A 56,130-nucleotide genomic window follows, 5' to 3' on the forward strand; every position below is an offset into this window, starting at 1 on the left:
GTCATCTCCAGCAGTCCCTGGATGGTGCCGTCCTCACCCCAGGGACCGTGCAGCAGCGGGAAGACCACGTCGACCTCGCCGAGCGTGTTCGGCACCGAGCCAGGGTCGTTGACGACGAGCTCCCGGTTCGAGCCGAACAGCACCGGCAGCGCGGTGACGTCGACCTCGGGCAGCTTGCCGTCGGTGATCGACAGGTGCTCCGGATCGCCGCTCTCCAGCACCCAGTGGCCGCTGGTGCTGATGCCGATCGGGATCACGTCGTACTTGTCCCGGTCGATCGCCTGCAGGACGTTGGCGGCCGTCACACACGAGATGGCGTGCTCGCTCGAGCGGCCGCCGAAGACCACAGCGACCCGGATTTTGCGTTCAGAGCTCACCGGCCCGACTGTAGCGGCCCCTACCAGGTGACCGGCAACGCCTGTACGCCGTACACGAGGGTGTTGTCCTTGAACTGGATGTCCTCGAACGGGACGGCCAGTCGCAGGGTCGGGATCCGGGTGTAGAGCCGGCTGAACACCTCCTGCAGCTCGACGCGGGCCAGTTGCTGACCCAGGCACTGGTGCGGTCCGAAGCCGAACGCCACGTGCGCTGTGCCGGTGCGGGTCACGTCCAGCTCGTCCGGGTCCTCGAACACGGACGCGTCCCGGTTGGCCGCTGACAGAGCCGCCACCAGGTAGTCACCAGCCTCGAGTGTGGCCGGCCCTGCGGGCATGTCGCCGGTCACGTGCCGGAACACGCCGAACTGGACGACCGACAGGTACCGGAGCAGCTCCTCGACCGCAGTGCCGGCCAGCTCCGGCTTCTCCCGCACCAGCTCGAGCTGTCCGGGCTCACGCAGCAGTGCCAGCGTGCTGAGCGCGATCATGTTCGCAGTGGTCTCGTGGCCGGCGATCAGCAGCGTGAAGCCGATCATCACCAGCTCCTCGACAGTGAGGTCCGCACCCATCTCCTCACCACGGCTGATGATGCGGGACAGCATGTCGTCGTCACGCTTGGCCTGCTTGGCCAGCACCAGGCCGGTGATGAACTGACCGAGTCCCTCCGAGGCCGCCATCGTCTCCTCGGGATCGCCGTCGATCGACACCAGGAGCGCACTGCGGGCCTGGAACTCGGCCCGGTCCTCGTACGGCACGCCGAGCAGCTCACAGATCACCAGCGACGGGATCGGGAGCGCGAACGCCTCGACCAGGTCGATCGGCCCGCCGTGCGCGAGCATCGCGTCGATGTGCTCGTCGATCAGCTGCGCGACCCGTGGCCGGTACGCCTCCATCCGCTTGACCGAGAACTCCGTGGCCAGCACCCGCCGCAGCCGCCGGTGCTCCTGGCCGTCCAGCTGTAGCACGGAGCCGGCTTGGGCCACCCGGTCCAGGTCGGCGTCGACGACCACGTGGTCGGACGGCGCCAGCCGGGAACTGAGCCGGTCGTCGCGCAGCACGGTCTTGACCTCGTCGTACCCGGTGACGACCCACGCGTCCACACCCGCCGGCGTCGACACCTTCGTGGGCGCCACTCGCTCCCGCAGCGCGGTGTAGCCACTGGCCGGGTCGAACGGGCAGCCGGACGGCCGCTCGGTCGGGAAGGCCGGTCGCGTGTTCTCGGTCATGCGCACCCCTGTCACTCGATTCTGGTAGTGACTACCATATGACTGTAGTAGCCAATCGGTAACCGCTGCCGGAGCGTCGGGATCAGCTACCCTGCCCGCGGAGGTAGAGATGGGACTGCGGGAACTGAAGCGGGAGCGAACCCGCCGGCTGATCGCCGACAAGGCGTTCGAGCTGTTCAGCGACCACGGCTTCGGCCGGACCACGGTCGAGCAGATCGCGGCCGCGGCGGAGGTCGGCCCGAGTACGCTCTACCGGTACTTCCCGACCAAGGAGACGCTGGTCCTCGAGTTCGTCGAGGAGAGCCTGATGGGCGCCGTCGCGTGGTTCCACGAGCAGCCGCCGGTGGACCTCCCGGACGGACTGCAGGCTGTCATCGAGCATGTCCTGGACCAGCTCGACGCCAACCCCGACCGGGTCCGCGCGGTCTACGACCTGGCCGACCACACGCCCTCGGTCAGCGCTCAGCTCAACGACCTGATCTGGCAGTTCCGCAACGCCCTCGCCGCCGAACTGACCGGCCGGCTGTCCGGCCAGGACCCGCAGCTCGTGGAGTTCACCGCCTCACTGTCGGCCGGCAGCGTCATGAACATCATCGAGACCGTGGTCCGGATGTGGGTGGACAACCCCGACGGCGTCGAGGTGAAGGTGCTGGCCCGCCGCGCGATGGGCCTGCTGCGTGGCGGCGGCATCCCCCTGCCCGGTACGGCGTCCTGTCCCGGCGACAATGCTGTGCATGGCCCCTGAACTCGATCCGTCCACTGTCGTCGTCCACGCCGGCCGCCCGGAACGCGTCCCCAACGCGCCGGTCGGCGATTCGCCGGTGTTCAGCTCGACGTACGTCGCTGGTGGCGATCGGGGCTACGGGCGGTTCGGCAACGACGCGTGGACGGCGTTCGAGGAGACATTGGGCGCGCTCGAAGGCGGACGCGCTCTAACCTTCGCCTCCGGTATGGCGGCCGCCGCGGCCGTGTGTGACCTAGTCCCGGTCGGTGGTCGCGTCGTCGCGCCGATCCACGCCTACTCAGGTGTACTCGCCCTCCTGGACCAACAAGCCGCCACCGGACGCCTCACCGTCACCCGAGTAGACGTAGCCAACACCGAAGCCGTCGCCGCCGCCGTAGTGGGCGCCGACATGCTGTGGGTCGAGTCGCCAACCAACCCAGCCATGGAGGTAGCCGACCTCCCCGCACTTTCCCAAGCGGGCCGGGCGGCTGGAGCCACGGTAGTTGTGGACAACACGTTCGCGACGCCGCTTCTGCAGCAGCCGCTCTCGTTGGGGGCTGATGTGGTGATGCACTCGGCAACCAAGTTCATCGCGGGGCACTCGGACGTCGTACTGGGTGCTGTGGTGACGGCAGATGACGAGTTGTGGGCGGCGCTGGAGTTGCGGCGGCGGAGTCTGGGCGCGATTCCCGGGCCGATGGAGACTTGGCTTGCCTTGCGTGGGTTGCGGACGCTGGCGTTGCGGTTGGAGCGATCCCAGTCGACCGCCGCCTTCCTGGCGCAGCGGCTGCTGGAGCATCCGCGGGTCAGCCGGGTGCGGTACCCGGGCCTGCCGGATGATGCCGGTCACGCCCGGGCGGCGGCGCAGATGTCCGGCTTCGGCGCGATCCTCTCGTTCGAGGTCGGCGGTGATGCCGAGTTCGCGCAGCGGATCTGCGAGAGCACCAAGCTGTGGCTGCACGCGACCAGCCTGGGCGGCGTCGAATCCCTGCTGGAACGGCGACGCCGCTGGCCGATCGAGGTGCCGACGATCCCCGAGGATCTGATCCGGTTGTCGGTCGGCATCGAGCACCCGGATGACCTGTGGGCCGATCTGGAGCAGGCGTTCACTTCCGCGACTTGAGCACCGGCCCGCCGAAGAACGTCAGCACGCACAGCACCAGCGGCAGGATGAACGCGAGGTTCAGCGGCATCCAGTGCGCCAGCCCGCCGATCAACGCCGGGCCGGCGAGCAGACCGACGTACCCGAGTCCGACCACGCGCGCCATCAGCACACCGGCAGAGCGCGGGTCGAGGTTGCCGGCGGCAGTGAAGAGCTGCGGTACGCCGCCGGCCAGGCCGAGACCGAACACCGCCCAACCAACGAGCCCCAGTACGACCCACGGACTGACGATGACGATCGCGATCCCGAACGCGGCCAGCGCTGCACCCCAGCGCACGATCGCGGCCGGACCGACGACCGCCGCGACCCGGTCGGTGAGGAACCGACCAACGGTCATCGCGACGGCAAAGGCGCCGTACGCGTAGGCCGCCGTACTGACTGAGGTGCCGAGGACGTCGCGGAACTGCAGCGCGGCCCAGTCGTTGGCCACGCCCTCGGACAACATCAGGCCGAAGGCCAGCGCGCCGAGCGCCCAGACCAGCTTGGCCGGCGGCTTGGTGCGTTCCGCGGCCCGCTCCTCCTCGGCAGGTTCAGTTGCCTCTAGCAAGAATCGACCGGCGCCGAGGGCAACGATGACGCAGATGACGCCGGCCGCGCCGAGCGTGGTCTCGGTCGGTACGCCGGCGCGCAGCGTGGCTGCACCGATCAGCGCAGCGATCGCACCGCCGATCGACCAGACCGCGTGGAACGCGGCCATGATCGGCCGTGGGTATCCGCGCTCGACCACGACGGCCTGCGCGTTCATGCCGACATCGATCGAACCGTTGCCGAAGCCGAGGAAGATCAGCGCGATCCCGAGGCTCCACCAGTTCTGCGCGAGACCCGGACCGAACAGGGCGATGCCGAGCAGGATTCCGGCAGCCGGAACGAGTCGGCGTTGACCAAGGCGGTCGACGAGCGGACCTGCCAACTGCATCCCGGCAAAGGCCGCGCCGCCGAGCACGAGCAACAGCAGGCCGAGTGTGCTGTGCGAGATGCCGGTCGCGTGTTCGATGCTGGGGATGTGGACGACCCACATCCCGACCGCGAAGCCGTTCAGGCCGAAGTACAGCCAGGTGGCGACGCGGGCGGCTCGGGGTGGGGCGGTCTGTTGGGGCTGCTGAGTCGCAGTCACGGGGATTCCTCCGGGTCCGCCACCTCGACCAAGGTGCCGCGCTGCGCGAGCACGGTGCGCTGGTCCTCGGGGGCGGAGGGGTCGGTGATGATCAGGTCGGGTCGTTCGGCCGGGCAGACATAGGCGAGCGCGGCGCGGTCCCACTTGGCGCCGTCGGCGAGCACGATCGACCGCGCGGCGACGCTCATCGCCGCCTGCTTCACCTCGGCATCACCGAGGTCGAAGGCCGTCATACCGGCGTCCAGACTGAACGCACAGGGACTCAGTACGGCGACGTCGAACCGCAGCGCTCGCAGCGACGCGATGGTCAGTGGACCGACCAGCGACAGCTCGCCCGGACGCGCCTCGCCACCAGGCATCAACAGCCGCACGCGCGGCGCCTCGGTCAGCTCCTGGGCGACGCGCAGCGACAACGGCATCACCGTGACCGCGCGATCGTGCAACAACCGCGCCACCTCGAGCGCCGTCGTACCGGAGTCGAGAACGATCGTGTCGCCGTCCTTGAGGTGCGCCACCGCGGCGCGCGCGATCGCCCGCTTGGCGGCGACCGCCTCCTGGGACCGCAGCGAGTACGGCGGCTCCACGCCGCTCGGCATCGCCGGTACGGCGCCACCGTGCACCCGCCGGAGGACGCCCTGCGCGGCGAGGAAGTCGAGATCGCGGCGGATGGTCATATCCGAGGACTCGGTCGCGTCGACCAGTTCCTGGACGGAGATTCGGTTTCCCCCGCGGAGTCGATCTATGATCGTTTGATGCCGTTCTGCACTTCTCACACGCAGAAATCTATCATCCCCCTGATCGTTCGAACAGATGGATTGTTTACTTGTGGCTGACGACACCCAACTGATCAAGCGCTCCCGGTACGCCGTGGCCGCCGTCTTCTGCGTGCACGGATCGGTGACGGGGTCCTTCGCCACCCGGGTGCCGTGGATCCAGGACCACGCCCACCTCTCCCCCGGCGAGCTCGGCCTGGCCCTGGCCTTCCCGGCCATCGGCGCCGCACTGATGATGCCGCTGGCCGCGCGCATCAGCCACCGCTTCGGCACCCGGACCGCCCTGCGCGGCCTGCTCGCGCTCTGGACCCTCGCGCTGATCCTGCCGTCGTTCGCGCCGGGCCTGCTGACGCTGTGCGCGGCCTTGCTCGTGTACGGCGGTACGTCGGGGATGGCCGATGTCGCGATGAACGCCCTCGGGGTCGAGGTGGAGCACCGGCTGAAGAAGTCGATCATGTCCGGCCTGCACGGGATGTGGAGTCTTGGCGCGCTGATCGGATCGGCCGTCGGCACGGTCGCGGCCCACGCCGACCTGAGTGCGCAGGTTCACCACGTCATCGCGGCCGTCGTACTGACTGTGCTCGGTGCTGTGGTCTGTCAGTTCGTGCTGAACATCCATCCCGCGGATGACGAGGAACCGCCGGCCCGGTTCGCGTTGCCGCCGCGGTCGGCGTTGCTGATCGGTGCGATCGGGTTCTGCGCGGTCTTCGCCGAGGGCGCGAGCCTGGACTGGTCGGCGGTCTACCTGCGCGACATCCTGGACAGCTCGGCCGGTGTCGCCGCCGGTGCGACGACCGGGTTCGCGCTGACGATGGCCATCGCACGGTTGACCGGAGACGCGGTCGTCGACCGGTTCGGCGCCGTACGGACGGTTCGGTTGAGCGGCGCGATCGCGGTCGCGGGCGGGATCCTGGTGGTGCTCGCCCCGAACGCGGTCGCCGCGATGATCGGGTTCGGCCTGATCGGCATCGGCGTGGCGGTCGTCGTACCGCTCGCGTTTGTCGCCGCCGCACGCAGCGGGTCGAACGCATCGCAGGCCATCGCCGGTGTCGCGACCATCACGTATGCGTCCGGTCTGGTCGCCCCGTCGATCATCGGTGGGATCGCGCAGGCCAGCAACCTGACCGTCTCCTTCATCGTGGTCACCGCCCTCGCAGCCGCCCTCGCCCTCTTCGCGCCGGTACTGCGCACCCGCCCGGCCACCCGGACGACCGCGTGACCTACCTGCGGATGAGTCGCATTAGAGTGACGAACATGAGTGAGGATTCTCCGCGCCCGGAGTCGGTCTAGTGTCCCCAGCCCGCCGCGCCGCACTGCTCACGGCGAGCGTCTTCCTGGTCGCATTGTGTCTGCGCCCGGCGCTCACCGCGGTCGGTCCGGTCCTGCCGCGGATCGGCGCCGACGAAAGCCTCGGCGAGGCCGCTCAGGGTTTGCTGGCCGCGCTGCCGCTGCTCGCGTTCGCGGCCGCCTCCCCGTTGGTGCACCTCGCGTCCCGGCGGTTCGGGATGGAACGCACGGTACTGATCTCGCTCGTCGTCCTGGCGGTCAGCAGCATCGCCCGCTCCTACACCGGCATCGCCGGTCTCTGGATCGGTACCGTCGTCATCGGCGCATCGATTGCCGTCGGCAACGTTCTCGTCCCGGTCATCCTAAAGCGTGACTACGCGTCCCACGTCTCCCGCGCGACTGGCATCTACACGGCCTTCATCACCACCGGCGCCGCAATGGCCTCGATCGTCGCCGTACCGATCGCCGACGCCGCCGACTGGCGGCTCTCCCTCGCGATCTGGGGCGGGCTAGCACTAGTAGTCGCGCTGATCTGGCTCCCCCGTTCCATCGCCTCCGAACCACCAGCGCCGGTCGTAGCAGACGCCGTACCGCTGGTCAGCGTCTGGCGCCAGCCCATGGCCTGGCTTGTCACCGGCTTCATGGGCTTGCAGTCGACGAGCTTCTACCTCCTCGTGAACTGGCTCCCCACCATCGAGATCTCCACCGGAATCTCAGAACGTACGGCAGGCGTCCACGTCTTCCTCTTCCAAGGCTTCGGCCTCATCGGCGGCCTCACCATCCCCCGCCTCATGAAGAACCCGACCAGCCAACGCGCCGGCGCAGTCACCGCCAGCATCCCCATCCTGATCGCCCTCCTAGGCCTCCTCCTCGCCCCCGACCTAGCCATCCTCTGGGCCATCACCGCCGGCCTAGGCCAAGGCGCCGCCCTAGTAGCCGCCCTAACCCTCATCAGCCTCCGCGGCCGCACCCACCAAGAAACCGCCCAACTCTCCGGCATGGCCCAATCCGTCGGCTACCTCCTAGCCGCCACCGGCCCCGTCATAGCCGGCGCCCTAACCCAACAAACCGGCTCCTGGCAAACCACCCTCACCGTCTTCGCCACCCTCGCCGCCCTACAACTCCTCCTAGCCCTCCCCGCCGGCCGCCCCCGCCCCACCCCCTAACCCCCGAAGCGTAGAAGCCGACATAGTCGGCAACCCCCAAGCTCGGCCCAACCCCACCCTCCCCCTCAACCACCACCCCGCCACCCCCAACCCCCAAGATCGACGCAACCCCGCCATCCCCCTCAACCACCGCCTCGCCCCGCCACCCCGTCTTCAATCGGCCGCAGACATGCCCAGCCACAGCGACACGTCCCCGGCTGAGTCGCCTACCTGCTGCCCCGCGACCCGACCACCACCGACGCTCAACGAGACCTCCAAGCGCCACCCACGAGACGCCCCGACCTGCCCGGTCGCCCCCGGTGGCATGCGCATCCGAATAGTTGCCGACAGCCCCTTCTCCGACCCGCAGCCCGTCAACCACCGCCAACGCGAACCCGAGCCAAGCGCCACGTGCAGATACGAACAATCACCGACCCTCCTGCGAACCGCAACCACAACCCGCCAACCCCAAACAACATGCACCCCATCGCGGCATCTCCCCTCGGACCGCAACCACAGCCCCGCCAACCCCAGACAACGTGCACCCGATCGCAGCGTCTCCCCCGGACCGCAACCACAGCCCGCCAACCCCAGGCAAGGTGAACCCCGGTCGCGGCCTCGCCATCCCCCTCAGCCACAGCCTCGCTCAGCCACCCTGTCTTTTAATCGGCCGCAGCCCTGCTCAGCCACAGGCCGACTTCTCCGGCCGAGTCGCCTACCTGGCTTGGCGGGGACTCGACCACCTGCGGCGGTCGACTGAAACCTTCGGGTGCGGCAAGCGGATGGCTGAGGGGAATGGCGAGGTCGGCGACCGAGGTGCACGTTGCCTGGGCTTCCGGGCTGTGGCTCAGGTACTTGATTCCCGAGGTTTGCGCTGCAGGTGAGATTTCGGGTGCAGGCGACGACAACTCACCCACCAATGCACCCACCAGCCGTCGCCTAGTCCGGTGGATGGCGACCGCGTGGCGGGGGTGTGCACCTGCTCCGGTGGGCGTGAACAAGCTATGACCTGTTCACACCCCCGACGTCTTGTTCAAACCCCCGGTGGCTGGCGTCGCTCCGGCCGCCTGCGGCGGTCGACTGAAACCTTCGGGCGCGGCGGGGCAGATGGCTGAGGGGATGGTGCGGTCGGCGACCGAGGTGCACCCTTGCCTGTGGCTGACGGGCTGTGGCTTGGGTGCGTGATGCTCGGGAGTCTTGCGCTATGGGTAAGTTTTTCGGGTCCAGGCGACGAAAAAGTACCGAGCAACGTCATCGGAAAGTGTGGGCAAGTTGAACGGGCAACCAGCCCACAAAAACTGCCCACACATCCGTTGTAAATAAGGGGTTCTCGGCTCGAAACCTGTCCGTAGGCATAGCTATGCTTTTCGGTATGGAGAACTTGGCGATGGCGCCGGCGTGGTCGCAGAGTGGCAGCGAACTGCTGACCACTCTCGACAACCTGTACGCCGCCAAGTCCCTCATCGACACCTACATCCTGCAAGCCACCGCACGACTCGACGAAATGGGCACCGCCCAAGAACTCGGCGCCCGCGACACCGTCGAACTCGTCGCGCAGCGGTACCGGCTCGACCCCGCCGTCGTCCGTAAAGACCTCAAATTTTCCGGTGCCCTCGGCAAGTACTCCGCAGTGACCGACGCACTGCCCGACCCCACCGACCCATCGCATCCGGCGGTCCTGGACCCCGCGCTGGCCAAGGTCATCGTCACCACCCTGGAGAAAGCGCCCGCCTCGGTCCCGGTCGACGTACTAGAGGTCGCCGAAGAACAAATGGTCGACGTCGCCCGCATCTCCAACCCCCGCGAACTGGCCAAGTTCGGCCAAGAGGTCCTGGCGCGGTTGGACACCGATGGTGCCGAGCCGACTGAGGACGCAGCCCTCGCGAAGGAAACATTCCGGCTGCGGCAAGTCGACGGCGGGGTCAGGTTCTCCGGGTTCGTAGCCGGTGCCAGCGGCGAACTGTTGCTGACCCAGATCCACACCGGAGCCAAACCACACAAGACGATCGACGGTGAACGCGACCCACGGCCGCTCGACGTCCGCCAGGTCGACTCGTTCAAGGGAGTCCTGGACGCCGCCGCCGGCAACCCCGATCATCCGGGCGTACCGCACATCACCGTCACCATCGACTTCAACGACCTCAAATCCGACCTCGGCGTTGTCACCGAAGCCGCCACCACCAACACCCCCGCCCCCGCCCCGACAGGCGGGACGAGTTCGACTGGTACACCCAGCACAACCGACAGCGCAAAGGCAGCCGGTACACCGGATAGGCCCGGCACGCCCAGCACGACAGGTGAGGCGGGCACGCGGAGTGCGATGGGTGCGGCCGGTACGAGGGATGCGGTCGGCATCGCCGATACAACGGATGCAGTCGGCATGGCCCGTACGACGGCCGCGATCGGTTCACCGGATGGTATGAACGCGGTCGGTACAACCGGCACGGACGGCCCACCGGATCACGTGGACACGGACGGTACAACCGGCACGGACGGTCCACCGGATCACGTGGACACGGACGGTCCGACGGGCGCGGTCGGTCCACCGGATCATGTGAGCGCGGACGGTACGACGGGCGCGGTCGATTCACTGGATGGTGTAGGTGCGGTCGGTTCGTCGGGTGCGGTCGGTGAAATGGTGTTCGGGGGCAACTTGTCGGCCTCGGCGGTGCGGTTGCTGGCTTGCGATGCCGCGATCCTGCCCATCGTTCTCGGCGGCAATTCACAGCCACTGGATGTGGGGACCGAGCAACGGTTCGTGAACAGATACATTCGCCGGGCCTTGAACCAACGCGACAAAGGCTGTGTCGTATGCAAGGCACCACCGTGGATGTGTCACGCCCACCACCTGATCCACTGGGCCGACGGCGGCCCCACCAGCCTCCACAACCTGGCACTGCTGTGCGCCGTCCACCACCGCGCAGTCCACAACGACCAATGGGCTGTCTCCATCACCAGCACAGGACTTGTCGAGGTGACCCGCCCCGGCTGGGCCGACCCACCCCTGACCGACCCAGCCGACCTAGCCGCGGTCTTCGCCTGGGCCACCCCTGCCCAAAATGACAACGCCCCCAACCCGAGCAGCGCCAGTACCGATGCCAGTGCCGATGTCTGTGTCGGCGGGAATGCCAGCACGATGAGCGCTGGCGTCAGGTCCACCACAGGCAGCACCGGAGTAAGCCGTGCCGATGCGGTCGAAGTCAGTGACTGCGAGGAAAGTTCTGTCGCCAGTACTAGCGACGGCGGAGCAGGGGTCGATGCCGGTGTGGGCAGGCCCAGTGTCAGCAGCAACCCGGTACACGGACAGCCCGACCGGCTCCCCACCGCCAGCACCGTGCCCAACCCAGAACTCGCCGCTGCCCGCGAAGCCTTCCGGGCCCATCTAATCTCGATGACGCCCAACTACCGAGACCCCTGGGGCCCTGACACCCCCGAAGCCGGACCGTAAACCCCGCACACCGTCCCGGTCACCCCCACCCCTACCCCCTCGCGGAACCTTCAGCCACGCCGCACAACTGCCCCACGCCAGAACGGAGCTGGGTGCGTATGGCAGGCAACCCCGACCGCGAACGACAGGTGGGGTGCCACAGCCGATTGCCTGGTTACCGGTCACGGTACGCGTCACTCAGGAGTGCATTGCGACTAACCGCCGAGACCTCGCTGAGAGTGGTCGTGGCCGATACCCAGTCGACGGGCTTGCGGGCGATCGCGGGCAGATGCGACCCGGAGCGACCGGCACCGGCTTCACCCACCGCCATGGCCAGGCTCACGGCTCGGGGACTGCCCCCGGTTCGGTTCACTCCTGACCTATGAGTACTTGGCTCCTTGCCGAAAAGGATGTCTGTCGCGCCAAAAGCTCTTCCTTCCGAGTTCCGTCGTGACGTGGTCACGGTCGCCCGCAAAGGCGAGGCGCCGATCACGCAGATCGCGAAGGACTTCGGCTCTCCCAATCGCGTCTGCCTCATTGGCTCCAGCCGGCTGACATCAAAGACGGCAACCGACCGGGCGCGACCGGCAAGAGTCCGACGAACTGCGCGAACCGAAGAAGCGCAATCGACAGATGGTCCGACAGCGCCTCCTGCGGCTGTTCCGCCGATGGCGCCACCGATGTTTCCGGCAACTGGAATGGCGGAGCCGGCCACGAAACCGCCGTAGCCACCGGCGGCCGCTCCAGCAAAACCGGCCGCGGCGCCCGGAGGAGTTGGCTGAGTTGGTCTTGGGCGGTCCAGTTGGCGGTCGTGGTGTCGTGGTAGCGGACTCCGTGTTTGATCCAGTCGGTCTGCTCATCGAGCAGGCCCTGGGTGTAGCGCAGCGGGTTGACGGCGGAGGAGGCGCCGGTGGCCGCCGTCTGCCGACCCCGCCTTCTTACCGGCACCCTGGCTGTCGCTGGGAACTCTGGCTGATGACAACGGCCCCCGACCAGTTCATCAGTTGGTCCGGGGGCCGTTTCGAGGGCGGTTAGCTGTTGCGGTTGTTGCGGCTCGAGTAGAGCCCGAACAGGCCTACCGCCACAGATACAGCGCCGAAGGCCATGAGGCCGAAGCCTGCAGTCGACCAGAACTGCTTGTCGGTCAGGAGGATGGCAGCGATCCCGATGAGGCAGGCAACTGCGCCCCAGAGAACCCGCTGCCGAGCATTTTTGTGACTCGTCAACACTCTTCTCGCGTCCTATGGTGAGTCGGTCGCCCACCAGCCGTCGTTGTTCCATAGTCGGCTGGCAGATCGTCGCCGGTTTTGGGTAGATCTCGCATCACTGCGCGCCGGCCAGAGCGTATCCGGCAACGAGGACGAGCGCGCCGGCCTCGTTGCCGACGCCCCGACGTTGGCTATGAGCGAATGTGTCGGCCGGGTCGCTTGCGGCGGGTTAGAGGAGGGTGTTGAGGACTTCTTCGGCTTCGGCGTAGCCGGCGTCGCTGATGCGCTGGAGTTCGAGGAGGTCTTTGGCTGCGGCGGCTCGGCGGGTGAGGTGTTCGCCGGCGCGGTTGTTGCCTTCGTCGAGGAGGGCGTTGAGGGTTTCCAGGTCGGAGCGCTCGTCGGCGAGGTCGGCGAGCTTGTCGGCTGCTTTCTCGTTGCCTTCGTCGGCCAGCGCCCGGAGCGTCTCGAAGTCGGTCATGGACCGAGTATGACGCTCCGGGCGGGGACGGCTACTTGTCGGTGGCGAAGGCTGCGTCGAAGGCGGCGGTGGGCTTGTCGAAGGCGAGGGCGCGGATGACGTTGACGGCTTCGGCGGCGCCGACCTTGCGTTCCATGCCGGCGTCTTCCCACTCGACGGAGATCGGGCCTTCGTAGCCGATCGAGTTCAGGACACGGAAGCAGTCTTCCCAGGCGACGTCGCCGTGGCCGGTGGAGTAGAAGTCCCAGCCGCGGCGGGGGTCGCCCCAGGGCAGGTGGGAGCCGAGGCGGCCGTTGCGGCCGCCGCCGACGCGCATGCGGGTGTCTTTGCAGTCGACGTGGTAGATGCGGTCCTTGAAGTCCCAGAGGAACGCGACCGGGTCGATGTCCTGCCAGACCATGTGCGACGGGTCCCAGTTGAGGCCGAAGGCTTCGCGGTGGCCGATGGCCTCGAGGGCCAGCGTGGTGGTCCAGTAGTCGTAGGCGATCTCCGACGGGTGCACCTCGTGCGCGAACCGGACGCCTTCGGCGTCGAACACGTCGAGGATCGGGTTCCACCGGTCGGCGAAGTCCTGGTAGCCGGCGTCGATCACGGAGGCGGGTACCGGCGGGAACATGGCGACGTACTGCCAGATGGAGGAGCCGGTGAAGCCGATCACCGTGTTCACGCCGAGCTTGGCCGCGGCGCGGGCGGTGTTCTTCAGGTCCTCGGCCGCACGTTGGCGGACGCCTTCGCCGTCACCGTCGCCCCAGATCCGGGACGGCACGATGGCCTGGTGCCTGAAGTCGATCGGGTTGTCGCAGACCGCCTGACCCACCAGGTGGTTGGAGATCGCGTAGACGCTGAGGTTGTACTTCTCCAGGATGTCCTTGCGGGTCTGGACGTACGAGTCGTCGTCGACCGCCTGCTGGACGTCGAAGTGGTCGCCGGAGCAGGCGATCTCCACCCCGTCGTACCCGGCCTCGGAGGCGAACTGGCAGACCTCCTCGAACGGCAGGTCGGCCCACTGGCCGGTGAACAGCGTGATCGGGCGTGGCATGTGTGAGGGCTCCTTAGACGGTGATCCAGCTGCTGTCCGCAGCAGCTGAGCGCAGTACGGCGTCGATCAGCTGGGCGGATCGCGCACCGGCGGCGAAATCGGGCAGGCCGTCCGGGCGGTCACCCAGTACGGCGGCATAGCTGTCCGCGACGAATGAGTCGAACGCGTCCTGGTATCCCTGGGCGTGACCGGCGGGCAGCCGGTTCACCCGGGCCGCACCGGGGCTCAGCGTGTCGGGGTCGCGGGTCAGGAGCTGGGAGGCGGTACGACGGCCGGCCCACAGCCGGTCAGGGTCCTCCTGGTCGAAGCCAAAGCTCCCCTCGGTCCCGGAGACCTCCAGGTAGAGGCGGTTCTTCCGGCCGGCCGCTACCTGGCTGACGACGATCGTGCCGACCACTCCGGCCTCGGTACGGAACTGGGCGGTGGCCAGGTCCTCAGTGCGCACCTCGACGCCGCCACGCGATGACCGCACCGTGCGAAGCTGTGCACTGATCGCCGCGATCCGGTCGCCGGTCACGAACTCCGTCAGGTCACACCAGTGCGACCCGATATCCGCGAAGGTGCGCGACGGTCCGCCGGCCACGTCGTCCACTCGCCAGTTCTGGTCGTCCGCGCCGGCCAGCCAGTCCTGCAGGTACGAACCGTGCAGGCTGGTGATCTCACCGGCCTCGCCAGCAGCCAGGCGCGCCCGCAGCTCGCGCACCATCGGGTGGTAGCGGTAGACGAACGGTACGGCGCCCACCAGGCCGGCCTCGTGCGCTGCGGCCTCCAGGCCGGTCGCGTCGGCCACAGACGTCGCCAGGGGCTTCTCACAGATCACGTGCTTGCCTGCGGCGATCGCCTGCAGGGCCACCTCGCGGTGGGTGTTGTTCGGCGTACAGACGTGGATCACGTCGACGTCGGCCGCCAGCAGGTCGGCGAGTGCCGCGTACCCGCGCTCGGCGCCGGACGCCTCGGCCGCTGCCTCCGCCCGCTCCGGGCTGGATCCGACCGCTCCGACGATCTGCGCGCCGGAGACCAGCGCCGATCTGCCGTGCACCCGGCCCATGAAACCGCCGCCGACAATCCCGACCTTCAGCTTGGTGGACACATCGAAGGACGCTATGTGAGACTTTTGTACCCTGTCAAGCAAAAGCCAGCGCCGCCGTCGACGAAAGGGCCGGAAGTGATGACCGACGCCCCCGACGCCGTCCTCCGGCTCCTGCTGGACGGACGCGCGCGGACCCGGGCCGAGCTGATCGATTCCAGCGGCCTGGCCCGCTCGACCGTGACCGGCCGGATCGAGTCGCTGCTGGCGTCCGGACTCGTCGTACCGTCCGGTGAGGCCGCGTCGACGGGCGGCCGACCGCCGGCCAGGTTCCGGCTCAACCCGCGAGCGAGGCTGATCCTCGCCGCGGACGTCGGTGCCACCCACCTGACGGTCGCCCTCACCGACCTGACCGGCGAGATCCTCGACCGCTCCACAACGCCGCTGAACATTGCCGAAGGCCCCGAAGTCGTGCTGACCGAGGTCATCCGCCAGGGCCGATCGTTGCTGAAGGCAGCGGGCCGCTCCCCCGCCGACCTGGCCGGTACCGGCGTCGGCCTGCCCGGCCCGGTCGAGCACTCCACCGGCCGCCCGAACCACCCGCCGATCATGCCCGGTTGGGACTCGTACGACGTTGTCGGGCGACTCGGGCGTGAGCTCCCCGGGCCCGTACTCGTCGACAACGACGTGAACATCATGGCGCTCGGCGAACACGCCACCGAGTACGCCGATGTCGAGCACCTACTGTTCGTCAAAGTCGCGACCGGTATCGGGGCCGGCGTGATCAGCGGCGGCCGCCTGCACCGCGGCGCCCAGGGCGCCGCCGGGGACATCGGCCACATCCAAACCCCGGGTCACACCGAGCTCTGCCGCTGCGGCAACACCGGTTGCCTGGAGGCGGTCGCCTCGTCGGCCGCACTCGCCGCCAAACTCGAGCACGCGACGACCAGCCACGACATCGTCCGGCTCGTCCGCCAAGGCGACGCCGAAGCGACCGCCGCGGTCCGCCAGGCCGGCCGTGAGATCGGTACCGTCCTCGCCGCCGCCGTCAGCCTGCTCAACCCGTCGGTCATCGTCGTCGGCGGCTCCCTCGCCCAAGCCGGCGACAACCTGCTCGCCGGCCTCCGCGAAACCATCTATGCCAGATCGTTGCCCTTGGCCACCAAAGGCCTGCGGGTGGTCACCGCCGGGTCAGGACCGGACGCCGCCCTCCGTGGTGCCGCCATCCTGGTCCAGCAGCACGTCCTGTCCTGACCCGAACATCTCGTAGAAGTCCGCCCGCGCGGCGAAGAAGCTCTCCTGCAGAGCGGTCAGCTCCGCCATGTCGGCAGGCCCGTTGGTGGCCGGCCGGCGTGCCGGGTCGCCGCCCAGGAAGTCGTAGCCACTCGTGTCGATCTGCATCCCGGGCCGCATCCGCTCCACTGTCCGGCCGAAAACCGCGTAGTACTCCCGATGGTCGCCCACCCAGAGCTCCAGCTCCGCCGTACTGGTGGTCCGGACAGCGTCGCCACTTGGCCAGAGCGAACGGTAGGCGTGCAGGACGGTGCCGTTCAGACGGTCGACCACTGCCGTGACCGACGACCCGAGCTGCGCCAGTACGAGGAAGGCCATCGCCCGCGCCGCTCCGTCATCGATCACGAGCATCGCGTCGACCAACTGGCCGGCGAAGACCTGCGGGTCGGCGTCCTGGACCCACCGGCCACCGACCTCGTCGACAACGAGTCCGAACAACATGCCGCGCAACCAAGCGTGCAGATCGGCCGTGGACAGCTCGGGCCGCCATGGACCGGCCGTGAGCAGCCACTCCCCCAGTTGCTCCCATCGAGCCCACCGGAAGACCAGCCCTTGCAGACCGAGGGCAGTCAGACCGGTGTCGTCGAGGACGCCGAGCCGCCGCAAGCGATCGACGGCAACCCGTTCGGCCGGTGTCTCCGGCTCGGTCGACGGTCCCGGGAAGTACGACGTCAGGACCCGACGGAAGACCTGCTCACGCAATGGATCCGGTAGATCCGAAGCGGCCTGTTGGGCTACGTCCGTCCAGATCTGCAGGACCTCGCCGGCGTCGGCCCACAGGTCGAGCTTCTCACCGCGGAAGGTCTGCAACGGCGTCGGCCACAGCAAGCCTGCCAGCACCGCCAGCCGCCAAGCCTCCTGGACTGACCCGGCATCGGTCAGACTCGTTGCCGCCAGCACCTGTTGTACGACGTCGTCGGCCAACCGGGTTCCCGACCACACGCCCGGCCGGTCGGCGAGGTACTCGGCCACCTCGATCACGGCCGTCATCAGCGGCGCCCGTCGAGCCAGTTCGGCCAGCACCGAGGGCAGCACCGTCTTGGGGCGCGGCACCGACACGTCGCCCCACAACGGTCTCGACAGCTCGAACGGAGGCCGCCGCAGCGGACCGACCAGCTCGTCTCGCCTCTCCCACGGCATCGCGGCGAATCGTTGCGACCAACTTCCGTCCGCTTCGTCGCCTGGCGGCTGGAAGCTCTTGTCGCGCCACAGCCGCATGGTTCGCCGCTGCAGGGACCACTCCGGCGGAGATGCCATCAGCCGGCCCGACCCGCCCTCGAGCATCGTCAGCAACGCCGTGGTCTCCTTGCGCAGCCCGGCGGTCGACTCCGCCGCACCCTCCATCACGATGAATTCGCGCAACAACGGCAGCGTCCGGATCAAGGCCGCCCGGGTCTCGTCGTCGATCGGGAACGAGAACGGCGCGACCTCGGCCACCGTCCGCCACAGCGCCTTCGGCGGCCAGGCCCACGGATCGCTCATCCCGAGAACCGCGGCCCGGCACTCGAGCAGCTCCCGGATCAGGTCGGGATCCGGCTCGGCGATCGCACCGGACTCGTCCATCCACACCGCGAACCGGTTGACGAAGGCATCGATCTGGTCCATACCTAGACGCTAGTGAACCCAGGGGTCACGCCCAGTTGACGGCGAGCTCGTCGATCATCCGCACCGCCGGATCCTGCGAGATGTCTCCACGCCGGACAGCCCCGACGCCGTACCGCCGCACCCAGTACGCCGTCCGCACCAGCTCGAGCTGAATCCACCGCCGTACCCGCGCCTTGTCGAGTTCCGCCGCCTCGCAGTACGCCACGAACTCCCGCTCGAGGCCAGCCAGCAGGTCACCCTTCATCAGCACGAGAGTCCGCGCCTTCAGGAACGTGACGGCGTCGTACGCCGGATCGCCGATCAACCCCTTCGGATCAATCGCCAGCCACGGCTCCCGATCGGCGCTCAGGATGTTCCGGTGATGCAGATCCCCGTGAATCAGTACGTCGGGTTGCTCCCGCACCAACTCGTCGATCGCGCCAAAGGCCCGGGCGACCACTACGTCAGGCAGCGCTCCGGCAAACTCCGCGGCGTCCTTCGCGAGTTCGGCGGCCCACTCGTCGGCCCGGTCCTGCAGCCGAGGGAGTTCGCGCGGACCAGGAGCGTCACCCAAGGCGCCGCGTCCATCCGGGGCTGGGATTGTCAGCAGGCGGCTCATCGCACCGCCTACCGCCGCAACGTCTGCACCTGAATCGCGCAACGTCGTGGCGTGGGCACGTTCCAGCAGCATGGCGTAGTACTCGTCGGCGCGTTCGTGCAGATGGACCGCGCCGCGACCTGCCCAGGCGATGTAGGCGTCTGGCTCGTGCACATTTCCCGGATGGGTGAACGACACCTTCAGCACCAGCGGCTCACCAGAACGCTGAACCGGCACGATCACGCCGACCTCGCCGTGCATCCAGTCGCCGTCCGGCGTGCAGTCCCAGCGATCGACCAGCTCCTCGACAATCCCGGGCAGCGTCGCGAGCCACGCCGTACCAGCTGGCCCTTCGCGGTTAGTGGTGGCGGCCGCGAAGGCTTCGGGGATCACCAGCGCTCCGCCTTCGCCGAACGGGAGACAAGACTGAACAGCATGTCCTTCGGAGTCATCTCTCCGGCGACAACCTTGGTCACAGCTTCGGCGATCGGCATCTCGACGTCATGGTGGTGTGCAAGCTCGGTGATCGACGAGCAGGACTTCACACCCTCGGCGACCTGCCGCGTCGCGCCGGCGATCTCGGCAACAGTCATGCCCTGGCCGAGCTTCTCGCCGAAAGTCCGGTTCCGCGACAGCGGCGACGAACACGTGGCGACCAGGTCACCGAGCCCAGCCAGACCGGAGAACGTGTGCTCATCCGCGCCCAGCGCCGCACCCAGCCGAGCCGTCTCCGCCAGACCACGGGTGATCACCGATGCCCGAGCGTTGTCCCCGAACCCGAAGCCCACCGCCATCCCCACCGCCAGCGCGATCACGTTCTTGGTCGCGCCACCAAGTTCACACCCGACGACATCCGTGTTCGTGTAGGGCCGAAACGTGCCCGAGTGACACAGCTTCTGCAACCGGTTCGCCGTACCCTCGTCCGCACAAGCCACCACAGCGGCCGCAGGTTGTCCCTCAGCGATCTCGCGCGCCAGGTTCGGCCCCGACACCACCGCGATCCGCTCCGGGCCGGCTCCGGTCAGCTCAGCGATGACCTCGGACATCCGCAGCGTCGTACCGACCTCGACGCCCTTCATCAAGCTCACCAGCGGTACGGCGTCCGGCAGCACCCCGGCCCAGTCCCGCAGGTTCTCCCGCAGTGACTGCGAAGGCACCGACAGTACGACGGCCTCCGCGCCCTCGGCCGCAGCCGCTGGATCGTGCGTCGCAGTGATCGCTTCGGACAGGCGGATCCCCGGCAGGTAGTCGGGGTTCTCGTGCTGGGTGTTGATCACGTCGCAGACCGACTGCCGCCGGGCCCACAACGAGACCTGGTTCCCCGCCCCCGCCAGCACCGTGGCGAACGCGGTCCCCCACGAGCCCGCACCGAACACCGCGACCTTGGTCATTCCTTCTCCTCACGACGGGCTTTGCGCAAGTCGAACAATTCCTTCGGCGGGGTCTCACCGCGCAGTTCACCGAGCGTCTCGGCGAGGGCGGCCATGATCACCTCGGTTGCCTCGTGCAACAGCTGGTTGGTGATCGGCTTGCCCTGAAATGCGCTCAGGTCGACCGGCTTCCCCGCGCGCGCCAGCACCGTCTTGCGCGGCAGCAGCCGGATCCGCAGATGACCCGTATAAGACTGCAGAATCTCCTGCGCACCCCAGTTCGCGACCGGAATCACCGGCGCCCCGGTCATCAACGCGATCCGGGCGGCACCGGTCTTTCCCGTCATCGGCCACAGCTCCGGATCGCGGGTAATGGTGCCTTCGGGATAAACCCCCACGCACTCACCGCGTTCGACCGCCGCCACCGCGTCGCGAAAAGCATCCGCGGCCTGGGTGGAATCGCGGTGCACCGGGATCTGACCGGCGCTGGTGATGATCCGGCCGAGGATCGGCAGTTTGAACAACGACGCCTTGCCGAGCAGCCGCGGGATCCGGCGGCATTCCCAGATGAAGAAGCCGAGCACCAACGGGTCGAAATGCGAGATGTGATTCGGTACGAACACCACGCCACCGGTCCGGGGCATGTTCTCCCGGCCGGTGAAGACCGGCTTGGTCCAGGTCAGCATGAACGGTTTGACGAGCGCGACGATCACGCCGAACCAGAAACCCCGCCGCGGCCTCGGGTCGTCCACTACTGCCTCCTGGTGCTGGTCACTGCTCTCCGCCATGGGAGAATCCTGCCTGATGGCAGACCTACAGGTCGTTCCCTGGATCCTGGCGATCCCGGTGAAGCGTACGGCGATCGCGAAGAGCCGGCTGGCTGCGGCCTACCCGCAGCACCGCCCGGAGCTCGCGCGCGCCTTCGCTGTCGACACTACTGCGGCCGCGCTGGCTTCGGGATTGGTGCGCGCGGTTCTCGTGGTCACCGACGACCCGGTCGTCGCCGCGGACGTGACCGCGGTCGGAGCACACGTCGTACCGGATCTTGGCGACGACGGCCTCAACGGCGCCCTCCGGTACGGCGCCTCGATCGCCGCAGAACGCTTCCCAGGGCATGGTGTGGCTGCACTGTCGGCCGACCTGCCCGCACTGCGTCCGGCCGAGCTCACCGCCGTACTGGCTGCCTGCACAGCCCCGCGGTCGTTCGTGATCGACGAACCCGGCACCGGTACGACGATGCTCGCGGCGGCCGCCGGTGTCGACCTCGACCCCCGCTTCGGTGTCGGCTCCGCCCTGGCCCACCAGGCGTCCGGCGCGGTGCCGATCGAGCTGACCGGCATCGACTCGGTACGGCGTGATGTCGACACCGCGGCGGATCTCGCGCACGCGATCCAGCTGGGCGTCGGTCCCGCGACCGCCGACGTGATGTCGCTGGTGCTGGGTTCCGTCACCGGATCCGAAGGCCTAGCCTGCTGACATGCAAGCCACCGTGAGCCGTTACGACAGTGAGAGTTTCTCCGGAGCGGTGCTGACCGACACCGGGATCGAGCTTCCCTTTAGCGTGCACGCGATCGCGGAGACTCCGGTTCGCCTGCTGCGGGTGGGCCAGCGCGTCCGCATCGAGACCACCGGCTCCGGTGCGGGCCTGGCGATCACCAAGGTCGCGTTCGCCACCGTCCTGTAGAACCAGCGAAGGCCGGTCGCTCCTGGAGGGAGTGACCGGCCTTCAGCCGTAGTGCTAGGTAATTCAGCGTGCTGCGCGCTTGGCCGGAGCCTTCTTCGCGGCGACCTTCTTGGCGGGGGCCTTCTTGGCCGGCGCCTTCTTGGCTACTGCCTTGACCGGAGCAGCCTTCTTGGCCGGGGCCTTCTTGGCGGCGGCCTTGACGGGCGCAGCCTTCTTGGCGGCAGCCTTGACCGGAGCGGCCTTCTTGGCAACGGCCTTGGCCGGGGCCTTCTTGGCTACGGTCTTGGTCGCGGCGGCCTTGGCCGGCGCGGCCTTCTTGGCCGGAGCGGCCGCCTTGGTGGCGGTCGCGGTGGCCTTCGGGGCGACAAGCTTCGGCAGCTTCTTCGCACCGGAGACAACGGCCTTCAGCTCCGCACCCGCGCGGAACTTCGGCACCACGGTCTTCTTCGCCTTCAGAACCTGGTTCGTCCGCGGGTTGCGGACCAGGCGGGCCGGACGATCGATGGCTTCAAAGGCACCGAAACCGGTGATGGCGACCTTGCCACCCTTCTTGGTCAGCTCGCGCTGGATGGTGTCGATGATCGACTCCAGGGCGTGCTGAGCCTGGCGGCGGTTTCCGTCGAAGTGCACTGCGAGCGCTTCGACCAACTGGCTCTTGTTCACTGTCTTCCCTCCGTGAACTAGGTGTCGAGCACAGCGCTCGATCTCACAGGAACGTTATGGACTGAACAGGCCGTTGCCAAACACCAACGCGGCAATTCGGCTTGTTTTTAGGCGATTCTTGGCCCAAACAGCCCAGATCGGGTGTTCCTGCGAGGTTTTGCGGCGTTTCCGGGACCTCTTACAGCCAGCCGCGGCGCTTGAAGATCTGGTGCAGACCCACACACACCAACCCCATCAGGCCGATCGCGAACGGGTACCCGTACTGCCAATGCAGCTCTGGCATGTTGTCGAAGTTCATCCCGTAGACGGTGCCGATCAGGGTCGGTGCGAACAGGATCGCCGCCCACGCGGAGATCCGCTTCACCTCTTCGTTCTGCTCACTGCCGGCCAGCGCGAGACTCTTCATCTCCTCGTTCTGCTGCTGGGCCACCAGGGTCGCGTTCACCGTCAGGATGTCGCGCAGCAGTTCACGGAATCCGTCGACCTTCTCGACCACTTCGGTGACGTGGTCGGCCACGTCGCGCAGATAACGCTGCAGTTCCTCGTCGACGCCGTACTTGTCGAAACCGCCGCGCAGTCCCTGCAGCATCCCGACCAGCGGCCGGGTCGCGCGCTGGAACTCGATGACCTCACGGGACAGCTCGTAGATGCGCCGCGACACCTTCGGGTCGCCGCGGAAGACCTCGGTCTCGATCTCGTCGATGTCGTTCTCGAGGCCGGCGACCACGGGTGCGTAGCCGTCGACCACCTTGTCCATGATCGCGTAGAGAACAGCCTCGGTGCCGAGGTTGAGCAGGTCGGGGTCGTGCTCGACCCGGCGCCGGACCGCCGCCAGGTTGGGCGCTTCGGCATGCCGGACCGTCACCACGAAGTCCGGGCCGACGAAGATGTGCACCTCACCGAACTCGACCTCCTCGGTCGCGTCCCGGTACCGCGCGGCCTTCAGGACCACGAACAACGTGTCGCCGTACCGCTCGAGCTTCGGCCGCTGGTGGGCCTGGATGGCGTCCTCGACGGCCAGCTCGTGCAGGTCGAACTCACTGGCCAGCGAGTTCAGTTCGCGCTGGTCCGGGCGGTACAGGCCGATCCAGGCCAGGCCGCGCGGCGCCTTGTGCAGCACGCGATAGGTCTCGGCCAGCGATTCGGGCGAGGCGATCCGGCGCCCGTCGCAGTAGATCGCGCTGTCGACGACGCTGTGGCCCTTGGGCTTGTGGGGATCGCGCGGCTTCTCGACCGTGGGCTCGATCACAGGGGCAGGTGCAGCGTGCTTCCGCGCGGTGCCACGCAGTGAGCGGAACGGGCGCAGGCGAAGGTCGGACATGAGTCCTCCAGGTGCGGTGGTTCAGGTGAGTGAGCGCATGTCACGTCTGCCTGACCACTACTGCACGTGGAGAGAAAGTCAGGCGAGACCCGTATGTCTGGAGGGTTCGCTGCTGTTCATCAGCGCCTCACCTCCTTGGTCTCGCAAGCCTTGTCGGACAACCACGCCAGGGTAACACCAGAGTTATCGCCCCTGCAGCGCCAAGCGTTACAGAGGCGATAGCCCTTACCTCTAAGCCTTGGCCGGCAGCGTGGCCGGCTTGAAGGACGGCCGGGTGGCCTCGTACGCCGAGATGTCGGCCTCGTGGGACAAGGTGATGCCGACGTCGTCGAGCCCGTTCAGCAGCCGGTAGCGCGTGTAGTCGTCGATCTCGAACGGCGCCGAGAGCTCACCGGCCGAGATCGTCTTGTTCTCCAGGTCCACGGTCACCTTGGTGCCCGGGTCGTTCTCGATCGTCGTCCAGAGCTGCTCGACGACGTCCTGGCTGACCAGCGCCGCCAGCAGTCCGGCCTTGCCGGAGTTGCCGCGGAAGATGTCGCCGAAGCGTGAACACACGACCACGCGGAATCCGTAGTCGAGCAACGCCCAGACCGCGTGCTCCCGCGAGGATCCGGTGCCGAAGTCGGGTCCGGCCACGAGCACCGAGACACCGCCGTACTCCGGCTGGTTCAGGACGAACCCGGGATCGTTGCGCCAGGCAGCGAACAGGCCGTCCTCGAAGCCGGTCCGGGTGACCCGCTTCAGGTACTCGGCCGGGATGATCTGGTCGGTGTCGACGTTGCTGCGGCGCAGCGGGGCCGCCGTACCGATGTGCTGGATGAAGGCTTCCATGATTCCGTTGCTCCTCAGACGCTCTCGGGTACGGCCACATCGACCGGCTGCAGGTCTGCGGGAGCGGCGAGCGTCCCCGTGACTGCGGTGGCCGCGGCAACCAATGGCGAGACCAGGTGGGTGCGGCCGCCCTTGCCCTGACGGCCTTCGAAGTTGCGGTTCGAGGTGGACGCGCTGCGCTCACCGGGAGCCAGCGTGTCCGGGTTCATGCCCAGGCACATCGAGCAGCCCGCGCCACGCCATTCGGCACCGGCGTCCTTGAAGATCCGGTCCAGACCTTCGGACTCGGCCTGCAGCCGGACCCGGCCCGATCCCGGTACGACGAGCATCCGGGTGCCGTCGGCAACCTTCCGCCCGGCCAGGACCCCGGCCGCGGCGCGCAGGTCCTCGATCCGGCCGTTGGTGCAGGAGCCTAGGAACACGGTGTCGACCTTCACCTCGCGCAGCGGCGTACCGGCTGTCAGGCCCATGTACTCCAGCGCGCGCTCAGCGGCGATCTTGTCGTTCTCGTTGTCGAAGTCGTCCGGCGACGGCACGTTGGCCGACAGCGGAACACCCTGGCCGGGGTTGGTTCCCCAGGTGACGAACGGCGCGATGTCCTCGGCGCGCAGCACGACCTCGCGGTCGAAGGTGGCGTCCTCGTCGGTCGCCAGGCTCTTCCAGTACTCGACCGCGGCTTCCCAGTCGAGGCCCTGCGGCGCATGCGGCTTGTCCTGCAGGTAGTTGAAGGTCGTCTCGTCCGGCGCGATCATGCCGGCCTTGGCGCCCCACTCGATCGACATGTTGCAGATCGTCATCCGCGCTTCCATGCTGAGCGCGCGAATCGCCTCACCGCGGTACTCGACGATGTAGCCCTGGCCGCCACCGGTGCCGACCTGCGCGATCAGCGCGAGCACCAGGTCCTTGGCCGAGACGCCGTCGGGCAGTACGCCGTCGACCGTGACCGCCATCGTCTTCGGCCGTGCCTGCATCAGTGTCTGGGTGGCCAGCACGTGCTCGACCTCGCTGGTACCGATGCCGAAGGCAATCGCCCCGAAGGCGCCGTGCGTGGAGGTGTGGCTGTCACCGCAGACCACGGTCATCCCGGGCTGGGTCAGGCCGAGCTGCGGGCCGATCACGTGTACGACGCCCTGGTCCGGGTCGCCGAGCGTGTGGATCCGGACGCCGAACTCCTGGGCGTTCTTGCGCAGCGTGTCCACCTGGGTACGCGACACCAGGTCGGCGATCGGCTTGTCCACATCGAGCGTCGGGACGTTGTGGTCCTCGGTCGCGATGGTCAGATCGGGCCGGCGAACCTTCCGTCCGGCCAGCCGCAGTCCGTCAAATGCCTGCGGGCTGGTGACCTCATGAACCAGGTGAAGGTCGATGTAAAGGAGGTCGGGCTCTCCGTCGGCATGGCGCACCACATGCGCATCCCAGACCTTTTCCGACAACGTCCTACCCATCAGACTCTCCTTTGAGGTTTGCTGTGTGGTGAGGTGCTTTGGCTCACAGTGCTCTCGATCGAGGCACCGAAGCGACTTGCGTTCCACGATTCGAGACGGCAATATCGTCTCATGGACAACTCTAGCGGAGTCGGCGTGCTCGACAAAGCAGCTCTCGTTCTGTCCGCACTCGAGTCCGGACCGGCGACCCTGGCCGGACTCGTGGCGGCCACGGGGCTGGCGCGGCCGACGGCACACCGGTTGGCGGTCGCTCTCGAGCACCACCGGCTGGTCGGCCGGGACATGCAGGGACGCTTCGTGCTCGGCCCGCGACTCAGCGAGTTGGCCTCCGCCGCCGGTGAGGACCGTCTGCTGGCCACCGCCGGTCCAGTGCTGGCCCGACTGCGTGACATCACTGGTGAATCGGCCCAGTTGTTCCGCCGCCAGGGCGAGTACCGCGTCTGTGTGGCAGCGGCCGAGCGCCCGTCCGGTCTGCGCGACACCGTCCCCGTGGGCAGCCAGCTGACCATGGCGGCCGGCTCAGCTGCTCAGATTTTGCTTGCCTGGGAGGACCCGGAGCGCATGCACCGCGGCCTGCACAACGCGACCTTCAACGCTGCCGCACTGGCCGGCGTACGGCGTCGCGGCTGGGCGCACTCGGTCGGTGAGCGTGAGCAGGGCGTTGCCTCGGTCTCGGCACCGGTCCGCTCCCCCAGTGGCAAGGTGATTGCCTCGGTCTCCGTATCCGGTCCGATCGAGCGCCTGTCCCGTCAGCCCGGCCGCATGCACGCCCCGGCCGTCATGGCCGCAGCAGAGCGTCTCTCCGAAGCACTGCGCCGCGCTTCGGAGTAATCAACACCCACAGGACGTTCGCGGTACCAACGCAAAATCCAAGACCACTCTGGCCGCCTCCCGATCGGGGGCGGCCAGTAGTACGTCTACGGCCTGCCGAGCGATCTCGTCGACCGGCTGACGCACGCTGGCCAACGGTGGGATCGAGACCGCACACTCATCGGTGCCGTCGACACCCATCACCGCGACGTCCTCCGGCACCCGCAGTCCGGCCTCCCACGCAGCAAACAGCACCCCGAACGCCTGCTCGTCGGTAGCGCAATAGACAGCCCGCGGTGGCCGCTTCTGCTGAAACCAAGCCTGTACGGCGTCCCGCGCGGCGAACCGGGATACCGGGCCGGCGGCGTACCGCACTGTCGTCTTGGGATGCTTCGCCAGCGCCCGCTCCACGCCGGCCCGGTGTTGCGCCGTACCGGGTGAGTCTTCTGGGCCCGTTAAGACAGCCAGCGTCTTGTAGTCGTGGGCCAGCAAGTGATCCACAGCGGCCTCAGCCGCAGCCACGTAGTCGATAGACAACGTGGAGACCGTCACACCATCCGGTACCGGGTGCAAGGCAACCACCGGCACGCCGGCCGAGTGGAACCGCCGGATCGCCGGCTCCGCCAGCAGAGACACCAGTACGACGCCATCCACCTTCCGCTCAATGAATGAACCGATGTGCGCTGACTCCTGCGCCGGATCACCCGCCGAGTCGCCGATGAGCAGCAGGTGGCCGTGTGACCGCGCCACGATCTCCAGGTGCTCGGTGAGTGTGGCGAAGAACGGGTTGCGGACCTGTGGGATCAACAGCCCTAAAGAGAAGGTGCGTCCGGCGCTCAGAGCGCGGGCGACCGCGTTCGGCTTGTAGTCGAGCTCAGCCGCCGCCTCCAGCACCCGTTGCCGGGTTGCCTCGGCTACTGGGCGCGGACCGTTGTTGAAGACGTAGCTGACGACAGCAGTCGACGTACCGGCTCGCTCTGCGACGTCACGAGCCGTCGCCATCAGTCTCCCCACCAGCGGCCACGATGCGGGCGGTGATCTCCTCAGCCACGGCGGCGGTGTCGAGATCGGTCACGATGCGCACGGTACCCGCCGGATCCGGAGTGAATGTACTGAGACCACCATCCGCGATTGTGATCCGGCCTCGCGGCGACAGGTTGAACAGGTCGGGCCGGGACAGTGTGAGCACGGCAACTGGGTCGTGCGGCACGTTCCACGTCTCTTTCCAGTACGCCCACCACTGCTCGATATCCGCACCCAGCGCAGCACCGAGTGGGCCGGCCGCCCGGATGCGTTGCAGAAGGTCCGCTCCGATGGCCACCTGCTCCGTGATCTCGATCGCGGTGATCGTCGTCGGGATGCCGGCCGTGAGGACGGCCCGCGCAGCCACGTCGTCGCTCTTGAAGTTGTGCTCGGGCTTGGAGTCCGGACCGAAGTGGCCGCCCATCACCGAGAGGTGGCGGATCCACTGCGCTATCTGCGGCTCCAGCTCGAGTGCCGCGGCCAGATTGGTCAGGGGGCCGATCGCAACAACATCAAGCTCACCAGGGTTGGCTTGCAGTCGGGCGATGAGGTCCTCGGGCGCACTGCCCGGTGCGAACGTCTCCGCCTCCAGGCCACTGTGCAACGTGCCTTCGTGACCGGCCCACCACACCTTGCGGCCCGACAGCGTTTCCGTCGTACCGGCGACGACTGTGAGGTCGCGGCCGGCCAGAGCGCCGTACCGGCGGGCCAGTTGGGCGCGGAGCCGGGTGTCGCCGTACACGGTGTGGGTGGCAACGAGGTCCAGGCCGGGGGTGCCCAGGATCAGGGCCAGGGCCATCGCGTCGTCGACATCCGAGCCGATGTCGGTGTCGAGGATCAGTTGGCGCATCGAGGTCACTTCCTACTTGAGTCCGCTGGAGGAGACGGACTGGACGAAGTACCGCTGGAAACCTGCGATCACAGCCAGCGGGATGATCGTAAGGACGACGGCACCGGCGAAGACCAGGCCGTAGTCGGTGAAGTTCTGCCCCTGCAGGTTGGCGAGGGCGACCGGGCCGACGATGTGCTTGGCATCGGTACCGATCAACAGCGGCCAGACGTAGGACTGCCACTGGAAGAGGAACAACATCAGACCGGCACCGATCAGCGCGGGCCGCGACAACGGCAGGTAGATCCACCGGAACACGCCGAACCAGTTGAGCCCGTCGAGGCGGCCGGCCTCGACCAGCTCGGTCGGGATGCCGAGGAAGAACTGCCGGAGCAGGAAGATCGCCATCCCGTTGCCGATGCCGGGCAGGATCAGTCCGGTGAAGGTGTTGGTCAGGTTCCAGTCCCGGAACATCGTGGACAGCGGGATCGCGATCGCGTCGAACGGCACCAGGAAGCTCAGGACGACGATGCCGAACGCGAGCCCGCGACCGCGGTACTGGAACGCCGCCAACCCGAAGGCGGCGGAGGCACAGACCGCCAGGCCGACCAGGACGGTGACTGCACTGACCAGGATCGAGTTGAATGTCGCCCGGCCGATCTCGCCGCCGAACAGGTCGCGGTAGTTGAGGAATGTCGGCCGCAGCTCGACGAACGATTCCCAGGTCAGCGGGCTGAGATGGGCGAAGGTCTCCGAGCCGGGGCGCAGCGAGTTCGTGACCACCCAGAGCAGTGGGATGAAGAAGAGCAGACCGATCACGGCGCCGAGCGCCGACAAACTGAGCCGTCTCATCGGTCGCCTCGCAACAACCGGAACTGCGCGGCGACGATCGCGAGCGTGAGTACGAGGAGCAGGACGACCTCGGCCTGGGCGACGTGGATGTCGCCCAACGCGTAGGCACGGGTGTAGACGTCGTACATCAGGAGGTTGCTGAATCCGTTCGGTCCGCCCTTGGTGAGGATCTGCACGGGTGCGAACACGAGCAGGTTCGAGACGGTGTCGGCGACGAGCACGAACGCGAGTGGCCGCCGTACCAAGGGAAGCGTCACCGAGATCATCCGGCGCCAGGCACCGGCGCCGTCGAGCAGAGCGGCTTCGCGGATCTCGTCCGGGATGTCCTGGATGCCGGCGATCAGGAAGAGCATCCAGTAGCCGACGCCGATCCAGGACAGCAGCACGATCAGGGCTGGGAGGACTTGACTCGACGAGGTGAGGAACGGTTGGTCCGGAAGGCCGAGCCGGGCCAGAAAGCTGTTGGCGATTCCGTCCGGCCGGTAGATCACGCTCCAGATCACCGCCGAGACGGCGGGTGGGGTGGCGATCGGCAGGATGACGAGCGTGCGCCACAGCCTCGTGCCGGGTGCGCGCTGGGTGAAGAGGATGGCGAGCAGGAACGAGGCGACGACCTGGATCGGGTTCACCAGCACGGTGAAGAGGAGGGTGATCCAGACGGCTTGCCGGAAGTCCTTGTTGGCCAACAGGTCCGAGTAGTTGCTCAAGCCGGTGAAGACGCGGCCGCCCCGGAGCAGGCTCTCGGCGTAGAAGCTCTCGACGAGTGCGTAGATCGCCGGGCCGATCCGGAGCACCGCTAGGCTGATCAACGCGGGTGCCAGGAAGGCGAGCGCGATCAGCCCCTGCCGTTGTTGCTTCACTTGATCGACTTCCAAGCCTCCGTCAACTGACGGGTGGCCTCAGCGAGACGGGCATTGGGTTCACTGCCATTGCGGATGTCGGCGAACGCTTTGCCCATCACTTCCTCGAACTGGATGTAGCCGACACTCACCGGCCGCGAGGTCGCCGTACTGGCTGCCTCGTACGCCGTGATCGCGGCCGCGCCCTTGGTGTGCTGACCGGAGTAGTCGTCCATCGCGGGCAGGTACTGCTTCAATGCCGCGAGGTTGGCCGGGATGATCGTGGTCGTCTGCGTGGTGAGTAGGTTGCCGGTGGCGTCGAGCGTCGCGAACTCCAGGAACTTCCGCGCCATCCCCTGCTGCTTGGACGCCGGGTTGATCCCCAGCGACCACGAGCCGGTCGGCGTCACCGGCTTGCCCCCGGCGAAGTACGGCATCGGCGCGACACCCCAGTCGAACTTCGCCGTACCGAAGATCTTCAGGTCCCACGGACCGCCGACGAAGAACGCCGCGTTGCCGGCACTGAACACCGGGCCGGTCTGGAACCCGCCGATCCCCCGAGGTGACAGGCCACTCCGGTACGTCGCGCCGTACCACTGCATGGCCTTCTTCCACCCGTCGGTCTCGACGGCCGGGGTGAGGGCGTCGTCGCCGGTGATGCCGGAGCCACCGCCGAGCGACTCCACCAGCGGCTGCAGTTGGTAGTAGGCCTCTGGCTGCTCGGTGAACAGCCCGTACTTCGTCCCCGCCTGCTGTGCCTTCCGCCCGGCCGCCTCGACCTGCTCCCAGGTCCAGCGCTTGGCCGGGTCCGCGGTCGGCGGCGCGACCTGCGCCTTGGCCAGCGCGGTCTTGTTGTAGAAGAGGAACTGCGTCGAGTTCCACATCGGCAGCGACCACAGCTTGTCGCGGAAGTGATTGACCTGGTACGCCGTCTCCCCGAACGAGGTCTTCGCGCGGCTGTCCAGTTCGCTCAGGTCGGTCAGAAAGCCTTTCGCGGCCAACTGCGACACCCGCGGCTCGTCCACCGTATAGACGTCGATCCCGGCGTCCTTCGCGCTCAGCCGTTGCTGCATCGTCGCGTTGAACTGATCGAACGGAATCTGCAGGTAGGTGACCTTGATCCCGGGATACTTCGTCTGGAAGGCGGAGATCACCGGGTTGTAGGTATCCGCGTTGTCCGTCCCCGTGAACGTGATCGTCCCCGTCTCCGGCCCGGCATCTCCACCAGCCGCCTGATCCGGCGACCCACCACACCCCGCCACCAGCACAGCCGCCACCACCGCTGCCAGCACCGCACTCCGCTTCATGGACACCTCTCACGAACGCCGAGAATCTAACCGCTTAGACTCTAAGCGGTTAGATGACGAGTGTCCAGAGACGACAAAAAGACCCTCAACCCGGAGGTTGAGGGTCTTCGCTCTGGTAGCCCCGACGGGATTCGAACCCGCGCTACCGCCTTGAGAGGGCGGCGTGCTAGGCCGCTACACAACGGGGCCAGAGTTTTGTCAGCCGGTCCTTGCGGACCGGGCAACGAGGTTGAACTTTACCGATTTTCATCGGTGCGGTCCAATCCGCTGGGGTACTAGGACTCGAACCTAGACTAACTGAACCAGAATCAGACGGGCTGCCAATTACCCCATACCCCAAAGGCATTTTTCCTTCAAAGAAGACCACTGCACTGGCCTGGAGAGTTTGTTTCCGCCCTCACCAACCCGGCTCGGAGAGCTTACCCGAGGCACCCGCCGGACACCAAAACGAGGTCCCCCGGGCGGGTTGTCACACCCGTCACACCATCCTCGGGAGTTGGGCGAGCGGCAGCTTGCAGGTGGTCTCGAGGTTCTCGCGGCGGGTGATCAGGACGGCGACCGCACCGAACGCGGCGAACTTCAGGATGTCGAGGATCACCAGCGACCACGGAGCATCCGTGGCGCCGAGACTCGAGCCGACGCTGTTGGTCAGAGCGGCGTACACGAAGGTCACGACGTTGTTCGCGGCGTGCGCTGCGATCGAGGCCTCGAGTCCGCCGGTGCGGATCGCGAGGAAGCCCGCGAGCAGGCCGAAGGCGAACCGGTCGAGGAACAACGCCGGGCTCTGCCACGGCCAGACGCCGTGCGCCATCGTGAACAGCACAGTCGTGACGAGGACCGCCACCAACGGGCTCCGGACGAACGCACCGACGCCCTGCAGCAGGTAGCCGCGGAAGAAGTACTCCTCCCCCGCCGCCTGGAACGTCGAGGTCAGCAACGCAACCAGGATCACGCCGACGACGTCCGGCGCCATCCCGGTCTTGCTGTTGTCGAGCACGCTGACCAGACCGACCTTCACCGCGAGCAGCGCCACGAGCTCCAGAGCGACCGCCGCGACGGCGAACCAGGCCAGCGGCTTCCAGCGCAGCCGGCCGACCACCGAGGACAGCAGCCCCGGTGCCTGCCGGTTCAGCAGGCGGGCGACCCAGATGCTCAGCGGGATCAGCGAGATCAGGTAGAAGTTCGTCATCAGCAGCGTGATCCACGACGTCGTACCGGGCGGATCCACCCGGATCGCGCGGCCGATGCTCAGGAAGAGCACGCCGGCGATCGACCAGCCGACGAAGATGGTCAGGGCGCCGAGGACGACGTACCCGGTCGGGGTCGCGTCGTTCTTCAACAGGCGTTGGTACGTCGGTGCTGCCATCAGTGCTCCACTTTCACGCGCGCCTGCTCGATGCGCCGCAACGACACCTCGCGGCCGAGCAGCTCCATCGATTCGAACAGTGGGGGCGAGACGCGACGGCCGGAGACGGCGACGCGGACCGGGCCGAACGCCTTCTTCGGCTTCAGGCCGAGGCCGTCGACCAGCGACGCCCGCAAGGCGGCCTCGATCGCCTCGGTGGTCCACTCGACGTTCTCGAGTGCCTTGGCCGACGCCTCCAGGACCGTCCCGGCATCGCCGGCCAGCACCTTCGCCGCGGCGTCGGGCTCGATCACGAACCGGTCGCCGGCGAACAGGAAGCCGAGCAGCTCCACCGACTCGCCCAGCGCATCCATCCGCTCCTGCACCAACGGTACGGCGGCTCGCAGTACGGCGAGCTGGTCGTCGGACGGCACGGCCGGCAGGTAGCCGGCGCTGACCAGGAAGGGGACCGTGCGAGCGGCGAACTCGTCCTGCGGCAGCATCCGCATGTGCGCGGCGTTGATCGCCTCACACTTCTTCTGGTCGAAGCGGGCCGCGTTCGAGTTCACCTTGCGGATGTCGAAGGCCTCGATCATCTCGGCCATCGTGAACACGTCGCGGTCGTCGGCGATCGACCAGCCGAGCAGGGCCAGGTAGTTCAGCAGGCCCTCGGGCAGGAAGCCCTGGGTGCGGTACTCGTCCAGGCCGGCGCCCAGGTCGCGCTTGGACAGCTTCTTGTTGCCCTCGGACCCCATCACCATCGGCAGATGACCGAAGCGGGGCGTCCGGCCACTGCCGATCCCGATCTCGGCCAGCGCCTCGAACAACGCGATCTGGCGCGGCGTCGAGGACAGCAGGTCCTCGCCGCGCAGCACGTGAGTGATGTTCATCAGGGCGTCGTCGACCGGGTTCACCAGCGGATAGAGCGGGTAGCCGTTCGCCCGGACCAGGACGTAGTCGCCGAGGTTCTCGGGCAGGAAGGTGATCTCGCCGCGGACCAGGTCGTCGAACACGATCGGCCGGTCCGGCATCCGCAGCCGGACCACCGGCCGGCGGCCCTCGTCCAGGAACGCTTCCCGCTGCTCGTCGGTCAGCGCGCGGCAGTGACCGTCGTACCCGCTGGGCTGTCCGGCCGAGCGAGCGGCGTCGCGGCGGTCGTCGAGCTCCTCCTGCGAGCAGTAGCAGTGGTACGCCTTCTCGGCCGCCATCAGCTTGGTGACGATGTCGGCGTAGAGGTCCATCCGCTCGGACTGCAGGTACGGGCCGAGGTCACCACCGACGCTGGGACCCTCGTCCCAGGTCAGGCCGAGCCACCGCAGTGCGTCGAGCGTGTAGTCGAGCGCCTCCGGGGTGTTCCGGGTCTGGTCGGTGTCCTCGATCCGGAGCACGAGCGTGCCGCCATAGTGCCGGGCGAAGGCCCAGTTGAACAAGGCACTGCGAATGTTGCCGACCGTGAGCAGGCCGGTCGGGGACGGTGGGAACCGGACCCGGACCTGCTCCGGTCGCAGGCCGCCCAGGACGTCGGAATCGTCGCGAGCGGGCCGCTCAGTCACGCACGATCACCCTGTTCGTCAGCGTCCCGAGGCCTTCGACGGTGACCGAGACCGAGTCACCGGGCAGCATCGGGCCGACACCGGCCGGCGTTCCGGTCAGTACGACGTCGCCGGGCAGCAGCGTCGTGAACGAGGTGATGTAGGCCAGCACGGTCGGGATGTCGAAGATGAACTGCGACGTCCGGCCGTCCTGCTTGGTCTCGCCGTTCAGGGTCGTGGTCACCCGCAGATCCGCCACGTCGAGGTCGGTCTGGATCCACGGGCCGAGCGGGCAGAAGGTGTCGTAGCCCTTGGCCCGGGCCCACTGACCGTCGGTCTTCTGCAGGTCGCGAGCGGTCACGTCGTTCGCGATCGTGTACCCGAAGATCACCTCTTCGGCGCGCTCCTTGGGCAGATCGCGGCAGATCCGGCCGATCACGATCGCCAGCTCACCCTCGAACTGCAGGTCGTTGGTCTGCTCGGGGTAGACGATGCCGTCCAGCGGGCCGACCACCGAGGTGTTCGGCTTCAGGAAGATCATCGGCTCCGGCGGCACCTCGTTGCCCAGCTCGGCGGCGTGCGCGGCGTAGTTGCGGCCGACGCAGACCACCTTGCTGCGCGGGATCACCGGGGCCAGCAGCCGGACGTCGGCCAGCGGCAGCGTCTCCCCGGTGAGCTGGACCGGCCGGTAGAGCGGGTCGGAGTCGAGGAGGGCGACGGTTCCGACGAGCCCCTCGGGGTCGTCGGTCTCGACGATGCCGTACTTGGGTTCGTCGTCGACGGAGAATCTGGCGATACGCACGGGCCCGAGCCTACCGTCGCGGTGGAATGAGACAGTGGTGCGGTGACTTGGGAGATCCGCCGGGCCCAACCGGACGAGTACGACGCCGTCGGCGAACTGACCGTGGAGGCGTACTCACACGACGGCTTCGTCCGCGGTGAGTACGCGATGACGCTGCGTGCTGCCGCCGATCGCGCCGTACAGGCTGAGCTGTGGGTCGCGGCTGACGCCGATGGCCTGCTCGGCACGGTCACCTATTGCCCGGCCGGCTCGCCGTACCGGGAGATCGGGCTGGACGACGAGGGCGAGTTCCGGATGCTCGGAGTCGCCGGACGCGCGCGTGGACTCGGGATCGGGACCGCGCTGACCGAGCACTGTATAGAACAGACGCGCTCGCGCGGGCTGCCGCGGATCGTGCTCAGCAGTGCTGTGTATATGAAGACCGCCCACCGGATCTATGAGCGGCTGGGGTTTGAGCGTCTCCCGGAGCGTGACTGGTCCCCGGTTGCCGGCATCGATCTCTACGCGTTCTCGCTGGCGCTGTGACCACTCTTCTCCGCTCGGACTGGGAGCCCTTGCAGCAGGCGCACACTCTGCGTGCGGACGCCCTGCTGGCTGGGCATCTCGCCCGCAAGCAGCGCCGAGAGTCCCACCCGGTCGAGGACTTCCTCTTCACCTATTACTCCGCGCGCCCGAACCAGTTGCGCCTCTGGCACCCTGGGCCTAGCCTCCGGCTGCTCGATGCTCCCGAGTACGGCGAGCGCCGTGGCTATGTGGTGATCGACGGCACCGCGCAGCTCGATCCCGCCGGGATCGAGCGCCGGACGGACAGCATCAAGTGGATCCGCGCACTGCTCGGCGCGACGCTGGATCGGCAACCGCAGTTCGGGTGTTTCGGTCTGCACGAATGGGCGATGGTGTACCGGACGGACGCCGTACGGCATGAGAAGTGGCCGCTGCGATTAGGGGCCGAGGGCACCGATCAGGTGGTCGAGTCGCACAAGATCGGCTGCTCGCACTTCGACGCCTTCCGCTTCTTCACCGACGAGGCGCGACCGCTCAACGTCCTGCAGCCGACGCGCGAGTCGCAGCCGAAGCTGGAGCAGGGCGGCTGTCTGCACGCCAACATGGACCTCTACAAGTGGGCGACCAAGCTCGCACCGTTCACGCCGAGCGCGTTGGTGCTGGACTGTTTCGAGCTCGCCCGCGACATCCGCACGCTCGACATGCGCGCCTCGCCGTACGACCTGGCACCGCTCGGCTACGAGCCGGTCCGGATCGAAACCGCGGCCGGCAAGGCCGAGTACGCCGCCGCTCAGCGGACCTTCGCGGCCCGGGCCCGGCCGCTCCGCGAGCGACTCGTTGCCCTGTGCGACGAGTTGCTCGACTAACCTCCGACCATGGGAAAGATTGTCGCCATCGCTTTCGGCGTGTTGCTGACCGTGCTCGGCGCGGTCTGGACGCTGCAGGGACTCGGTTATCTCAAGGGCAGCTCGATGACCGGCAGCTCGCTGTGGGCCATCGTCGGACCGATCGTCGCCGCCTTCGGCGTCGGGTTGCTGTACGTCGCCATCCGGGGGCCACGCAAGCGCTGAGGGCCCCGCCCCATGGTTCAATCTTCACCGTGACGAGCCACACCACGGGGGTACGGACCCCGGCCAAGGCCGCTTTGATGATCGGCGCCCTCGGCGTCGTCTTCGGCGACATCGGGACCAGTCCGATCTATGCCATCCAGACGATCTTCAATCCCGGTGACCCGCATCCGGTGGCGACCGCCACCACGAATGTGTTCGGGATCATCTCACTGGTCTTCTGGTCGGTCACGATCGTGGTGACGCTGAAGTACGTGCTGCTGGTCCTGCGCGCCGACAACCAGGGCGAGGGTGGCATCCTGGCCATGATCACCCTGATCCGCGGCACCGGCGAGTCGAACGGACGCCGGACCACGGTCATCCTGGCCGCTCTCGGCATCTTCGGCGCCTCGCTGTTCTTCGGCGACTCGATGATCACCCCGGCCATCTCGGTGCTGTCCGCGGTCGAGGGGATCGAGGTCCTCCAGCCGGGCCTGGCGACCTGGGTGGTGCCGATCACCGCCGCCATCATCCTCGGCCTGTTCAGCGTGCAGCGCCACGGCAGCGGCCGGATCGGCCGCTCGTTCGGACCGATCATGATCATCTGGTTCGTCACGATCGCCGCCTGCGGGATCGGCGGCATCGTGCGGCACCCGAGCATCCTCAAGGCGCTCTCACCGACGTACGCGATCGGTTTCCTGACCGGCCACTTCGGGACGGCGTTCTTCGCCCTGGCAGCGGTCGTGCTGGCGATCACCGGCGCCGAGGCGCTCTACGCCGACCTCGGCCACTTCGGCCGCAAGCCGATCACCCGGGCCTGGCTGTTCATGGTCTTCCCCGCCCTCATCCTGAGCTACCTCGGCCAGGGCGCCCTGATCCTCGACGACCCGAACGCCTTCAGCAGCCCGTTCTTCCTGCTCGTTCCGCACTGGGGCCGGATCCCGATGGTGGTGCTGGCCACCGCCGCCACCGTCATCGCCGCCCAGGCCGTGATCACCGGCGCCTTCTCGGTCGCGCACCAGGCCGTCCAGCTCGGCTACCTGCCCCGGCTACGGATCAGGTACACCTCGACCGAGAGCGCCGGGCAGATCTACGTGCCCTGGGTGAACTGGGCACTGATGATCGCCGTACTGACCCTGGTCTTCGCCTTCGAGAGCTCAGCCGCCCTGGCGTTCGCCTACGGGATGGCGGTCACCGGGACGATCGTCATCAACTCGCTGCTGTTCTTCTACCTCGTCCGCAAACAGTGGCGCAAACCGCTGTGGATGGTCATTGTCGGCGCCACCTTCTTCCTCAGTGTCGAACTGCTGTTCCTCGCCGCCAACCTGACCAAGTTCGTCCACGGCGGCTGGCTGCCGCTGCTGATCGCGGTCACCGTCTTCACTGTCCTGATCACCTGGCAGCAGGGCCGCCAGCTCGTCACGGCCAAGCGCGAGAAGGAAGAAGGCCTGCTCCGCGAGTTCATCGACACCCTGCACGAGCGCCCGATCACCCGCGTCCCCGGTACGGCGGTCTTCCTCAACCGCGGCAACACCACCGTGCCGCTCGCGATGCGCGCCAACGTCGAGCACAACCACGTCCTGCACCGCAACGTGGTCATCCTGTCGATCGAGACCCTCACCGTCCCGCACGCCCCCGAAGAGGAACGCGTCCTGGTCGACGACCTCGGCTACACCGACGACGGCATCATCCACGTCACCGCCCGCCTGGGCTACGTCGAGAACGCCAACGTCCCCGAGATCCTCACCCAGGCCGCCGCCCAGAGCACCGAGCTCACCGTCGACCCCGACGACACCTCCTACTTCCTCTCCGCCATCGAACTCAAACTGGGCGACACCCCCGGCATGCCCCGCTGGCGCAAACACATCTTCCTCGCCACCACCGCCATCACCGCCGACGCAGCGGAGTACTTCCACCTCCCCCGCGAACAAGTCGTCATCGTGGGTTCCCAGATCACTGTTTGACACCGAGGCGAGCGCAGTTCTACATTCGAACACATGTTCGACTGGGAGCTGTTGCACGAGCCGTCGGCGATGGCGATGGTGCGGGGGCAGTTGGGGTTCAGTTGGCTGGTGCTGTCGGGGCGGTTGGCGCGGCTGACCGATGAGGAGTACTTCTGGCAGCCGCGGGGTGAGGCGTTGACCGTCGTGCGGCGGCATTACCCGAGCCATTACCGGTCACAGGGGGCCGGGGAGTGGGTGGCGCAGTGGCCGGACGAGCCGGATCATCGGGGGCCGCGGACGATCGCGTGGTTGATCGCGCATCTGACGGAGACGTTCTTCGAGCGGTGGGAGTGGACGTTCGGGCCGCGGGAGCAGGGCCGTGGGGACATCACGCTGCATGGGAACGCGCGCGACGCGGTGGCGTGGCTGACGCATTGGGTCGAGGCCTGGCAGGACGGGATCGCGGCGCTGATGGAGGACCAGGTGACGGTGACGGGGCTCAGTCAGGCGACCGCACTGGACGCCGAGGAGCCGTTCGGGCACGTCGTGTTACGTCTCAATCGCGAGCTGATTCATCACGGATCAGAGATCATGACGTTACAGGATCTGTATGGCACCGCCGCTTGAGAACCACAACATGTCGTGGACGGCGTGTCGGTTACCACTAGATGTTGCGACTGACCTAGAGTCCTTCTCGCTGGCGGTCAGGGGAATCCGGTGCAATTCCGGAGCTGCCCCGCAACGGTGAGCGGATGCCGACAGGTCTCCGCGAGTCCGGGTACCTGTCGCCGGCGTGTGCACCGCCGGTGCACACGGTCCGAGACCTCGAGGGTGGGTCGCAGGGCGTGATGACCAGTGTCCGGCCGGTGCTGTCGTCTCGTCGTGCGCGCGTGCTCTCACAGTCGCGGTCCTCCGTACGCGTAGCGAGAGAAGAGCACTTGTGACCATCGCTTCCACCTCCCGATCGGCGGCCGACGAGGCCGGCCACGGGACCCAGCTGACCGTCGTACGCCGCGATGGCAGCAACACCGATTTCGACGCGACCAAGATCTCGGTCGCCGTCACGAAGGCGTTCCTCGCGGTCGAGGGCAACGACGCCGGCGCCACCCACCGGGTCCGGGACCTGGTGACCGACCTGACCGGCCGGGTCGTCGAGGCGCTGACGCGGCGCGGTGACACCCGCAGCGTCCAGGTCGAGGACATCCAGGACCAGGTCGAGCTGGCTCTGATGCGCGCGGGAGAGCATCAGGTCGCCCGGGCCTACGTGCTGTACCGCGAGGAGCGCAACAAGGCCCGCACCCCCGCCGACGCCGCGGAGCTGGCCGAGACCAAGCCGGTCGTGTCGGTCCGCCAGGCCGACGGGACCCGCGCTCCGCTCGACGTCGAGCGACTGCGCGTGATCGTCGCCGAGGCCGCCGCCGGGTTGGACGCGGTCGATTCCGAGCAGATCCTGAACGAGACGATCGGCTCCTGCTACGACGGCATCGCCCAGCACGAGGTAGAGCTGGCGCTGGTGATGGCCGCCCGGTCCTACGTCGAGACCGAGCCGCAGTACAGCTACGCCGCCTCCCGCCTGCTGCTCGACCAGATCCGCCGCGAGGCGCTCGGTCGCGTGCACGGCGAGCCGCGGCAGGCCAGCCAGGCCGACATGGCCACGGCCTACCCCGCATACTTCCCGCGCTACATCGCGACCGGGATCGAGGCCGGCCTGCTCGACCCCGAGCTGGCCACCTTCGACCTGGACCGGCTGGCCGCGGCGATCCACCCCGAGCGCGACCTGGACTTCGCCTTCCTCGGGCTGCAGACGCTCTACGACCGCTACCTGCTGCACATCGACAAGACCCGGTTCGAGCTGCCGCAGGCGTTCTTCCTGCGGGTCGCGATGGGGATGGCGCTGCGCGAGGAGGACCGGGAGGGCCGCGCGATCCAGTTCTACGAGCTGCTCAGCTCGTTCCGCTTCATGTCGTCGACACCGACGCTGTTCAACTCCGGTACTACGCGTCCGCAGCTCTCGTCCTGCTTCCTCACCACGGTGGACGACGACCTGTCCGGCATCTTCGCCGGGATCCGCAACAACGCCCTGCTCGCCAAGTACTCCGGCGGTCTCGGCAACGACTGGACCCCGGTCCGCGGGATCGGCGCCAAGATCCGTGGTACCAACGGTGAGTCGCAGGGCGTCGTACCGTTCCTGAAGATCGCCAACGACACCGCCGTCGCGGTCAACCAGGGCGGCAAGCGCAAGGGTGCGGTCTGCGCGTACCTCGAGACCTGGCACATGGACATCGAGGAGTTCCTCGACCTGCGCAAGAACACCGGCGACGAGCGCCGCCGGACGCACGACATGAACACCGCCAACTGGGTGCCGGACCTGTTCCTGCAGCGGGTCGAGGCCGACGGCCAGTGGACGCTGTTCTCGCCCGACGAGGTCCCGGACCTGCACGACCTGTTCGGGACCGAGTTCCGGACGGCGTACGAGAAGTACGAGGCGGCCGCCGACCGCGGTGAGATCCGGGTCTTCCGCCGGGTCCGCGCGCTGGACCTGTGGCGCCGGATGCTGACCGTGCTGTTCGAGACCGGTCACCCGTGGATCACCTTCAAGGACCCGTGCAACCTGCGGTCGCCGCAGCAGCACAGCGGTGTCGTGCACTCGTCGAACCTGTGCACCGAGATCACGCTGAACACGACGGTCGACGAGACCGCGGTCTGCAACCTGGGCTCGGTCAACCTGGTCGCGCACCTGACCGAGACCGGCCTGGACGCTGATCTGCTCCGCGACACGGTGAAGACCGCGGTCCGGATGCTCGACAACGTCATCGACGTGAACTTCTACACGACGCCCGAGTCGGAGCGCGCCAACCAACGGCACCGTCCGGTCGGCCTCGGCCTGATGGGCTTCGCGGACGCGCTGTTCTCACTCCGCATCCCGTACTCGTCGGAGGCCGCCATCGCCTTCGCCGACAGCTCGATGGAGGCGATCAGCTACCACGCGATCGAGGCCTCCAGCGATCTGGCCGCCGAGCGTGGCGCCTACTCGACGTACGACGGTTCGCTGTGGAGCAAGGGCGTGCTGCCGATCGACTCGCTGGAGATCCTGCGCACAGCTCGCAAGGGTGACGTGATCCTGGACGACACCAAGTCGCTGGACTGGGACGCCCTGCGCACCAAGGTGCTGCGCGACGGCATGCGGAACTCCAACGTGATGGCGATCGCGCCGACCGCGACGATCTCCAACATCTGCGGGGTCAGCCAGTCGATCGAACCGGCGTACTCGAACCTGTTCGTGAAGTCGAACATGTCCGGCGAGTTCACGGTCGCGAACCCGTACCTGGTCAACGACCTGAAGGCGCGTGGGCTGTGGGACCAGGTGATGGTCTCCGACCTCAAGTACCACGACGGCATCCTGACGAACATCGACCGCGTCCCGGCCGACCTGCGCGAGCTGTACGCGACCGCGTTCGAGATCGACCCGCTGTGGCTGATCGAGGCCGCGTCGCGCCGGCAGAAGTGGATCGACCAGGCGCAGTCGCTCAACCTGTACATGGCTTCGCCGTCCGGCAAGGCGCTCGACGAGCTCTACCGCAACGCCTGGCGCTACGGGCTGAAGACGACGTACTACCTGCGTTCACAGTCGAAGACCCACGTCGAGAAGTCGACACTGCAGGGCACCGACGGCAAGCTCAACGCGGTCTCCGCCACCATCCCGGCCCAGGTGACAACCCCAGTACCGGTCACCGCTGCCTCAGTCATCGACAACGCTCCGCTGCCCGAACCGACCGGAGCGATCTGCTCGCTCGAAGACCCTGACTGCGAGGCCTGCCAGTGACCACGACCGACAACGCCACGGGCCTCGGCTCGATCACCGTCGGCGCCTCGCGCATCGACGTCTCCGACAAGGCGATGATCAACGCCCGCGCCGACGTCAACCAGCTGCTCCCGCTGAAGTACACGTGGGCCTGGGACAAGTACCTGGCCGGCTGCAACAACCACTGGATGCCGACCGAGGTCTCGATGCAGGCCGACATCTCGCTATGGAAGTCGAAAGACGGCCTCACCGACGACGAGCGCCTGATGCTCAAGCGCAACCTCGGCTTCTTCGCCACCGCGGAGTCCCTGGTCGCGAACAACATCGTGCTCGCCGTCTACCGCCAGCTCACCAACCCCGAGTGCCGGCAGTACCTGCTGCGCCAGGCGTTCGAGGAGGCCGTGCACACGCACACCTTCCAATACATCTGTACGTCGCTCGGTCTGGACGAGGGCGAGCTGTTCAACATGTACCGCGAGGTCCCGTCGATCTCCGACAAGGACGCCTGGGCCCTGAAGTACACCCAGCATCTCGAGGACCCGGACTTCACGACCGGTACGCCGGAGTCCGACACGGCGTTCCTGCGTGACCTGATCGCGTTCTACGTGGTCTTCGAGGGCATGTGGTTCTACACCGGCTTCGCGCAGATCCTCTCACTCGGCCGCCGCAACAAGATGGTCGGCATCGCCGAGCAGTACCAGTACATCCTGCGCGACGAGTCGATCCACCTGAACTTCGGCATCGACTGCATCAATCAGATCAAGCAGGAGAACCCGCACCTGTGGACGGCCGAGTTCCAGGCCGAGGTCCGGCAGATGCTCACCGAGGCCTGCGAGCTCGAGGTCGCCTACGGCCGCTCGACGATGCCGAACGGCATGCTCGGCCTGACCGCGGACCTCTGCGAGCAGTACATGCACTTCATCACCGACCGCCGCGCCGAGCAGATCGGCCTCGCCCCCATCTTCGGCGAGACCCGCAACCCGTTCGGCTGGATGTCCGAAGTCATGGACCTCAAGAAGGAGAAGAACTTCTTCGAGACCCGAGTCATCGAGTACCAGTCCTCCTCCGGCCTCAGCTGGGACTAACCCCAGTACGACGGGAGCGCCGGTGCCTAACGTCCGAAGGAATCGCAGCCATGACGTGCGATTCCTTCGGACGTTACGGCCGGCCCCGCGCTAACGTCCGCAAACACGCTGACCACGCCCGCAGGTCGTTCGGACGTTAGCGGCCGGACCGGTTGATCAGTGGGGGCACGAGCGCTTGGGTGGGAGTTAGGGGTGGGTTTTGGTGAGGGCGTTGAGCAGGTCGGCCGTCGTACCGGTTTCGGCTAGGCGGGGGAAGACGTGGGTGAGGGCGTGGGCGTGGGAGTCTTCGGCGCGGTCGGTGATGGCGTCGGTGGGGATGGTGACGTGGTAGCCGTGTTCGTGGGCGGCGCGGGCGGTGGATTCGACGCCGTAGGTGGTGGCGACGCCGGTGATGACGACCTGGGTGATGCCGCGGCGGCGGAGCTGGATGTCCAGGTCGGTGCCGTGGAAGGCGCCCCAGTTGCGTTTGGTGACGACGATGTCCTCGGGGTGACCGGCGAGCTCGTCGATGATCTCGTCGGCGCCCGCGGGCATCTGGCCGGCTGGGCGGGGGCCTTCGTCGGTGCGGCCGGGGACCCAGTCGGAGCCGTCGGGGCGGATGCTGACCCGGACCAGTACGACGGGGAGGTCGCGTTTGCGGAAGGCGTCGGTGAGCTCGACGTTGCGGGCGATCACGTCCGCGATCGAGTACGGCGTACCGGGGAAGGCTTTGAGGGCGTTCTGCAGGTCGATGACGACGAGCGCGGTCTTGGGGTCGATGGTGGTGATGGGCACGGCGGTCCTTTCAGGCAAGGGATCGATCGGTCAGCGTGACGGCGGTGAGCAGCGTGGCGATGACGAGCAGGAACCAGGCCAGCTCGTGCAGACCTGGCGTTGTCGCTCCGCTCGCGAAGAAGTGGGCGTTGGCGGCGGCAGCGATCAGCGCGCCGAGGTAGGTGCAGGTTCGGAGCAGGCCCGCGGAGGAACCGATGCGAGCGGGATCGGCCTGGCGGTAGAGCGCGTTCTGGTTGGCCAAGCCGTTCAGGCCCTGCGGGATACCGGCCACGACACCGATCAGCACGAGGAACCACAATGCGGTCCGGGCGTCGACGAACAGCGGCAGCGCACCGGCGACCAGCAGAAGGATGCTTCCGGCAACCAACTTCCCTCGCACCCGGGGGTTGCGGCCGGTGAGTGCGGTGATCAGGACAGCGGCGCCCGACAGCGGCAGCATCAGGAGACCTGTGGTGGCCGCGCTCAAGGCGTGGCCTTCCTCGAGCCACTGAGCGAAGCCGTACAGGAACGAGTAGCTGATCACGTAGGCCAGCACCTGCCGGACGTACGTCGCGATCAACGGCCGGTTGCCGCCGAGGACTCGCAGGTTGATGAACGGTTCCACCACGCGTAGCTCGACCAGGACGAATGCCACAGCGCAAGCAACGCCGAGGACCGGTAGGTACCAGCGCGACGCACGCGGTTCGGTCAGGAACAGCATGATGGTCACCAGGGATGTGGCGAAGAGCAGGATGCCCGCGTAGTCGAGCTGCAGCTTCAAGCGGGTGCGCGGTGTCTTCGGCAGCCGCAGCGAGCCGAGAATCAAGCAGGCCAACGACAACGGCACATTGATCGTGAAGATCAGGTGCCAGCCACCGAGCCCGATCAGCAGCCCACCGAGTGTCGGCCCGATGACCGCGATCACCTGGTTGGAGATCGACAAGATGGTGAGAATGCCGGCCGGGGTCTCGAGACCGGTCCGGTCCGCCTCGCTCCGGATCAACGACATCGAGGCCGGGTACGCCGCCGACGTACCGAAGCCGAGGAGCACCCGCGACGCGATCAGTACGCCGAGGGTCGGGGCGAGTGCGCCGAGCAATCCGGCCACACCGACTGTCGCCGTACCGATCAAGTACAACGACCGTGGTCCGAACAGGTCCACCAACCGCCCGATCACCGGCTGCCCGACCGCGGTCGCGAGATAGAGACCGGTGATCAGCCAGGCGGTCTGCGCCGGGCCGACACTGAAGGCGACGCCGATCGGGATCAGCGCGACCGCGAGCATCGACGAGTTGATCGGGTTCAGGATCGACCCGACCACCATCGGCGCGATCAACCGCCGATCGAACCGCCCGGCCTCGCTCACCGTCCGGTCGCCTCGACCACGCGATTGAGCAACGCGAGCGCATCGAGGATCGTCTGCCGCTCGTCTTCGGTGCACGTGTCCTGCAGGGAGCTGGCCAGCCACTCCTGCCGGGTCCGCCGCTCTCCCTGCAGGCGGCGACGCGCGGCCGAGGTCAGCGAGATCAGCTGCCGACGGCCGTCAGCGGGATCAGGATGCCGCTGGATCAGGTCGAGCTCGAGCAGCGACGTGACGATCGCGGCCATCGACTGCGGGCGGACCCGCTCGGCCGCCGCGAGCTCACTGGCCGACGCCGGACCGTCCCGATCCAGCCGGGTCAGCACCGAGGTCCGCGACGGCGTCAGGTCGTCACTCTCGTCGAGCTCACGCAGCCGGCGCCGGAGCCGCCCGAAGACGACCCGGACCTCACTCGCCGCCTGCATCGCGGAGTCGGACAGCTCATCGGTCATATCAACAGCCTAAACTGATCAGTTAAAACTGTCTATATTCGTCTGCTATCTTGAATGAACGTTCATTCGGAGGCGTGAGATGGCTTGGACCCCAACCGACATTCCTGACCAGCACGGCCGCACGGCGGTCGTCACCGGCGCCAACGGCGGGCTCGGACTGGTGACCGCCAGGGAGCTGGCCGCGAAGGGAGCGCACGTCGTGATGGCAGTGCGCAACCAGCAGAAGGCCGCCGCGGCCGCCGACGAGATCCGGGCGGCCGTCCCGGATGCCTCGCTCGAGCTGGTCGCGCTCGACCTGTCCGCGCAGGCCTCGGTGCACGAGGCGGCGGAGAAGATCCTGGCCGCGCACAGCACGATCGACCTGCTGATCAACAACGCGGGCGTGATGGCGATCTCCGAGGCGCGGACCGTCGACGGGTTCGAGATGCAGTTCGGCGTCGACCACCTCGGTCACTGGACCCTGACCGCTCTCCTGCTGCCGGCTCTCATCAGCACCCCGAACTCCCGCGTGGTGACCGTGACCAGCACCGCGCATCACCTGGGCCGTCCGGTCGACGTGGACAACCCGCACCTTGACGGCCGCTACGGAGCCTGGCGTGCCTACGGCCAGGCGAAGCTGGCCAACTTCCACTTCGGGCTCGGGCTGGACCGTCAGCTCAAGAGCGCAGGAGCCGGTACGGCGAGCCTGATCGCGCACCCAGGTCTGTCCGACACCGACCTGCAGTCGGTCAGCGTGGCGGGCTCGGGCGGTGGCATCACCCAACGGATCGCCCACGCGGCCACCCGGGCGACCGGCATGTCCGCCAACGACGGTGCCCTGCCACAGCTGAGGGCCGCCACAGATCCGGCGGCCAAGGGCGGCGAGTTCTACGGACCGCTCTTCGTGAACAACGGCCAGCCGGTCCGCAAGCCCATCCTGCGCCGGTTCGGGATGGACCAGGCCATCGCTAAACTCTGGGCCGTGTCCGAACGAGAGACCGGCGTAGCGATCGCAACAGATGGCCGCTGATCGAGCAGTCGCCGTACGGACGGCTCTGCGCACTCTCGTGGCCCGCAACGGGTTCCACGGCGCGTCGATGAACGCGGTCGCCCGCGAGGCAGGCGTGGCGACCGGTACGGCGTACACGTACTACGCGTCGAAAGACGACGTGGTGCTGGCCGCCTATACCGAGACCAAGGCGGAGCTCGGCGCGGCCGCGATGGCGCACCTGGACGAAAGCCTCCCGCCCGAGCAGCGGTTCCGCGCGCTCTGGCTCGCCTGCTACCGGCATCTGCAGGCGAACCCGACGCATGCCCAGTTCCTCCTGCAGGTGGAGCACTCGCCGTACCGGGGTCCGGCGCACGAGGCCGCGCTCAGCAACCCTGATGACCCGTTCCTGGCCCAGGTGGCCCAGCCGGACATCGCCGCGCGGCTGCGCCCGTTCCCCGTCGACGTGCTCTACGAGCTCGCGCTCAGCCCCGCCATCCGGCTCGCCGCCAGCGGCATCGAGCTGACCGAGGCTCAGCTCGACGAGATCGCCGACGCCTGCTGGCGGGCGGTCAGCTGACCGTCACGTCCAGGACGCCGATCACCTTCTCCAGACGGGCGGCGACCCGGCCGGCGTCGAAACCGTTGCCTGCGACAACCACTCGCAAGGTGTTCGTCTCGAGACACAGCGAGAGGTGACGGACGTCGTACGGGTTCAGCAGGACGGCGATCCGCGCGAACATGCCGACCGTCTCCACGATCTGTGCGGTGAAGACGGTGCTGGTGGCAACAACTGCCGTGGGCGCATCGAGTACGGCGGTCATCGGACAACCTCCTTGTGACGCAGGAGGCCGTAGGTGAAGCCGTCGACGAGGGCCTCCCAGGATGCCTCGACGATGTTGTGGCCGACGCCGACGGTGACCCAGGAGCCTTCACCGTCCGCGGTCTGGATGAGGACTCTGATCACCGCGTCGGTGCCGTGTCCCTGGTCGAGGATGCGCACCTTGTAGTCGACCAGCTCGAACTTGTTCACCACCGGATAGGCCCGCTCGATCGCCGTCCGGAGCGCATGGTCGAGAGCGTTCACCGGGCCGTTGCCCTCGCCGGTGACGATCTCGCGCTCTCCCCCGGCGACCAGCTTCACCGTCGACTCCGAGACCGCCTCGCCGTCGGCGCGGGACTCGGTGATCACACGCCAGGACTCGACGTCGAAGAACGACGCCCGCTTCCCGTCGACCTCTTCGGTGAGCAGCAGCGAGAACGACGCGTCGGCGGCCTCGAAGGTGTAGCCGCGCGCCTCGAGCTCCTTGACCCGGTCGGCGACCCGGGCGACGAGCTCGCGGTCGTTGCCGAGGTCGAACCCGAGCTCGCGGCCCTTGAGCTCGATGCTGGCCCGGCCCGCCATCTCCGAGACGAGCATCCGCATGTCGTTGCCGACCCGGCTCGGATCCGTGTGCTGGTAGAGATCCGGGTCGACCTTGATCGCGCTGGCGTGCAGCCCCGCCTTGTGGGCGAAGGCGGACAGGCCGACGTACGGCTGCCGGGTCGACGGCGGCACGTTCGTCACTTCGGCGATCGCGTGCGCGATCCGGAACGAGTCGGCGAGGTTGCCCGCCGGCAGCAGCTCCATCCCGCGCTTGAGTTCGAGGTTGGCCACGACCGCGAGCAGGTCGGCGTTGCCGGTGCGTTCGCCGTACCCGTTGATCGTGCCCTGGACGTGCGTGACGCCGGCCTCGACGGCGGCGATCGAGTTCGCCACCGCGCAGCCGCCGTCGTTGTGGGCGTGGATGCCGAGCCGGGCGCCGGTGTTCTCGAGGACGTCGCGGACGATGTCCTGCAGCTCGCGCGGCAGCGTCCCGCCGTTCGTGTCGCAGAGCGCGACCACGTCGGCGCCGGCCTCGGCCGAGACCCGTACTACTTCGAGTGCGTACGCACGGTTGGCGCGGTACCCGTCGAAGAAGTGCTCGGTGTCGAGGAAGACCCGCTGCCCGTTCTCCCGCAGGTGCCGGATCGTGTCGGCGACCATCCGCAGGTTCTCGTCGAGCGTGGTCCGCAATGCGCGCTCGACGTGCGCATCGTGGCTCTTGGCAACGAGTGTGACGACCGACGCGCCGGACTCACGCAGCGCAGCGACCTGTGGGTCGTCGGCCGCGGCGGTCTGCGGCTTGCAGGTCGCGCCGAACGCGGCGAAGGTCGCGTTCCGCAGGTCCAGTTCGGTCCGCGCCCGCTGGAAGAACTCGGTGTCCTTCGGTACGGCGCCCGGCCAGCCACCCTCGATGAATCCGACGCCCAGGTCGTCCAGGTGCTGCGCGATGGCAATCTTGTCCGCCACGGACAGCGCGAGCCCCTCCTGCTGCGCACCGTCGCGCAGGGTCGTGTCGTAGACGTGGAACTCGTCGGAGATGCTCATGAGAGGCCTTCCGGTGACGAAATCGGGCAAACAAAAAACCCCCCGCAAGGTGCGAGAGGTCCGCGTGCTCAGGTACTGCAGGCTGAGCACGCCTAGGTAATAATCACCCGGTGGTTGTTCATGACGTTTTGAAGTCTGCCACACAAAGTCCGGACCAGGGCGGAACTGTCTCGCATCACGAACATCCAGTACGCCGATCAGTACTGAGGAGTAGCTGATAGTTCAGCCGGATCGTCCCACGCCGTGTAGAAGTCCTCGCGGGACAGATCCCGCACTCCCCAGGCCTCGCGATCAAGCCCCTTGTCGGTGAGCATGCCCTCGTCGTCCTCGATCCGCTGCCACCAGTAACGCCGGATCTCGCCGTCCTCGCGGGCCCCGAGCTGCCGTACGACGACCCACTCCCGCTCGTGCCAGACCGCCTCGAACAGCCAGTCCGTCCCGTCGTCGGCCGCGACCGCGCCGTACGTCCGGGGCGCCGTCCCGCGATCGAGATCGCGGATCAGGTCAACCGTCGTCCGGACCGCGACCACGGTCTCGTACGACCAGTCACGGCGCTGCGCCAGGTCCGTGTAATACGCCTGGACATCGACCGGAAGGCTGCTCATGGCCGTTGACCTTATCGGGCCGAACCACCCCCAAGGACCCATAGGGCCTGAGAAGATCCTGTGAATCAAGGCAAGACCGCCCCGTCCTGACCTGAGAGGTAACGCGCGATGAAGATCCTGCTGACCACAGTCCTGGCGATCGCGACGGTCACCCCGGCCGCGAACGTCGAGATCACCCCACCTGCGAGCTCCGTGACCGCGAGCACCAGCGACGCGAACGTCGCGGCCAATGTTGTCGACAACAACTACTCGACCCGGTGGTCGGGTGACGGCGACGGCGCCTCACTCACCCTCGACCTCGGCGGTACCAAGACCGTCAGCCACCTCAAGGTCGCCGCCTACAAGGGCGACGAGCGCAAGAACGACTTCGAGCTGCAACTGCTCAACGGCTCCACCTGGACCACCGTGTACGACGGCCTCAGCAGCGGCAGCACGACTGGCCTGCAGACCTTCGACTTCACCGACCAACCCGCAACCAAGGTCCGGTACGTCGGTCATGGGTACCAACTCAATTCGGGCGGTACCGGGACGTGGAACAGCGTCACCGAGTTCGAGGTCTGGGGAGGTGGTGGCAGCGACCCTGCTCCCCAGGTCCCGGCCGATGTCCTCGACCTGACCAACTGGAAGGTCACGCTCCCGATCGGCGCGAACGAGAGCCCGACCGAGATCAAGCAGCCGGCGCTGGCCACCTACTCGAACGACCCGTACTTCAAGGTCGTCGGGGACGGCGTGCAGTTCCGGGCACCGGTCAACGGCGTCACCACGAGCGGTTCGGGCTATCCGCGGTCGGAGCTCCGCGAAATGAACGGCAGCAGCAACGCCAGCTGGTCGTCCACCTCGGGTACGCACACTCTCGTCGTACGGGAGTCTTTTGATCACCTGCCTGCCGACAAACCGCAGCTGGTCGGCGCGCAGATCCACGACGCGAACGACGATGTCACGGTCTTCCGCCTCGAAGGCAGCAGCCTCTACATCACCAACGGCGACACAACTCACCACAAACTGGTCACCAGCTCGTATGTCCTCGGCACTGTCTTCGAGGCCAAGTTCGTGGTCAGCGGCGGCCAGACGAAGGCCTACTACAACGGCGTCCTGCAAACCACGATCACCAAGAACTACTCCGGCGCCTATTTCAAAGCCGGCGCCTACACCCAGGCCAACTGCACCAACTCGTCCCCCTGCGCCGACACCAACTACGGGCAGACGACGCTGAAGAGTGTGGCCGTCACCCACTCGTAGTGGGTGACGGCCAGTCGGTCAGCAGATCTTGGTCATCCAGTTGTGGGGGTCGGCGGCACGGCCGTACTGGAGGTCTAGGAGGGCGCTGCGGACGGCGGCGGTGACTGGGCCACCGTTGCCGTCGGCCACCTGGACCTCGCCGTCCTTCCACTTCAGGGAGGCGACCGGGGTGATCACCGCGGCGGTTCCGCAGGCGAAGACCTCGCGGATCCGGCCGGAGGCGGCGCCTTCGCGCCACTCGTCGACCGAGATCTTGCGCTCGGCAACGGAGTGGCCGAGGTCGGTGACGAGCTTCAGGATCGAGTCCCGGGTGACGCCCTCGAGGATGGTGCCGGACAGCTCGGGGGTGACGACCGAGTTGTCGTCGAGGACGAAGTACAGGTTCATCCCGCCGAGCTCCTCGACCCACTTCTTCTCGATCGCGTCCAGGAAGGCGACCTGGTCGCAGCCGTTCTCGGTCGCCTCGGCCTGGGCCAGCAGCGACGCGGCGTAGTTGCCACCGGTCTTGGCGGCACCGGTGCCGCCGGGGGCCGCGCGGGTGTACTCCTCGCTCAGCCAGATCCGGACCGGCTTCACACCGCCGCTGAAGTACGAGCCGGCCGGCGACGCGATCGCGCAGTACGTCACCTGGGCGGACGGCCGGACGCCGAGGAACGGGTCCGATCCGAACATGAACGGGCGCAGGTACAGCGAGGTCTCACCACCGGTGGGCACCCAGGCCTGGTCCAGCTCGACGAGCGCCTTGACCGAGTCCAGGAACGCGGACTCGGGCAGCTCCGGCAGCGCGAGCCGGCGGGCCGACCTCGCGAACCGGGCCGCGTTGGCCTCGGGGCGGAACAGGTGGATCGAGTCGTCGGGATGACGGTAGGCCTTCATCCCCTCGAAGATGGTCTGGGCGTAGTGGAACACCGAGGTCGCCGGAGACAGCTCCAGCGGTCCGAAGGCGGTGATCCGTGCGTCGTGCCAGCCCTGGTCCTTCGTCCACGTGGCGATCGCCATGTGGTCGGAGAAGTACTGCCCGAAGCCTGGGTTCGCCAGGATCGAGGCACGCTGGTCGTCGCTCGCCGGGTGGGTGTTCGGCTCAACGATGAACTCTAAGGCGCTCATAGCCGCACCGTACCTGTTAGCTGACTGGTCATGCGAGAGCCACCTTTCAGCCGGCTGCGCGCTTGGTGATCGCGTCGCCGATCTCAGCGGTGGTCCGGACACTGCCCGTGCGCTCCTCGATATCCGCCGTGACGGCCGCCTCGATCGCGGCCGCCGCCTCGGGCAGGCCGAGGTGGTCGAGCAGCAGCGCCGCGGACAGGATCGCCGCCGTCGGGTCCGCCTTCTGCTGACCGGCGATGTCCGGCGCGGAGCCGTGCACCGGCTCGAACATGCTCGGCGCGGTCCGGTCCGGGTTGATGTTGCCGCTCGCGGCCAGCCCGATACCACCGGTGATCGCCGCGGCCAGGTCGGTGAGGATGTCGCCGAACAGGTTGTCGGTGACGATCACGTCGAACCGGGCCGGGTCGGTGACCAGGAAGATCGTCGCCGCGTCCACGTGCAGGTAGTCGACCGCGATCTCGGGGAAGTCGGCCTTCACCTTGTCCACGGTCCGCGTCCACAGGTGGCCGGCGTGCACGAGCACGTTGTTCTTGTGCACCAGCGTGAGCTTCTTGCGCGGCCGCGCCTGCGCCCGGGCAAACGCATCCCGTACGACGCGCTCCACGCCGTACGCGGTGTTGACCGACACCTCGGTGGCGATCTCGGCCGGGGTCCCGACCCGCAGTGCGCCGCCGTTACCGACGTACGGGCCTTCGGTGCCTTCGCGGACGACGACGAAGTCGACCTCGCCCGGGTTCGCCAGCGGGGAGCCGACGGACGGGTAGATCTTCGAGGGGCGCAGGTTCACGTAGTGGTCGAGGGTGAACCGCAGTTTGAGCAGCAGACCGCGCTCGAGGACGCCGGACGGGACGCTCGGGTCGCCGACGGCACCGAGCAGGATCGCGTCGTGCTGGCGAATCTCCTCGAGCTCGGCGTCCGGGAGGGTCTCACCGGTGGCGTGCCAGCGCTTCGCGCCGAGGTCGTACTCGGTCCGCTCGAACGTCACGCCGTGCTGGGCGGCTACCGCGTCGAGGACCTTCAGGGCCTCGGTGGTGACCTCCGGTCCGATCCCGTCCCCGGGAACGACGGCCAGCGTGAAGTTCTTGTTGTCGCTCACTTCTTGGGTTCTCCCCCGTTGTCGCGGCGGTTCATGGCCTCTTGGACAGCCTTGACCTCATCGCTCGCCGGGCGGGGCTTGCGGCGGCGCGCCGCCTTCCGCTCCCGGGCGTCGATCGCGGGCCAGTTGGCTGGATACATGTCGTACATGCTGCACTCTCCCCGGTTGGTCATGGGCGGCAGGATGGGTCCGAATTTACTCTGGTGTGCGACTATTTCGCCACAATGCGGGCATTCGATCCCGATATATGAGATGTGGGTGCGGGCCCTGGACCAGAGCTGTGCAACTCTCAACCGGTGAGTGCTCCTCCAGAACTGCCGCCGCTGGTTTCCGCGGCCCTCAGCCTGTCCGGACGACGCGGATTCGTCAGCTCCACCCGGAACGAGACCGGGCGTCTCCTGGCCAGCCTGGCCGCGTCCAAGACCGGCCTGCTCGGCGAGCTCGGCACCGGCTGCGGCGTCGGCTCGGCCTGGTTGCGCAGCGGCGCGAACGAGGGCACCAAGATCGTCACCGCGGAGAGCGACCCGCAGCTGGCCCAGGTGGTCGCCGAACTGTTCGCCGACGACGAGCGCGTCGAGGTCGTCTCGGCCGACTGGACCGCGCTGATCGAGCGCGGCCCGTTCGCGCTGCTGTTCGTGGACGCCCGCGAGGCCAAGATCTCGGCCCGCGACGTGATCGCCGACGTCGTCGAGCCCGGCGGCTTCGTCGTCCTGGACGACTTCACCCCGTCCGGCGTCTGGCCGCCGATGTACGAGGGCCGCGTCGACACGCTCCGCCAGGAGTGGCTGATGGACTCCCGTTTCACCACCGTCGAGGTGATGGTGGCCGCGGACGCCGCCGTCCTCCTCGCTACTCGCCGCTAGCAATAGAGCGGCCCCGGACACTTGGGTCCGGGGCCTGACCAGCCACCATGCGCCTGCGGGTGGCTGGCTACTACTCAGTTAAACAGCCATTCGGTCTAGTCAGGCGTCAAGGTCCACAGTGCGGGCAGTGTCCGCCTGGACCGCCGAGGCGATGTCGTCCAGTACGGCGGGGGCCACGGCCGAGTCGACCGAGAGAGCGACCAGCGCCTTGCCGCCCTTGCGGTCCCGGCTCACCTGCATGCCGGCGATGTTGACCTCGGCGTCGCCGAGGATGCGGCCGATCTGGCCGACGATGCCCGGACGGTCCTCGTAGGTGAAGAACGCGAGGTGCGCGGCGAGCTCGACCTCGAGGTCGAAACCGTCGACCTCGACCAGGCGCTCGGACTGCCGGACGCCGACCAGCGTGCCGCTGACCGAGACCTGCGCGCCGTCGGCGAGGGTGCCGCGGAGCGTGATCAGGTTGCGGTGCTCCGGGCTCTCGTGGTCGGTCACGAGCCGGACCTCGAGGCCCCGCTCGGCCGCCAGCAGCGGCGCGTTCACGTAGGAAACGTTGTCCTCGACAACATCCGCGAAGACACCCTTGAGCGCGGCCAGCTCCAGCACCTTGACGTCGTACTGGGTGATCTCGCCGCGGACCTCGACATCGAGCTGCTGCGCGACGCCACCGGCCAGCGCGGTGAAGATCCGGCCGAGCTTCTCGGTCAGGCCGATGCCGGGCCGGACGTCCTCGGCGATCACGCCGCCCTGGACGTTGACCGCGTCCGGCACCAGCTCACCCGACAGGGCGAGGCGGACCGACTTCGCGACGGCGATACCGGCCTTCTCCTGGGCCTCGTCGGTCGACGCGCCCAGGTGCGGGGTGGCGACGACGTTCTCGAACTCGAACAGCGGCGAGTCGGTGCAGGGCTCCTTGGCGAACACGTCGAGCCCGGCCGCGGCCACCCGGCCTTCCTTGAGCGCCGAGTAGAGCGCGGTCTCGTCGACGATGCCGCCGCGGGCCGCGTTCACGATGATGACCTCGGGCTTGACCTTGTGCAGCTGCTCGTCGCCGATCAGCCCGATCGTCTCCGGGGTCTTCGGCAGGTGCACCGAGATGAAGTCCGACGCGGCCAGCAGCTCGTCCAGCGACGCGAGCCGGACGCCCATCTGCGCGGCCCGGCCGGCCTGCACGTACGGGTCGTAGGCGATCACGTTCATGCCGAAGGCGGCCAGCCGCTGCGCGACCAGGACGCCGATCTTGCCCAGGCCGACGATGCCGACGGTCTTCTCGAACAGCTCGACACCGGAGTACTTGCTGCGCTTCCACTCGCCGTTCTTCAGCGACTGGTCGGCGGCCGGAACCCGGCGCGCGGCGGCCAGCAGCAGCGCGACGGCCAGCTCGGCGGCGCTGACGATGTTGGAGGTCGGTGCGTTCACGACCATCACGCCGGCCTGGGTGGCGGCCTTCACGTCGACGTTGTCCAGGCCGACGCCGGCCCGGGCGACGACCTTCAGCTTCTTCGCCGCGGCCAGGGCCTCGGCGTCCACCTTGGTGGCGCTGCGGATCAGGATCGCGTCGACGTCGGCGATGGCCGGGAGCAGCTCGGCGCGGTCGGCGCCGTTCGCGTGCCGGATCTCGAAATCGGGACCGAGGGCCTCGACGGTGGCCGGGCTCAGCTCTTCGGCGATCAGGACGACGGGACGAGTCACATCAGTCATGGGAGATGTCTCCTGCGAAGCGGTAGGGGCTCATGAACAGAGCACCGCGCTGTGCCCGCTGGTTCGATCGTACCTCAGAGGGAAT

At 67.7% G+C, this 56,130-nt stretch carries 56 protein-coding genes, 2 tRNA genes and 1 riboswitch (2 of these 59 cut by a window edge); of the genes, 20 read left to right on the forward strand and 38 right to left on the reverse strand.

Features of this window, described 5'->3' with window-relative positions; all coding sequences use genetic code 11:
* Both ACIA49_RS27225 and ACIA49_RS27230 read right to left on the reverse strand, forming a co-directional pair.
* Nucleotides 1-377, reverse strand: the 5' end (the start) of a protein-coding gene (locus ACIA49_RS27225; RefSeq protein WP_396380159.1) for a D-alanine--D-alanine ligase family protein. Its footprint begins 724 nt before the window's first position; 377 of the gene's 1,101 nt are visible here — the first part of the coding sequence; its start codon is at nucleotides 375-377; its stop codon lies off the left edge, out of view.
* A 20-nt stretch (nucleotides 378-397) separates the two neighbouring features.
* On the reverse strand, nucleotides 398-1,603 hold the full coding sequence (locus tag ACIA49_RS27230) for a cytochrome P450 (protein WP_396380160.1): 1,206 nt from the start codon (nucleotides 1,601-1,603) through the stop codon (nucleotides 398-400).
* Between the two features lie 109 nt (nucleotides 1,604-1,712).
* Here ACIA49_RS27230 and ACIA49_RS27235 point away from each other — a divergent pair, with 109 nt between their 5' ends.
* Both ACIA49_RS27235 and ACIA49_RS27240 read left to right on the forward strand, forming a co-directional pair.
* Nucleotides 1,713-2,348 carry a TetR/AcrR family transcriptional regulator gene (locus ACIA49_RS27235; protein WP_396380161.1) on the forward strand — a complete coding sequence of 212 codons (636 nt, stop codon included), beginning with the start codon at nucleotides 1,713-1,715 and terminating at the stop codon, nucleotides 2,346-2,348.
* Nucleotides 2,338-3,450 carry a trans-sulfuration enzyme family protein gene (locus tag ACIA49_RS27240; RefSeq protein WP_396380162.1) on the forward strand — a complete coding sequence of 371 codons (1,113 nt, stop codon included), beginning with the start codon at nucleotides 2,338-2,340 and terminating at the stop codon, nucleotides 3,448-3,450. The genes ACIA49_RS27235 and ACIA49_RS27240 overlap by 11 nt, the downstream gene beginning before the upstream one ends.
* Here the strand turns inward: ACIA49_RS27240 and ACIA49_RS27245 are convergent.
* A complete protein-coding gene (locus tag ACIA49_RS27245; RefSeq protein ID WP_396380163.1) occupies nucleotides 3,434-4,603 on the reverse strand; it encodes an MFS transporter in 1,170 nt (389 codons plus the stop codon). The two genes, ACIA49_RS27240 and ACIA49_RS27245, sit on opposite strands and share 17 nt — an antisense overlap.
* Nucleotides 4,600-5,376, reverse strand: coding sequence for a DeoR/GlpR family DNA-binding transcription regulator (locus tag ACIA49_RS27250; protein ID WP_396380164.1), 777 nt, complete (start codon nucleotides 5,374-5,376; stop codon nucleotides 4,600-4,602). The genes ACIA49_RS27245 and ACIA49_RS27250 overlap by 4 nt, the downstream gene beginning before the upstream one ends.
* Nucleotides 5,377-5,428: 52 nt before the next feature.
* Here ACIA49_RS27250 and ACIA49_RS27255 point away from each other — a divergent pair, with 52 nt between their 5' ends.
* From ACIA49_RS27255 to ACIA49_RS27265, 3 genes are all read left to right on the forward strand, one after another.
* Nucleotides 5,429-6,595, forward strand: a complete 1,167-nt coding sequence (locus ACIA49_RS27255) for an MFS transporter (protein WP_396380165.1) — start codon at nucleotides 5,429-5,431, stop codon at nucleotides 6,593-6,595.
* Nucleotides 6,596-6,665: 70 nt separating this feature from the next.
* A complete protein-coding gene (locus ACIA49_RS27260) occupies nucleotides 6,666-7,829 on the forward strand; it encodes an MFS transporter (protein ID WP_396380166.1) in 1,164 nt (387 codons plus the stop codon).
* A gap of 1,351 nt (nucleotides 7,830-9,180) precedes the next feature.
* Nucleotides 9,181-11,256: a DUF222 domain-containing protein gene (locus ACIA49_RS27265; RefSeq protein WP_396380167.1), complete on the forward strand. Its 2,076-nt coding sequence runs from the start codon at nucleotides 9,181-9,183 to the stop codon at nucleotides 11,254-11,256.
* 513 nt (nucleotides 11,257-11,769) lie between these two features.
* Here the strand turns inward: ACIA49_RS27265 and ACIA49_RS27270 are convergent.
* From ACIA49_RS27270 to ACIA49_RS27290, 5 genes are all read right to left on the reverse strand, one after another.
* On the reverse strand, nucleotides 11,770-12,183 hold the full coding sequence (locus tag ACIA49_RS27270; RefSeq protein WP_396380168.1) for a hypothetical protein: 414 nt from the start codon (nucleotides 12,181-12,183) through the stop codon (nucleotides 11,770-11,772).
* Nucleotides 12,184-12,266: 83 nt separating this feature from the next.
* Entirely contained in the window at nucleotides 12,267-12,461 is a 195-nt protein-coding gene (locus ACIA49_RS27275; RefSeq protein WP_396380169.1) for a hypothetical protein, read from the reverse strand.
* A gap of 211 nt (nucleotides 12,462-12,672) precedes the next feature.
* Nucleotides 12,673-12,921 carry a hypothetical protein gene (locus tag ACIA49_RS27280; protein ID WP_396380170.1) on the reverse strand — a complete coding sequence of 83 codons (249 nt, stop codon included), beginning with the start codon at nucleotides 12,919-12,921 and terminating at the stop codon, nucleotides 12,673-12,675.
* Nucleotides 12,922-12,952: 31 nt separating this feature from the next.
* Complete coding sequence (locus tag ACIA49_RS27285; protein WP_396380171.1) at nucleotides 12,953-13,960, reverse strand: sugar phosphate isomerase/epimerase family protein; 1,008 nt, start codon at nucleotides 13,958-13,960, stop codon at nucleotides 12,953-12,955.
* A gap of 13 nt (nucleotides 13,961-13,973) precedes the next feature.
* Nucleotides 13,974-15,050, reverse strand: a complete 1,077-nt coding sequence (locus tag ACIA49_RS27290) for a Gfo/Idh/MocA family protein (protein WP_396380172.1) — start codon at nucleotides 15,048-15,050, stop codon at nucleotides 13,974-13,976.
* 78 nt (nucleotides 15,051-15,128) lie between these two features.
* On the opposite strand from ACIA49_RS27290, the gene ACIA49_RS27295 reads away from it, so the two are divergent.
* Nucleotides 15,129-16,241 (forward strand): ROK family protein, encoded by a 1,113-nt coding sequence (locus ACIA49_RS27295; protein ID WP_396380173.1) that lies wholly within the window; start codon nucleotides 15,129-15,131, stop codon nucleotides 16,239-16,241.
* Here the strand turns inward: ACIA49_RS27295 and ACIA49_RS27300 are convergent.
* The 4 genes from ACIA49_RS27300 to ACIA49_RS27315 are packed head-to-tail and all read right to left on the reverse strand — an operon-like array spanning nucleotide 16,179 to nucleotide 20,620.
* A complete protein-coding gene (locus tag ACIA49_RS27300; RefSeq protein ID WP_396380174.1) occupies nucleotides 16,179-17,885 on the reverse strand; it encodes a hypothetical protein in 1,707 nt (568 codons plus the stop codon). The two genes, ACIA49_RS27295 and ACIA49_RS27300, sit on opposite strands and share 63 nt — an antisense overlap.
* Nucleotides 17,886-17,910: 25 nt before the next feature.
* Nucleotides 17,911-18,855: an aminoglycoside phosphotransferase family protein gene (locus ACIA49_RS27305; RefSeq protein WP_396380175.1), complete on the reverse strand. Its 945-nt coding sequence runs from the start codon at nucleotides 18,853-18,855 to the stop codon at nucleotides 17,911-17,913.
* Nucleotides 18,852-19,853: an NAD(P)H-dependent glycerol-3-phosphate dehydrogenase gene (locus tag ACIA49_RS27310; RefSeq protein WP_396380176.1), complete on the reverse strand. Its 1,002-nt coding sequence runs from the start codon at nucleotides 19,851-19,853 to the stop codon at nucleotides 18,852-18,854. The genes ACIA49_RS27305 and ACIA49_RS27310 overlap by 4 nt, the downstream gene beginning before the upstream one ends.
* Complete coding sequence (locus ACIA49_RS27315; protein ID WP_396380177.1) at nucleotides 19,850-20,620, reverse strand: lysophospholipid acyltransferase family protein; 771 nt, start codon at nucleotides 20,618-20,620, stop codon at nucleotides 19,850-19,852. Before ACIA49_RS27315 ends, ACIA49_RS27310 begins: the two co-directional genes overlap by 4 nt.
* Before the next feature lie 16 nt (nucleotides 20,621-20,636).
* Here ACIA49_RS27315 and cofC point away from each other — a divergent pair, with 16 nt between their 5' ends.
* Nucleotides 20,637-21,308, forward strand: a complete 672-nt coding sequence (gene cofC / locus ACIA49_RS27320; RefSeq protein WP_396380178.1) for a 2-phospho-L-lactate guanylyltransferase — start codon at nucleotides 20,637-20,639, stop codon at nucleotides 21,306-21,308.
* A 1-nt stretch (nucleotide 21,309) separates the two neighbouring features.
* A complete protein-coding gene (locus ACIA49_RS27325; RefSeq protein WP_396380179.1) occupies nucleotides 21,310-21,516 on the forward strand; it encodes a hypothetical protein in 207 nt (68 codons plus the stop codon).
* Between the two features lie 63 nt (nucleotides 21,517-21,579).
* Here the strand turns inward: ACIA49_RS27325 and ACIA49_RS27330 are convergent, their stop codons facing one another.
* The 4 genes from ACIA49_RS27330 to leuC all read right to left on the reverse strand — a co-directional run bounded on the left by ACIA49_RS27330 (nucleotide 21,580) and on the right by leuC (nucleotide 25,776).
* Nucleotides 21,580-22,179 (reverse strand): HU family DNA-binding protein, encoded by a 600-nt coding sequence (locus ACIA49_RS27330; protein ID WP_391546527.1) that lies wholly within the window; start codon nucleotides 22,177-22,179, stop codon nucleotides 21,580-21,582.
* Nucleotides 22,180-22,357: 178 nt separating this feature from the next.
* The gene (corA, locus tag ACIA49_RS27335) at nucleotides 22,358-23,500 is read right to left on the reverse strand and encodes a magnesium/cobalt transporter CorA (protein WP_396380180.1); all 1,143 of its coding nucleotides are present in this window, start codon (nucleotides 23,498-23,500) and stop codon (nucleotides 22,358-22,360) included.
* 231 nt (nucleotides 23,501-23,731) lie between these two features.
* The gene (leuD, locus tag ACIA49_RS27340; protein ID WP_396380181.1) at nucleotides 23,732-24,331 is read right to left on the reverse strand and encodes a 3-isopropylmalate dehydratase small subunit; all 600 of its coding nucleotides are present in this window, start codon (nucleotides 24,329-24,331) and stop codon (nucleotides 23,732-23,734) included.
* A 14-nt stretch (nucleotides 24,332-24,345) separates the two neighbouring features.
* Nucleotides 24,346-25,776: a 3-isopropylmalate dehydratase large subunit gene (gene leuC / locus ACIA49_RS27345; protein WP_396380182.1), complete on the reverse strand. Its 1,431-nt coding sequence runs from the start codon at nucleotides 25,774-25,776 to the stop codon at nucleotides 24,346-24,348.
* A 111-nt stretch (nucleotides 25,777-25,887) separates the two neighbouring features.
* Between leuC and ACIA49_RS27350 the strand changes: the two genes are divergently transcribed.
* A complete protein-coding gene (locus ACIA49_RS27350) occupies nucleotides 25,888-26,607 on the forward strand; it encodes an IclR family transcriptional regulator (protein WP_132176781.1) in 720 nt (239 codons plus the stop codon).
* Here ACIA49_RS27350 and ACIA49_RS27355 read toward each other — a convergent pair whose 3' ends face one another.
* The 10 genes from ACIA49_RS27355 to ACIA49_RS27400 form a co-directional block, all read right to left on the reverse strand.
* Nucleotides 26,608-27,588 (reverse strand): LacI family DNA-binding transcriptional regulator, encoded by a 981-nt coding sequence (locus ACIA49_RS27355; RefSeq protein ID WP_396380183.1) that lies wholly within the window; start codon nucleotides 27,586-27,588, stop codon nucleotides 26,608-26,610.
* Nucleotides 27,572-28,459 (reverse strand): nucleoside hydrolase, encoded by an 888-nt coding sequence (locus ACIA49_RS27360; RefSeq protein ID WP_396380184.1) that lies wholly within the window; start codon nucleotides 28,457-28,459, stop codon nucleotides 27,572-27,574. Before ACIA49_RS27360 ends, ACIA49_RS27355 begins: the two co-directional genes overlap by 17 nt.
* A gap of 12 nt (nucleotides 28,460-28,471) precedes the next feature.
* Complete coding sequence (locus ACIA49_RS27365) at nucleotides 28,472-29,290, reverse strand: carbohydrate ABC transporter permease (RefSeq protein ID WP_396380185.1); 819 nt, start codon at nucleotides 29,288-29,290, stop codon at nucleotides 28,472-28,474.
* A complete protein-coding gene (locus ACIA49_RS27370) occupies nucleotides 29,287-30,150 on the reverse strand; it encodes a carbohydrate ABC transporter permease (RefSeq protein WP_396380186.1) in 864 nt (287 codons plus the stop codon). Before ACIA49_RS27370 ends, ACIA49_RS27365 begins: the two co-directional genes overlap by 4 nt.
* Nucleotides 30,147-31,436 carry an ABC transporter substrate-binding protein gene (locus ACIA49_RS27375; RefSeq protein ID WP_396380187.1) on the reverse strand — a complete coding sequence of 430 codons (1,290 nt, stop codon included), beginning with the start codon at nucleotides 31,434-31,436 and terminating at the stop codon, nucleotides 30,147-30,149. The genes ACIA49_RS27370 and ACIA49_RS27375 overlap by 4 nt, the downstream gene beginning before the upstream one ends.
* Nucleotides 31,437-31,549: 113 nt before the next feature.
* A tRNA-Glu gene (locus ACIA49_RS27380) sits at nucleotides 31,550-31,625 on the reverse strand.
* 78 nt (nucleotides 31,626-31,703) lie between these two features.
* Nucleotides 31,704-31,775 (reverse strand) — tRNA-Gln (locus ACIA49_RS27385).
* Between the two features lie 139 nt (nucleotides 31,776-31,914).
* Nucleotides 31,915-32,802 (reverse strand): lysostaphin resistance A-like protein, encoded by an 888-nt coding sequence (locus ACIA49_RS27390; protein ID WP_396380188.1) that lies wholly within the window; start codon nucleotides 32,800-32,802, stop codon nucleotides 31,915-31,917.
* On the reverse strand, nucleotides 32,802-34,334 hold the full coding sequence (gltX, locus tag ACIA49_RS27395; RefSeq protein WP_396380189.1) for a glutamate--tRNA ligase: 1,533 nt from the start codon (nucleotides 34,332-34,334) through the stop codon (nucleotides 32,802-32,804). Before gltX ends, ACIA49_RS27390 begins: the two co-directional genes overlap by 1 nt.
* Nucleotides 34,327-35,115 (reverse strand): fumarylacetoacetate hydrolase family protein, encoded by a 789-nt coding sequence (locus tag ACIA49_RS27400; protein WP_396380190.1) that lies wholly within the window; start codon nucleotides 35,113-35,115, stop codon nucleotides 34,327-34,329. The genes gltX and ACIA49_RS27400 overlap by 8 nt, the downstream gene beginning before the upstream one ends.
* Before the next feature lie 42 nt (nucleotides 35,116-35,157).
* On the opposite strand from ACIA49_RS27400, the gene ACIA49_RS27405 reads away from it, so the two are divergent.
* The 7 genes from ACIA49_RS27405 (at nucleotide 35,158) to ACIA49_RS27435 (ending at nucleotide 43,495) form a co-directional block, all read left to right on the forward strand.
* Entirely contained in the window at nucleotides 35,158-35,640 is a 483-nt protein-coding gene (locus tag ACIA49_RS27405) for a GNAT family N-acetyltransferase (RefSeq protein ID WP_396380191.1), read from the forward strand.
* Entirely contained in the window at nucleotides 35,637-36,485 is an 849-nt protein-coding gene (locus tag ACIA49_RS27410; RefSeq protein ID WP_396380192.1) for a 3-methyladenine DNA glycosylase, read from the forward strand. Before ACIA49_RS27405 ends, ACIA49_RS27410 begins: the two co-directional genes overlap by 4 nt.
* Nucleotides 36,486-36,494: 9 nt before the next feature.
* Nucleotides 36,495-36,689, forward strand: a complete 195-nt coding sequence (locus ACIA49_RS27415; RefSeq protein ID WP_396380193.1) for a hypothetical protein — start codon at nucleotides 36,495-36,497, stop codon at nucleotides 36,687-36,689.
* A 29-nt stretch (nucleotides 36,690-36,718) separates the two neighbouring features.
* Nucleotides 36,719-38,629, forward strand: a complete 1,911-nt coding sequence (locus tag ACIA49_RS27420; RefSeq protein ID WP_396380194.1) for a potassium transporter Kup — start codon at nucleotides 36,719-36,721, stop codon at nucleotides 38,627-38,629.
* Between the two features lie 33 nt (nucleotides 38,630-38,662).
* On the forward strand, nucleotides 38,663-39,235 hold the full coding sequence (locus ACIA49_RS27425; RefSeq protein ID WP_396380195.1) for a DinB family protein: 573 nt from the start codon (nucleotides 38,663-38,665) through the stop codon (nucleotides 39,233-39,235).
* 30 nt (nucleotides 39,236-39,265) lie between these two features.
* Nucleotides 39,266-39,413, forward strand: a riboswitch (cobalamin riboswitch).
* 135 nt (nucleotides 39,414-39,548) lie between these two features.
* Nucleotides 39,549-42,431 (forward strand): ribonucleoside-diphosphate reductase subunit alpha, encoded by a 2,883-nt coding sequence (locus ACIA49_RS27430; RefSeq protein WP_396380196.1) that lies wholly within the window; start codon nucleotides 39,549-39,551, stop codon nucleotides 42,429-42,431.
* On the forward strand, nucleotides 42,422-43,495 hold the full coding sequence (locus ACIA49_RS27435) for a ribonucleotide-diphosphate reductase subunit beta (protein WP_396380307.1): 1,074 nt from the start codon (nucleotides 42,422-42,424) through the stop codon (nucleotides 43,493-43,495). Before ACIA49_RS27430 ends, ACIA49_RS27435 begins: the two co-directional genes overlap by 10 nt.
* Before the next feature lie 186 nt (nucleotides 43,496-43,681).
* On the opposite strand, the gene ACIA49_RS27440 is transcribed toward ACIA49_RS27435, so the two are convergent.
* From ACIA49_RS27440 to ACIA49_RS27450, 3 genes are read right to left on the reverse strand one after another with little or no spacing between them, the layout of a single operon-like run.
* Nucleotides 43,682-44,269 (reverse strand): isochorismatase family protein, encoded by a 588-nt coding sequence (locus tag ACIA49_RS27440; RefSeq protein ID WP_396380197.1) that lies wholly within the window; start codon nucleotides 44,267-44,269, stop codon nucleotides 43,682-43,684.
* Nucleotides 44,270-44,279: 10 nt separating this feature from the next.
* A complete protein-coding gene (locus tag ACIA49_RS27445) occupies nucleotides 44,280-45,614 on the reverse strand; it encodes an MFS transporter (RefSeq protein WP_396380198.1) in 1,335 nt (444 codons plus the stop codon).
* Nucleotides 45,611-46,060, reverse strand: a complete 450-nt coding sequence (locus ACIA49_RS27450; protein ID WP_396380199.1) for a MarR family winged helix-turn-helix transcriptional regulator — start codon at nucleotides 46,058-46,060, stop codon at nucleotides 45,611-45,613. Before ACIA49_RS27450 ends, ACIA49_RS27445 begins: the two co-directional genes overlap by 4 nt.
* Nucleotides 46,061-46,139: 79 nt before the next feature.
* Here ACIA49_RS27450 and ACIA49_RS27455 point away from each other — a divergent pair, with 79 nt between their 5' ends.
* Together ACIA49_RS27455 and ACIA49_RS27460 are read left to right on the forward strand one after the other, a co-directional pair.
* The gene (locus ACIA49_RS27455; RefSeq protein WP_396380200.1) at nucleotides 46,140-47,069 is read left to right on the forward strand and encodes an oxidoreductase; all 930 of its coding nucleotides are present in this window, start codon (nucleotides 46,140-46,142) and stop codon (nucleotides 47,067-47,069) included.
* Nucleotides 47,059-47,607: a TetR/AcrR family transcriptional regulator gene (locus ACIA49_RS27460; protein ID WP_396380201.1), complete on the forward strand. Its 549-nt coding sequence runs from the start codon at nucleotides 47,059-47,061 to the stop codon at nucleotides 47,605-47,607. The genes ACIA49_RS27455 and ACIA49_RS27460 overlap by 11 nt, the downstream gene beginning before the upstream one ends.
* Here the strand turns inward: ACIA49_RS27460 and ACIA49_RS27465 are convergent.
* The 3 genes from ACIA49_RS27465 to ACIA49_RS27475 form a co-directional block, all read right to left on the reverse strand.
* Complete coding sequence (locus ACIA49_RS27465) at nucleotides 47,600-47,851, reverse strand: hypothetical protein (protein ID WP_396380202.1); 252 nt, start codon at nucleotides 47,849-47,851, stop codon at nucleotides 47,600-47,602. The genes ACIA49_RS27460 and ACIA49_RS27465 overlap by 8 nt on opposite strands.
* A complete protein-coding gene (cimA, locus tag ACIA49_RS27470; RefSeq protein ID WP_396380203.1) occupies nucleotides 47,848-49,437 on the reverse strand; it encodes a citramalate synthase in 1,590 nt (529 codons plus the stop codon). The genes ACIA49_RS27465 and cimA overlap by 4 nt, the downstream gene beginning before the upstream one ends.
* A gap of 197 nt (nucleotides 49,438-49,634) precedes the next feature.
* Nucleotides 49,635-50,042, reverse strand: a complete 408-nt coding sequence (locus tag ACIA49_RS27475; RefSeq protein ID WP_396380204.1) for a hypothetical protein — start codon at nucleotides 50,040-50,042, stop codon at nucleotides 49,635-49,637.
* Between the two features lie 108 nt (nucleotides 50,043-50,150).
* Here ACIA49_RS27475 and ACIA49_RS27480 point away from each other — a divergent pair, with 108 nt between their 5' ends.
* Entirely contained in the window at nucleotides 50,151-51,281 is a 1,131-nt protein-coding gene (locus ACIA49_RS27480) for a polysaccharide lyase family 7 protein (RefSeq protein ID WP_396380205.1), read from the forward strand.
* Between the two features lie 18 nt (nucleotides 51,282-51,299).
* On the opposite strand, the gene ACIA49_RS27485 is transcribed toward ACIA49_RS27480, so the two are convergent.
* From ACIA49_RS27485 to ACIA49_RS27495, 3 genes are read right to left on the reverse strand one after another with little or no spacing between them, the layout of a single operon-like run.
* Complete coding sequence (locus ACIA49_RS27485) at nucleotides 51,300-52,388, reverse strand: branched-chain amino acid aminotransferase (RefSeq protein WP_396380206.1); 1,089 nt, start codon at nucleotides 52,386-52,388, stop codon at nucleotides 51,300-51,302.
* 46 nt (nucleotides 52,389-52,434) lie between these two features.
* Nucleotides 52,435-53,484, reverse strand: coding sequence for a 3-isopropylmalate dehydrogenase (locus tag ACIA49_RS27490; RefSeq protein WP_396380207.1), 1,050 nt, complete (start codon nucleotides 53,482-53,484; stop codon nucleotides 52,435-52,437).
* Entirely contained in the window at nucleotides 53,481-53,657 is a 177-nt protein-coding gene (locus ACIA49_RS27495; RefSeq protein WP_396380208.1) for a hypothetical protein, read from the reverse strand. Before ACIA49_RS27495 ends, ACIA49_RS27490 begins: the two co-directional genes overlap by 4 nt.
* A gap of 123 nt (nucleotides 53,658-53,780) precedes the next feature.
* Between ACIA49_RS27495 and ACIA49_RS27500 the strand changes: the two genes are divergently transcribed.
* Entirely contained in the window at nucleotides 53,781-54,347 is a 567-nt protein-coding gene (locus tag ACIA49_RS27500; RefSeq protein WP_396380209.1) for an O-methyltransferase, read from the forward strand.
* A gap of 99 nt (nucleotides 54,348-54,446) precedes the next feature.
* Here ACIA49_RS27500 and serA read toward each other — a convergent pair whose 3' ends face one another.
* Nucleotides 54,447-56,045: a phosphoglycerate dehydrogenase gene (serA, locus tag ACIA49_RS27505; protein WP_396380210.1), complete on the reverse strand. Its 1,599-nt coding sequence runs from the start codon at nucleotides 56,043-56,045 to the stop codon at nucleotides 54,447-54,449.
* 74 nt (nucleotides 56,046-56,119) lie between these two features.
* Nucleotides 56,120-56,130, reverse strand: partial view of a serine protease gene (locus ACIA49_RS27510; RefSeq protein WP_396380211.1) — the 3' portion only. 1,177 nt of this gene lie beyond the right edge of the window; only the last 11 of its 1,188 coding nucleotides appear in the window; its start codon lies off the right edge, out of view; its stop codon occupies nucleotides 56,120-56,122.

Origin of the sequence: Kribbella sp. NPDC051587 (genome assembly GCF_044453945.1) — a bacterium.
Taxonomy (GTDB): Bacteria; Actinomycetota; Actinomycetes; order Propionibacteriales; family Kribbellaceae; genus Kribbella.

Bases quoted from the DNA above. Each gene is read 5' to 3' on its own strand.
- ACIA49_RS27240 (WP_396380162.1), top strand. From the start codon at position 2,338: ATGGCCCCTGAACTCGATCCGTCCACTGTCGTCGTCCACGCCGGCCGC.
- ACIA49_RS27455 (WP_396380200.1), top strand. From the start codon at position 46,140: ATGGCTTGGACCCCAACCGACATTCCTGACCAGCACGGCCGCACGGCG.
- serA (WP_396380210.1), bottom strand. From the start codon at position 56,045: ATGACTGATGTGACTCGTCCCGTCGTCCTGATCGCCGAAGAGCTGAGC.
- ACIA49_RS27375 (WP_396380187.1), bottom strand. From the start codon at position 31,436: ATGAAGCGGAGTGCGGTGCTGGCAGCGGTGGTGGCGGCTGTGCTGGTG.
- ACIA49_RS27230 (WP_396380160.1), bottom strand. From the start codon at position 1,603: ATGACCGAGAACACGCGACCGGCCTTCCCGACCGAGCGGCCGTCCGGC.
- leuC (WP_396380182.1), bottom strand. From the start codon at position 25,776: ATGGGTAGGACGTTGTCGGAAAAGGTCTGGGATGCGCATGTGGTGCGC.
- ACIA49_RS27425 (WP_396380195.1), top strand. From the start codon at position 38,663: ATGTTCGACTGGGAGCTGTTGCACGAGCCGTCGGCGATGGCGATGGTG.
- ACIA49_RS27415 (WP_396380193.1), top strand. From the start codon at position 36,495: ATGGGAAAGATTGTCGCCATCGCTTTCGGCGTGTTGCTGACCGTGCTC.
- cimA (WP_396380203.1), bottom strand. From the start codon at position 49,437: ATGAGCATCTCCGACGAGTTCCACGTCTACGACACGACCCTGCGCGAC.
- ACIA49_RS27355 (WP_396380183.1), bottom strand. From the start codon at position 27,588: ATGGCGACGGCTCGTGACGTCGCAGAGCGAGCCGGTACGTCGACTGCT.
- ACIA49_RS27450 (WP_396380199.1), bottom strand. From the start codon at position 46,060: ATGACCGATGAGCTGTCCGACTCCGCGATGCAGGCGGCGAGTGAGGTC.
- ACIA49_RS27295 (WP_396380173.1), top strand. From the start codon at position 15,129: ATGACCGACGCCCCCGACGCCGTCCTCCGGCTCCTGCTGGACGGACGC.
- ACIA49_RS27350 (WP_132176781.1), top strand. From the start codon at position 25,888: ATGGACAACTCTAGCGGAGTCGGCGTGCTCGACAAAGCAGCTCTCGTT.
- ACIA49_RS27310 (WP_396380176.1), bottom strand. From the start codon at position 19,853: ATGACCAAGGTCGCGGTGTTCGGTGCGGGCTCGTGGGGGACCGCGTTC.
- ACIA49_RS27480 (WP_396380205.1), top strand. From the start codon at position 50,151: ATGAAGATCCTGCTGACCACAGTCCTGGCGATCGCGACGGTCACCCCG.
- ACIA49_RS27300 (WP_396380174.1), bottom strand. From the start codon at position 17,885: ATGGACCAGATCGATGCCTTCGTCAACCGGTTCGCGGTGTGGATGGAC.
- ACIA49_RS27360 (WP_396380184.1), bottom strand. From the start codon at position 28,459: ATGCGCCAACTGATCCTCGACACCGACATCGGCTCGGATGTCGACGAC.
- ACIA49_RS27315 (WP_396380177.1), bottom strand. From the start codon at position 20,620: ATGGCGGAGAGCAGTGACCAGCACCAGGAGGCAGTAGTGGACGACCCG.
- leuD (WP_396380181.1), bottom strand. From the start codon at position 24,331: ATGGAAGCCTTCATCCAGCACATCGGTACGGCGGCCCCGCTGCGCCGC.
- ACIA49_RS27235 (WP_396380161.1), top strand. From the start codon at position 1,713: ATGGGACTGCGGGAACTGAAGCGGGAGCGAACCCGCCGGCTGATCGCC.
- ACIA49_RS27495 (WP_396380208.1), bottom strand. From the start codon at position 53,657: ATGACCAACCGGGGAGAGTGCAGCATGTACGACATGTATCCAGCCAAC.
- cofC (WP_396380178.1), top strand. From the start codon at position 20,637: ATGGCAGACCTACAGGTCGTTCCCTGGATCCTGGCGATCCCGGTGAAG.
- ACIA49_RS27365 (WP_396380185.1), bottom strand. From the start codon at position 29,290: ATGAGACGGCTCAGTTTGTCGGCGCTCGGCGCCGTGATCGGTCTGCTC.
- ACIA49_RS27280 (WP_396380170.1), bottom strand. From the start codon at position 12,921: ATGACCGACTTCGAGACGCTCCGGGCGCTGGCCGACGAAGGCAACGAG.
- ACIA49_RS27390 (WP_396380188.1), bottom strand. From the start codon at position 32,802: ATGGCAGCACCGACGTACCAACGCCTGTTGAAGAACGACGCGACCCCG.
- ACIA49_RS27485 (WP_396380206.1), bottom strand. From the start codon at position 52,388: ATGAGCGCCTTAGAGTTCATCGTTGAGCCGAACACCCACCCGGCGAGC.
- corA (WP_396380180.1), bottom strand. From the start codon at position 23,500: ATGTCCGACCTTCGCCTGCGCCCGTTCCGCTCACTGCGTGGCACCGCG.
- ACIA49_RS27325 (WP_396380179.1), top strand. From the start codon at position 21,310: ATGCAAGCCACCGTGAGCCGTTACGACAGTGAGAGTTTCTCCGGAGCG.
- ACIA49_RS27475 (WP_396380204.1), bottom strand. From the start codon at position 50,042: ATGAGCAGCCTTCCGGTCGATGTCCAGGCGTATTACACGGACCTGGCG.
- ACIA49_RS27265 (WP_396380167.1), top strand. From the start codon at position 9,181: ATGGAGAACTTGGCGATGGCGCCGGCGTGGTCGCAGAGTGGCAGCGAA.
- ACIA49_RS27285 (WP_396380171.1), bottom strand. From the start codon at position 13,960: ATGCCACGCCCGATCACGCTGTTCACCGGCCAGTGGGCCGACCTGCCG.
- ACIA49_RS27460 (WP_396380201.1), top strand. From the start codon at position 47,059: ATGGCCGCTGATCGAGCAGTCGCCGTACGGACGGCTCTGCGCACTCTC.
- ACIA49_RS27465 (WP_396380202.1), bottom strand. From the start codon at position 47,851: ATGACCGCCGTACTCGATGCGCCCACGGCAGTTGTTGCCACCAGCACC.